We start from the raw sequence: 54,230 nt of genomic DNA on the forward strand, positions 1-54,230 counted from the left end.
GGCCCGCCCCCGGCCACCCGCCGGGGGGGGCCCCGCCCCCGGGCCCGCCGCGGGGGGGCAGGGGGGCCGGGGCGGCGGGGCGCTCAGCCCGCCCCGCCGCCCCGGCACACGGAGGTCAGCCGTTGTACGGAGCCGCGACGTCCAGGACCCAGACGATGCCGAAGCGGTCCTTGAGCATCCCGTAGAGCGGCGCCCACGGGGAGGCCTCCAGCGGCTGCACGACGGTCGAGCCGACGGCCAGCTTCTCCCAGAGGGCGGTGATCTCCTCGGTGCCGTCCCCGCGCACGGAGACGAAGACGGCGTTCTCGCCCCGGTCCCACGGCATCGGGGAGGGCACGTCGTAGGCCATGACGTGGAAGCCGTTGTCCGCGATCACCTGGCCCCACGTCACCCAGTCCGCCTCGTCCGGGTTCTGCACGTTGCCCGTGTCCTTGTAGGTGACGACGGCGATGTCCCCGCCGAAGACGGAGTGGTAGAAGTCGAGCGCCGCGCGGGCCTCGCCGCGGAAGTTCAGGTGGGTCGTGGTCGTGATGGACATGGTGGCTCCCGGTCTTCGTCTGCTCGGGTGAGCTTTGTACGGCTGGTGTCGGTGGCAGTCGGCCGTGTGCCGCCGCGGCGGTGCACGGCCGGGTGTCGGGGGCGGTGGACGGCCGCGCCCCTCGGCGGCGGACACGGAAACGTCCGCCGCCGAGGGGTCGTGACCTGCGATGACCGCGTTTGCGCCCGCCCCTTCGCTGCCTGCGGCCCTACATTCGCAGGCTCACAGGACAGGGTGTGTCCTCTATGTCGAGCAGGATGGGTCCATGGTGAAAACGTCCGCCCGCCTGCTCGCGCTCCTGTCCGTGCTCCAGACCCGCCGGGACTGGTCGGGTGACGAGCTGGCCGAGCGGCTCGACGTCAGTGCGCGCACGGTCCGCCGCGACGTGGACCGCCTCCGCGAACTCGGCTACCCGATCACGGCCTTCAAGGGGCGCGACGGCGGCTACCGGCTCGACGCGGGCTCGCAGATGCCCCCGCTGCTGTTCGACGACGAACAGGCGGTGGCGCTGGCGGTGGCGCTCCAGGCGGCCACCGCGACCGGCGCCGGGATCGGGGAGGCCGCGGAACGCGCGCTCAACACCATCCGCCAGGTCATGCCCGCACGCCTGCGCCAGCGGATCCGCCCGATCCGGGTCGAAGCGGTCGTGCCGCCCGACGCCGTTCCCGCCCGGGCCGACGGCAGCCTGCTCATGGCGCTCAGCGCCGCCGTCCACGCCCGCGAGGAACTGCGCCTCGACTACACCCCCGCCTTCCGGTCCGCCTCGGACCCGGGCGACACCGCGGTGGTCCGGCGCCGGGTGCAGCCCCACCACCTGGTCACCTGGCGGGGGCGCTGGTACCTCCTGGCGTGGGAGGAGGAGCGCGGCGACTGGCAGACCCTCCGCGTGGACCGCATCTCGCCGCGCACCCCCAACGGTCCGCGCTTCACCCCGCGCGAGGTGCCCGGCGGCGACGTGGCCGCCTTCGTCACCGGCAGGTTCCGGGGCACGGGCGGACCGGCCGACTGGCCCTGCCGGGGGGAGGTCGTCCTCGACCTGCCCGCCGCGTCCGTCGTCCCCTTCGCCTACGACGGGCTGGTCGAGGAGCTGGGGCCGGAGCGCTGCCGACTGGTGCTCGGTTCGTGGTCATGGGTCGGCCTGGCCTCCGCCGTCGGGCGGTTCGACGCCGACTTCGAGGTCGTCGGACCGCCCGAGCTCGAGGACGCGTTCGAGCGCCTGGCCCGCCGCTTCGGAGGCGCCGGCCGCAAGGCCCGCCTCCCCGAGGGCTGACCGGGCGCGCCGTTCCCGGCCGCCGCACTCCGCGGCCGGGAGCGCCGGGGCCTCCCCGGCCGCCACGGCCCCCCCGTCGGACGCGGGGCCGACAGGGGCCCGTGGCGGCCTCCCGTCAGCCCGCGGGGTTCTCGCCGGTCACCACAGGTGGTGGACGTGGGGCCGGACGAGCTCGTCGTAGACCTCGCCGATCCGGGCGTGGACCTCGGGGGAGAGGGGAGCCAGGTCCGCGGCGGCGGCGTTGCCGCGCGCCTGGTCGGCGTTGCGGGCCCCGGGGATCACGACGCTCACGCCGTCCTGGTCCAGGATCCAGCGCAGCGCGAACTGGGCCATCGTCATCCCCTCGGGGACGAGCGGGCGGATACGCTCCACGGCCTCCAGCCCGGTGGCGTAGGGGACCCCGGAGAACGTCTCCCCCTTGTCGAAGGCCTGCCCCTCGCGGTTGAAGGCGCGGTGGTCGTCGTCGGCGAAGGAGGTGTCGGCGGTGAACCTGCCCGAGAGCAGGCCGCTGGCCAGCGGGACGCGGGCGATGACACCGACCCCGGCCTCGCGCGCGGCGGGCAGGAACCGCTCCAGGGGCTTGTGGCGAAAGGCGTTGAGGATGATCTGGACGGTGGCCACGTGGGGGCGGGCGATGGCGGCCAGGGCCTCGTCCACGGTCTCGACCGAGACGCCGTAGGCGCGCATCCGCCCCTCCTCGACCATGGCGTCCAGGTCGTCGAAGACGGCGTCGGTGGAGATGACGGCGGAGGGCGGGCAGTGCAGCTGGACGAGGTCGACGGTGTCCACGCCCAGGTTGCGGCGGGAGTCGTCGTTCCAGGCCCGGAAGTTGGCGGGGTTGTAGTTCGCGGCGAGCTGCTCCTGGCGCCGGCCCATCTTGGTGGCCACGGTGATGTGGGGGAGTTCCTTGAGCAGGCGTCCCACGAGCCGTTCGCTGCGGCCGTCGCCGTAGACGTCGGCGGTGTCGAAGAAGGTGACGCCCTCCTCGGCCGCGGTGTGCAGGGCGGCGGTGGCGTCGGCCTCGCTGACCTCGCCCCAGGAGGCTCCGATCTGCCAGGCGCCGAAACCGACGACGCCGACGTCCTTGCGGGTGCGACCCAGTACACGTGTTTCCATGCGGCCGATCCTAGACCTCTGGAAGCGCTCCCAGGCGAGGAGGGCCTGGTCTCCGACGGTCCGGCGGCCGCGCGACCGGCCCGCCCCGTGAGCACGGGAGCCGTGACCGCGCGGTCAGGCGCGGGCCGGGGGACGCGGACCGAACCGCTCCCGGTACCGGGCCGGGCCGACCCCGGTGTGCGCCCGAACGCTCGCCCGCAGGTTGGCGGTACTGCCCAGGCCGCTGGCCCGCGCCACCGCCTCGAAGCCCATGCCTCCGGCCTCGATCAGGCGGCAGGCCAGCAGCACGCGCTCGGAGCGCAGCCAGGCCAGCGGGGTCGTGCCCAGTTCGGCCCGGAACCGGCGGTGCAGGGTCGCCGGGCTGACCGACGCCCGAGAGGCCAGGTCGGCGACGGCGATCGGTTCGCCCAGGTGCTCTCGGGCCCAGGCCAGGACCGGGGCCAGGGAGGTGTCGGCGGTCTCGGGGAGCGGCCTGCGGACGAACTGGCGCTGCCCTCCCTCCCGGTGGGCGGCGAACACCAGCCGTCGGCTGACCGTGTTGGCGGTCTCCGCGCCGTGGTCGCGGCGGATCAGGTGCAGTCCCAGGTCCAGGGCGGCGGCGCTGCCCGCCGCGGTGAGCACGTCGCCCTCGTCCACGAACAGCACGTCGCGTTCGAGGCGGACCCCCGGGTGCATCCGGGCGAACAGTTCCTCGAACCTCCAGTGCGTGGCGGCCCTCCGCCCGTCCAGGACCCCGGCGGCGGCCAGGGTGAACGCACCGCTGCAGAAGCTGACCAGCCGGGCTCCCCGCCGGGCCGCCCGGCGCACGGACGCGACCACCTCCGGCCTGGGCGGCACCCACGGGTCGGGGCGGTTGGGCACGATGACCGTGTCGGCCTCCTCCACCGCCTCCAGCCCGGCCAGGTCGGTGATGGTGAACAGCCCCAGGTGGACGCGCACGTCGGGGACCGCCGAGCACACGGTGAGGTCGTACCAGGGGTGGTCGAGCTCGGGACGGCGCAGTCCGAAGAGCTCGGTGGCCACGCTCATCTCGAAGGGGTTCGAGCCCTCGTCGACGACCAGTGCGACTCGGTGCGAGGATTCTTGCGGCATGTGCGATTCCTAGCACTTCTCCGGTCGGGGCGCCATGGCCAGGATGGCCCTATGAGCGAACGACCGATCAACCTGCGGGACGCGCTGGCCTCCTTCGACGAGCTGTGGAGTCCGCGCATCGTCACCCGGGTCAACGACTACGACGTGCGCGTGGCCAAGGTCCGCGGCGAGTACGTGTGGCACGCCCACGACGGCACCGACGAGTTCTTCCTCCTCCTGGACGGGGACCTGCGCATCCGGCTGCGCGAGCGCGAGGGCGCACCGGAGCGGGTCGTCGCCCTGGAGAGGGGATCGGTGTTCGTGGTCCCGCGCGGCGCCGAGCACCGGCCCGAGTCGGACGGGGGCGCGTCGATCCTCCTCTTCGAGCCCACCGGCACCCTGACGGTCGGCGACCGCCACGAGGAGGTGCCCGACCACGTGGACGCCACCACCGGGCACGTCCTGGACGGCTGAGGCCCCGCGGCCCGCCGCACCCCGCCCCCCGGTTCAGCCGCCGAGGACGCCCTCGGCCACCGCGGCCACCTCGGCGGGGCTGCCGCCCATGATGAGGGCGGCGTGCTCGGTGATCGCCTCGACGGGCCAGTCCCACCACCGGGCCGCGAGCAGGCGGGCGACGTCGTCCTCGTCGAAGCGGCTGCGGATGTGCCGCGCCGGGTTGCCGCCGACCAGCGCGTAGGGGGCGACGTCCTTGGTCACGACACTGTGCGCGGCCACGACGGCGCCGTCGCCGATCGCCACCCCCGGCATGAGCGTGGCGCCCCGGCCGATCCACACGTCGTTGCCGATCCTGGTGTCGGGCGGGGCGGGGATCGACAGGTAGGTGTCCATGGTGCGCTCGGACCACTCGCCGCCGAACATCGTGAACGGGTAGGTGGAGGGGCCCACGGTGGGGTGGTTCCCGGCGGGCATGAGGATGGTGGCGCCCGGCGCGATGGCGCTGAACCGGCCGATCACCAGGCGCTGGGGGCCGTAGTTGTAGAGCACGCACGCCTGCTCGAAGGGGACTCCGCTGCCCTCGTCGTCGTAGTAGGTGTACTCGCCGACCTCGATGAGGTCGGAGGTGACCTGTGCCTTCAGGAAGACGACGTTGGTCAGGTCCGGCCGGGTCGTGGGGTGCAACCGGTCCGGGTCGGGTGCGGGCATGGGTCTCCCCGTTCTCCTCTCCCGGGGCCGGGCGGCGCCGGGCTCGTCGGGGACGAGGCTAGCGAACCGGGGCCCGCCCCGGCCCGCGGCGCCCCTCGGCCGCGGCCGGGACGAGGATCCCTCCGCGGGCGGAGAGGCGCGGGCCGGGAAATCCGGGTGCGGGCGCGGGGCCGGTCCACCACACTGGCCGCATGGTCGACAACGTCTTCTCCGATGCCGCGATGGCCGAACTCTACGACGTCTTCCACCCCTGGGGCCTGGCCCCCGACGACGCCTTCTACATCGACCTGGTCATGTCCGCGCGGTCGGTCCTGGACGTGGGCTGCGGCACCGGGCTGCTCCAGCGGGAGGCCAGGAGGCGGGGCCACACGGGGCGGCTGGTGGGGCTCGATCCCGCCGACGCGATGCTGGAGGTCGGCCGACGCGACCGCGGGGACGTCGAGTGGGTCCTCGGAGACCTGGCGACGACGTCCTTCGAGAACGAATTCGACCTCGTCGTGATGACCGGGCACGCGTTCCAGGTGCTCACCACGGACGAGGAGCTCCGGTCGGCCCTGGCAGCCGTGCGACGGGCCCTGGCGGAGGACGGCCGGTTCGTGTTCGAGACGCGCAACCCCGCGGCGCGGGGATGGGAGGCCTGGCGGCCCTCGCGCACGCGCACGGTGACCGGTCCGGACGGGGCCGAGGCGCCCTCCGTGCACCGGTTGGAGGGTGTGGAGGGCGACCTGGTCACCTTCACCACCGCCTACTCCAGTACCGCGTGGGGCGGAGAGGTCCGGCACAGCCGCAGCACGCTGCGCTTCCCGGACGCCGGCGCCCTCGACGCGCTCCTGGCCGGGGCCGGCCTGGAGGTACGGGCCCGGTACGGCGACTGGGCCCGCGGTCCGCTCACGGACGCCTCCGAGGAGATCATCACGTGCGCGGTTCCGGGCGGGCCCGTGCGCTGAGCTTGCCCCGCACCCCGTCGAGCAGGGCGTTCAGACCGAACTGGAAGGTCTCCCACGCCTCCTGCTCCAGGTAGGGCTCGCTCTCGTCCTCGTTGGAGAACGCGCCCGCCTCGGACATGCGGGCGAGGACGGGGAAGCGCTCGGCGAAGTCGGGCACGAGCTCGTCCAGCTGCGCGGACCGGGCGAACCACCACTCGTCCTCGGGCACTCCCGTCACGGCCTCGGCGCGGCGGGCCTCCGCGGCCGTCCGCACGGAGCCGCGCACGAGGGAGAAGAGGTTGCCGTAGGTGCTGCGGATGCCGGCGGCGTCCAGACCCGCACGGTGCAGCACGAGGGCCATGGACTCGAACAGCCGGTACTCGTTGGGGCCCAGCACCGGCCTGGCCTGGGACACCTCCAGCGCCCAGGGGTGGCGGAGGTAGAACTCCCACAGCCGGGTCGCCCAGTTCGTCGTAGCCTTGCGCCAGTCCGGTTCGCCATCGGCTTCGGCTGCTTCGGCGAGCTCCCCGAACGCGTGGTCGTACATCAGCTCGATGAGCTCGTTCTTGCTGGCCACGTAGGTGTACAGCGACATGGCGGTGCGCCCGAGCCGCTGTCCCACCGCGCGCATCGACAGCGCGTCCATGCCCTCTTCGTCGGCGACGCCGATGGCGGTCTCCACGACCAGGTCCACGCTGAGTTCGGGCTTGGGGCCGGGGACGGCACGCGCGGACGTGTCCGCGGGGGCGCGCCACAGCAGGCCCATGGAGCGACGAGCGTCACCCTGCCCGGCGTAGATGACCACTTGCATCTCCTTATGTCATAAACTAACGTTCGCAGGCCGCCAGTTTACCGCATAAGGATTTCTGAGGAGCAGCGTGTCTTCCGAACCCACCTCCATGGCCGACAGCCACGACACCATCCAGGTCAGGGGCGCAAGGGAGAACAACCTCGCCAACGTCTCGGTGGACATCCCCAAGCGGAGGCTGAGCGTGTTCACCGGCCTGTCCGGGTCGGGAAAGTCCTCCCTCGTGTTCGGCACGATCGCCGCCGAGTCGCAAAGACTCATCAACGAGACCTACACGACGTTCGTCCAGTCGTTCATGCCCAGCCAGGGCAGACCCGACGTGGACACCCTGCGCAACCTGAGCGCCGCCATCATCGTCGACCAGGAGCGGATGGGCGCCAACTCCCGCTCCACCGTCGGCACCGCCACCGACGCCGCGGCCATGCTGCGGATCGTCTTCAGCCGGGTCGGCACCCCGCGCCTGGAGCCGTCGAGCGTGTTCAGCTTCAACAACTCCGAGGGCATGTGCCCCGAGTGCGAGGGGCTGGGCCGCACCAACCAGGTCGACCTGGAGGAGCTCTACGACCGGGACCTGTCGCTGAACGAGGGCGCCATCACCGTCCCCGGATTCGCGGTGGACTCCTGGTACTGGCAGGTCATGGCCAACTCCGGGTTCCTCGACCCGGACCGCAAGCTGCGCGACTACACCCCCGAGGAGTGGGAGACCTTCCTCCACGGCCCCGCCACCCGCGTCAAGGTGGGCGGCAACTCCTTCTCCTACGAGGGGCTGGTGGTCAAGCTCAAGCGCACCTACCTGGCCAAGGAACGCGACTCCATGCAGCCCGGGATCCGCGCCTTCGTGGACCGCGCCGTCACCTACTCCACGTGCCCCGAGTGCGAGGGCACGCGGCTCAACGCCGAGGCCCGCTCGGTCAAGGTCGCCGGACGCACCATCACCGAGTGCTCGTCCATGCAGATCAACGAGCTCGCCGATTTCGTCGGCTCCCTGGACGAGCCCTCGGTGAAGCCGCTGCTGGACAGCCTCGGCCACACCCTCGACTCCCTGGTCGAGGTCGGCCTGGGCTACCTCAGCCTGGACCGGGAGTCGGGCACGCTGTCCGGCGGCGAGGCCCAGCGCGTCAAGATGGTCCGCCACCTGGGCTCCAGCCTCAGCGACGTCACCTACGTCTTCGACGAGCCCACCGTGGGCCTGCACCCGCACGACATCGAGCGGATGAACAACCTGCTGGTGAGCCTGCGCGACAAGGGCAACACCGTGCTGGTGGTCGAGCACAAGCCCGAGACGATCGCGATCGCCGACCACGTGGTGGACCTGGGGCCGGGCGCCGGACCGTCCGGCGGGCGGATCACCTACTCCGGGGACGTGGCCGGGCTGCGCGCCTCGGGCACGCTCACCGGCGACCACCTGGACCACCGCGCCACCCTGCGGGCCGAGGTCCGCCGCCCCACCGGGGCCGTCTCCATCACCGGGGCCGACAGCCACAACCTCAAGGACGTCAGCGTGGACGTCCCCCTGGGGGTGCTCACCGTGGTCACCGGGGTCGCGGGATCGGGCAAGAGCTCGCTCATCCACGGCGCCCTCCCCGGAAGGGAGGGCGTGGTGGTGGTCGACCAGTCACCGATCCGCGGGTCGCGCCGCTCCAACCCGGCCACCTACACAGGCCTGCTCGACCCGATCCGCACCGCCTTCGCCCGCGCCAACAAGGTCAAGTCCTCCCTGTTCAGCGCGAACTCCGAGGGGGCCTGCCCCGAGTGCAAGGGCGCGGGGGTCATCTACACCGACCTGGCGATGATGGCCGGAGTCGCCTCCACCTGCGAGCAGTGCGAGGGCAAGCGGTTCCGGCCCGAGGTGCTCACCCACGAACTGCGCGGCAGGAACATCAGCGAGGTGCTCTCCATGTCGGTGGTGGAGGCCCGGGAGTTCTTCACCACCGGCAACGCCCGCACCATCCTGGACCGGCTCTACGACGTCGGCCTGGGCTACCTGGGCCTGGGCCAGCCGCTGACCACCCTGTCGGGCGGTGAGCGCCAGCGCCTGAAGCTGGCGATCAGCATGGCCAAGGAGGGTGCGGTGTACGTGATGGACGAGCCCACCACCGGCCTGCACCTGGCCGACGTGGACCGGCTCCTCGCCCTGCTGGACCGTCTGGTCGACGACGGCAACACGGTGGTGGTGATCGAGCACCACCAGGCGGTCATGGCGCACGCCGACCACCTCATCGACCTGGGGCCGGGCGCCGGGCACGACGGCGGCCGCGTGGTCTTCGAGGGCAGTCCCGCCGAGCTGGTGGCCGAGGGCGACACCCTCACCGCCCGCCACCTGCGCGCCTACCTGGAGCGCTAGGCCGTGGCCCGCCCCGCCGTCCGGGCGGGGCGGCCCACGCGCTCGGACCGGGGAGGGCGTCCCCGCCCCCGACGGCCGTGAAGGACGGCGTGCCGGGGGCGGGCAGCCCCGGGGCGGGGGAACGGCTCGGGTCCCGCAGGGCTCAGGGGCGGTCCCCGTGCCCCTCCAGCACGACCTTGAGCTGCCCCAGCCGGTGCCTCCAGAACGCCTTCGTCTCGGCGGCGGTCTCCGCGTCCGCCAGCTTGGTGTGCTCGAAGGCGACCGTGCTCCTGCCACCGTCCTTGGCGGTGAAGTTGGCGCTGATCCGTGTGGACCGGTCGAAGTCGGCGGTCAGGCGCCGGGGCTCGGTGGAGGTGCGCACCGACAGGTCGTGGTCGGGCAGCCACCTCCCGCGCTCGCCCTCCTCGACGAAGGCGGCGAAGAGGCGCTCGACCGGCGCGTGGACGGTCTTGCTGACGCTGACCGCGAACCCGTCCTTCTTCTGGCCCGCGACCCGCATCCCGCGCTCCTGCTCGTAGGCGACCGTGACGGTCTGCGCCCACCACGCGGGGACGCCCTGCTCCCGGCCCAGCCATGCCGCCAGCTCGGTGTGGGTGCGGGCGGTGCCGTTCCAGCCGTCCAGCAGGGCGAACCATCCGGCGTAGTCGCGGCCGGTGTGCTCCCGCACGGAGTCGTCGGTGACGCGGCCGCGCATCGTCCCCGTGGTGCGCCGGTCGGCCGCTGACGGGGCGGATGCGCCGGTGGGACCGGCGGAGCCGACCGGGGCCCCGTTCGTGGGAGGGGCGTCGGCGGACACGGTGTGCTCCCCGCCGGGCGGGGGCTGAACGGCGGGTGAGCGGTCGGCGGCGGTTCTCCCGGGCCCGACGGCGGGCTCGGAGGACGCGCGGTCGGACCGGGGTGCGGTTCCGGTGCGGCCGATCAGGTGCGCGCGGGCGGCGGTGTAGCTCTCGCCGGTCTTGTCCATGCGGGCGCGCACGCGCTGCTTGAAGGCCTTGTGGCTGGTCATGACGGCTCCTCGGCGACAGCGTCGGAACTCGCGCTCCCTCCGCCCCGCCGGTGGGGCACATCGGACCGGCGTCCCGAGGACCCTGAGTCCCCTTTGCCCCCTCACAGCCGGTGGCGCGAGCACCGGGACCGGGGGTTGGGCGCGGGACCGCGCCTACGGACAACGGTACCCCTGTCCCCGTGGATTCTCCAGGGCCTGTGGACGAGGGCCGGGGAACCCGGGCCGCGGCCGGTCCGGGAGGCGAGGAGTTCCGGCCGGCGCCGATCGCGGCGCCCGGGAGGGAGCCGGCCCGCCCCCGCCCGTGTCGGCCGAGGAGCGCCCGGGTGGGGGCGGGCCCGTCCGGGCCGCTCCCGCCCCCGCTCCCCGGCGATCGGCCGCCAGGGGCCGACCGGCCGGGCCGGTGGGCGCCTCCGGTCGGGGATCTCGGCTCGGCCGCCGGGGGGCGGGACCGTGCCGTCCCGGGGTTTCCACCCCCGGCCCGACGGGGGCGGACCAGGGGCGGTTCAGGGACATCCCCCATGGATTCCTGGCCTCCTGTGTTAGATTCTGGCCATGCGGTCAGAAAATAATCCAGCCGGTCAGAAAAGGTCCTTCATCGAGGAGGCCCGCAGGGCGCAGATCGTCGCCGCGGCGATCGACACCATCGCCGCGGTGGGCTATCCCAACGCCTCACTGGCGCGGATCGCCGAGGAGGCGGGCGTGAGCAAGGGCGTGATCTCGTATCACTTCGCGGGAAAGGACGAGTTGATGGACCAGCTGGTGACGGGCGTCTACACGGAGATCGCCGAGTCCGTCGTCCCGCGGATCCTCGCCCAGGACAACGCCGCCGACATGCTCCGCGCACACGTGCGGGGTGTGGCCGCCTACGCGCTGGAGCACCGGAGCCGCATGGCGGCCCTGGCGCAGATCTTCATCCACGCGCGCAGGCCGGACGGTTCCCCCCGGTACGGGGCCGGCGAGTCCGAACCCCTCTACGAGTCCCTGGAGGGGCTCTACCGGGAAGGGCAGAGGAGCGGCGAGTTCCGCGACTTCGACGTGCGGGCGATGGCCGTGACCCAGCAGTCCGCCACCGACGGGATGTTCGAGTACTGGCGCGTCCACCCCGACCACGACCTCATGGCGCACGCCGCCGAACTCGGCGAACAGCTCGTCCGCGCCACCCGCGCCGACTGACCGGCGCACACCCCCATCACGAGGACCCCATGACACAGCAACCCGCGCCCGCCCTGAGCCCGGAGGCGGCGCCACCGCCCCCGAGACGCCTGCACTACGTCGACAACCTGCGCGTGGCGATGACCGTCCTGGTCGTGCTGCACCATGTCGCGCTCACCTACGGCAACATCCCGGTCTGGTTCTACACCGAGCCCGCGCAGGACCCCACGGGCGGGCTGCTCGACCTCCTGGTCGTCGTCGACCAGACCTACTTCATGGGCCTGTTCTTCCTGCTCGCGGGCTACTTCGTGCCCGGAGCGAGGGACCGGAGGGGGCAGCGGGGGTTCGTCCGCGAGCGCCTGGTGCGCCTGGGCGTCCCCCTGCTGCTGTTCGCCCTGCTCGTACGGCCGCTGCTCACGACCGGCACCTACCGGATGTTCGCGGAAGGGGCCGCCGCCGAGGGCGCGGAGATGCCCTACTGGCTCTTCTACGTGATCACCTTCGACCCCGGCCCCATGTGGTTCGTCGAGGTCCTGCTCGTCCTCAGCCTCACCTACGTCATGGTGCGCGGCTTCCGCGAGCGCCGCGCCGAGCGCCGGGGCACGGCGGTCCTCCCCGCCTCCCGCCCCGAGGACACGGCCCCGCTGCGCTGGCTCGGTCCGGTCGTCGCCTTCACCGTGGCCCTGGCCCTGGTGTCGTTCGTCTGGCGCTGGGTGAACCCCGCCCCCTACTGGCCGTTCGTGGGGCTGCCCAGCCCCGACTACCTGCCCCAGTACGCCGCCCTCTTCACCGTGGGCGTGCTGGCCTACCGCCACAACTGGTTCACCCGTCTGCCCGGCCGGGCCGGCTGGTACGGGGGCGCGACGGCCGTCCTCGGCCTGGCCGCGTTCCTGGGAGGGGGGCTCGTCCTCGGGCCGGAGAACGAACCCGGGACCGCTCCGGCGCTGTTCCACATGGTGGCGGAGACGTTCTTCGCGGTCGGCGTGACCCTCGCGCTGATGGTGTCCTTCCGCCGCTTCCTCGACCGGCGGACCCGCCCCTCCGCGTTCCTGGCCGACAACGCCTTCGCCGTGTACTTCCTGCACCCGCTGGTGCTGGTCGGGCTCGGAACGGCGCTGAGCGGTTGGGAGGCACCCGCCGCGGTGAAGTTCCTGGGCCTGGCCGCCCTCGCGGTCCCCGCCTGCTGGGCGCTCGCCGCCGCGGTCCGCGCGATCCCCGGGGCCCGTCGGATCCTCTGACGCGCCCTTCCGCGGGGCCGCCCCGGCGAAGAGCCGGAGGCGGCCCCGCCCCTGCTTCCCGCGGGGCCCGCCGGTCACCGCGCTGGCCGACGCCGCCCCCGCCCTCCGGAACCCGTGCGTCCCACGGCGCCGGGGAAGCGGGCACCGGTACAACGGTGGGTCGATGGGCCCGACCCACGGCGCCGGGGGCGGAACCCCGGCAGACCTCACCCCAGGGCGTCCAGGGCGGCCCGCATCGCCGGTGACACGTAACCGGTGCCGACGCGCACCCCGCCGAGCCACGCGGTCAGCCGCTCCGCCTCCTCGTCGAGGGCGCGCCGCGTCGGGGCCGGGACCGGCTCCAGCAGGTGCACCCGGACGGCCCCGGCGCCGTCCTGCACCCATGTACCGACAGTGCGGCCGTCGGCCCAGGCCGTGGTGCCGGCGTTGCCGCGCCGCTCGAAGAGCTGCTCGCGGTGCGGCCCCAGGTAGAAGTCCCGGTCGCGCCAGCCCATCACGGTCGGGTCGAGCACCGGCAGGAGCGCGACCCACCCGCCCGGGTCCTCCACCGGTCCCACGTCCTCGGGCAGGAGCCAGCCCGTGGCGCCGTTGTCCAGGGACACCGCGACGGCGTCCAGGTCGGCCAGCGCGCCGCGCACGATCGCCTTGGTGGCGCCCAGCCACCAGACGATGTCGTCCTCGGTCCCCGGGCCGAAGCGGAGGAGCCAGCGGCGGACCAGTTCGCGGTACCCCTCACCCGGACTCCACAGGTCGGGGACGCCGTCCAACCAGTGCGAGGCCAGGGTCCAGCGGGGCCGTGAGACGGGGAAGCGGCCGGCGTCGGCGCCGCGGACGATGTCGCCGGCTGCCCCGAGGAGGGTGAGCACCCGGGGCGCCGACCACAGCTCGCCCGGCGACCCCTCGACCTTCACGTCGAGCATCGGCACCGCCCGGCGCACGTCGATGGCGGCGAGGCCCTCCGGCGCGTCGGCGAGCACGGCGAGGATCTCGGCCCGGGCCCGGTCGAGCCAGGCGCCTCCGTCGTCGGTGAGGCCCGCCCTGACGAGGTCCTTGGCCATGCGGGCGCGCTCCGCCGCGGCGACACGGGCGGAGGCGCTCGGCCACACGCCCGGCAGCATCTCGCGCGGGAACACGAAGAGGGTGCGCCGCATCGCCAGCTGCTTCACGAGCAGGCGCTCCCAGTGGAGCGCCCCGTCGACGTCGGCGACCGTCAGTGAGGAGACGCGGGCCCAACAGGAGAGGTGGACCGTGGCCGGCTCGGTCGCGTGCAGCGCGACGACGGCACGGGTGGCCGCTTCGGGGGAGTCGGCGCGGGCGCCGGGCGCCAGTGCGTGCCGCACGGCCAGTCGGGCCCGGCGTTCGCCGTCGGTGACATGGTGCATCGGGTCATCGTGCCACATCGGACGGACCATTCGATACAGTGTCGTTCCGGAACTGATGTGTATCGCTTTCGGGGTCGAAGAGACGAGGAGGCGGCTGCCATGGCGCGAGACGGCGAGACCCGGAAACCCGCGGAGGGTCCCGTGCGCCCCGGCCGCAAGCGGGACCCCTCCCGGGACGACGCCATCCTCGATGCGGCGCTGGAGGTCCTGGCCGACGTCGGCTACTCCCGGCTGTCCATGGACCTGGTCGCCGCGCGGGCCGGGGCCGGGAAGGCCACGCTCTACCGCCGCTGGCCCTCGAAGGCCGAACTGGTCGTCGACGCCGTGGCGCGCATGAAGCGCGACCAGGTCGACCTGGAGCACCTGCCCGACACCGGGGACCTCCGGGGCGACCTCCTCGGCCTGTTCAGGCCGCAGACGGTCGAGGAGGCCGAGCGCCGGCTCGAGATCATGGCGGGGCTCGCGTCGATGCTCGTCCAGGACCGGGCCCTGGCCGACGCGGGCACCGCCGCCATCGTCCAGCCGTGGGCCGAGGCCCACCACGCCCTCATGCGGCGTGCCGTCGACCGGGGCGAGATCCCGCCCACGGCCGACATCGAGGCGCTGTCGCAGCTCATCCCCTCGATGGCCGCCTTCCGCGCACTCGTCCGGGGCAAGCCGTTCGACCGGGACTTCCTCGTGTCGATGGTCGACGGCGTCCTGCTCCCGGCCCTGCGCCACCCGCCGGCGGCCCCCGCGGAGCCCGACCGCGGGCCCGCCTCCTGAGGCGGGCGCCACCGGTCTCCGCCCGACGGTCCCACCGTTGGCCGGGACGCCCGGAGGGCGGGCCGCCGGGGAGGGGCGCCGGACGCGGGGGCCCGCTTCGGGGGAGACACGCCCGGGGCTAGGGTCGGGGGCGAATCATGATCGAAGGGACCCCGTGTGACCACTCAGAAGGACCGCATGCTCGCCGGTGAGCTCTACCTCGCCGACGACCCCGAGCTGCAGGCCGACCTCTTCCTCGCCGAGAAGCGGACGGAGGCGTTCAACTCGTCGACGATCGACGACCTGGAGGCGCGGCACGCGGCGCTGGCCGAACTGGTGGGCGAGCTGGGGGAGGGCAGCGTGATCCGGCCCCCGCTGCGGGTCGACTACGGCTATCAGATCAGCGTCGGTCCCCGTACGTTCGTCAACTGCGGCGCGGTCATGCTGGACGTGGCCCCGATCCGGATCGGGGCGGACGTGCAGATCGGCCCGAACGTCCAGCTGCTCACCCCCACCCACCCGGTCGACCCCGAACTGCGGCGCGCCAAGTGGGAGGCGGGCGAGCCGATCACCATCGGCGACAACGTGTGGCTGGGCGGAGGGGTCATCGTCTGCCCCGGCGTGACGATCGGTGAGAACACCGTGGTGGGCGCGGGCTCCGTGGTCGTCAAGGACCTGCCCGCGAACGTGGTGGCGGTCGGCAACCCGGCCCGCGTCGTCCGCGAGATCGGCGCCTCCTAGACGGTATGTAGGGAGGGTTCGCTGAAAGGCCGGGACCTCGCTCACACGTTGCCGTGGGTTGCCGACCAGGTAGAACCTGGAAAGTAGTGCCTACATGTGTGGGAGGTCCCGGTGTCTTTCGAGCCTACGACCGTCGGACTGGACGTGCACGCCCGCTCCACCACCGCGTGCGCGATCCACGAACCCACCGGCGAAATCAGCACCACCCGTCTGAGCAGCGACCACGCCCAGATCTTGAACTGGCTTCATACCCTGCCCGGCCTGGTCCGGGCCGTCTACGAGGCCGGACCCACCGGTTTCTCCCTGGCCCGCGCCTTGAACGACGCCGGCATCGACTGCGTGGTCGCCGCACCCTCTAAGCTCCAACGCCCCAGCGGCGACCGTGTCAAGACCGATGCCCGCGACGCCCCGCACCACCCACGCCGACGCCACCCTCACACCCGCCGGACGCCTCGCGCCGGCCCGCTGCGTCGTCGACCGGCGCCGGCCCCTGCGACGGGCCGCTCCTACCCCCGGGCCCGGTCCTGGAGGCGCTCCATGTTGGCCTCGCCCTACGCGCCCAGGGCGTTCAGCGAGGGCAGCAGCGTGCGGCCGAAGTCGGTCAGGGAGTACCCCACCTTGGGCGGGACCTGGTGGTGGACCTCCCGGTGGACCAGGCCGTGCCCCTCCTCCCGGCCCTCCTCGGCTTCTTCGAGGGCGCGGCGCTCCTGAGGGAGCGCGGCCTCGACGCGGGCTCGATGGTGCGCTACTCCGTCAAGTGGCTGGAGATGATCGCCTCCGTCCTACCGCGCCTCGCGGACGAGATCGATCGCGGCGACTACACCGACCCCCTCTCCACCGTGGGCCTTTCCACGAGGGGATCGCCCACGACCGGGAGACCGCGGCCGACGGTCCGGTGGACACCGCCTGGCGCGAGCCCATGAACGGCCTCCTGGAGCGGGCCGTCGCGGAGGGCCTCCGCGACCAGAGCGTCGCGGCCCTGTACGAACTGCTCAGGAAGCCCGCGCCCGCGGCGTGAAAAGGGTCCGTCCCCCGGTGTGGCGCCACCGGGGGACGGGGTCCACGGGACCGCTATCCGGCCGCGGCGGTCGCGGCGGCGGTCGCCCCGGGGTCTTCGGCGGCGAACTGGGTGCGGTACAGCTCCGCGTAGCGGCCGTCCCGTGCCAGCAGCTCGGCGTGGGTGCCGCGCTCGGCGATCCGCCCCTCCTCGACGACGAGGATGGCGTCGGCCGCCCGGACCGTGGAGAGCCGGTGGGCGATGACCAGGGCCGTCCGCCCCCTCAGCGCCTCGGTGAGGGCCGCCTGGACCGCGGCCTCGGAGGTGGAGTCCAAGGCGGAGGTCGCCTCGTCCAGGATGACCACCTCGGGTCCGGCCAGCAGCAGGCGCGCGATGGTCAGGCGCTGGCGCTCGCCGCCGGAGAACCGGTAGCCGCGCTCGCCCACGACGGTGTCCAGCCCGTCGGGCAGTGCGGCCACGAGGGCGTCCAGCCTGGCCCGGCGCAGCGCGTCCCACAACTGCTCGTCGGTGGCCCCGGGTGAGGCCAGGGTCAGGTTGGAGCGGATGGACTCGTGGAAGAGGTGCCCGTCCTGGGTGACCATCCCCAGGGTGGCGCGGATGGAGTCGAAGGTCAGGTCGCGCACGTCCGTTCCGCCCAGGCGCACGGCGCCGGAGTCCACGTCGTACAGGCGGGGGACGAGCTGGGCGATGGTGGACTTGCCCGCGCCGGAGGAGCCGACCAGGGCGACCATCTGCCCGGGTTCGACGCGGAAGGACACCCCGTGCAGGACGTCCCCGTTGTCCTGGACGTCGAGGGCGGCGACCTCCTCCAGGGAGGCCAGGGAGACCTTGTCGGCGCTGGGGTAGGCGAAGGTGACGTCGTCGAACTCCAGTGACACCGCTCCGTCGGGGACGGTCCGGGCGCCGGGCCTCTCGTCCACGATCGGTTTCAGGTCGAGGATCTCGAAGACCCGGCTGAAGCTGACCAGGGCGCTCATGACCTCCACCCGGGCGCCGGCGAGGGAGGTGAGCGGCGCGTAGAGGCGGGTGAGCAGCATGCCCATGGACACGACGGTGCCCGCGTCGAGCTGCCCGCGCAGGGCGTAGAAGCCGCCGAGGCCGTAGACCAGCGCCAGGGCGAGCGCGGACACCAGGGTGAGGGCGGTGAAGAAGACCTCCTGGACCATCGCTGTGCGCACGCCGATGTCGCGCACCCGGCTCGCCCTGCGGGCGAACTCGGCCGACTCCTCGTCCGGGCGGCCGAAGAGCTTGATGAGGGTGGCTCCGGGAGCGGAGAACCGCTCGGTCATCTGGGTGCCCATCGCCGCGTTGTGGACGGCGCGCTCGCGCTCGATCCGCGCCAGGCGGGCGCCCATGCGGCGGGCCGGCACGACGAACACCGGCAGCAGCAGGAGCGAGAGCAGGGTGATCTGCCAGGACAGGGTGAGCATCACGGCCAGGGCGAGGACGAGGGTGACCAGGTTGCTCACCACCCCGGAGAGCACGTCGCTGAACGCGCGCTGGGCCCCGATGACGTCGTTGTTGAGGCGGCTGACCAGGGCGCCTGTGCGGGTGCGCGTGAAGAAGGCGACCGGCATGCGCTGGACGTGGTCGTAGACGGTGGTGCGCAGGTCGAGGATGAGCCCCTCGCCGACCCGGGCCGACAGCTGTCGCACGACCAGTCCCAGGGCCGCCTCGGTGACGGCGACGGCGGCGATGAGCCCGGCCAGGACGAGCACGGGGCGCAGTGGGCCGCCGTCGACGATCGCGTTGACGACCCGTCCGGCGAGGAGGGGGGAGGCCACGGCCAGGGCCGCCGTGGCCACGCTCAGGAGGAGGAACCAGGAGAGGTGGCGGGAGTGGGGGCGGGCGAAGGAGGAGATCCGGCGCAGGACCGGCAGGGAGAAGGGGCGCTGGTCCTCCTTCGCGTGCATCGCGTGGTACACGGAGTTCCACGCGGCCATTTCCATGCTCATGTTCGACCACCGGGTGTGTTGGGGCTGTTGGCAAGAACCGTAGAACCTCAACTAATGTTCTGGTCAAGTCGGAGGGCGACCCGGGGGTCCGCGCCCGTCCGGGCGCCCGGAGGCGCACCGCCCCCGGACGCGCCTCACCCCTCGGCTGCGCGTGTCCGCCGCCCCGCGCGGCCCGCCGCCAGGGCGCTGGCGGCGTTCGCCGCCACGATGGCCGCCACGGCCGCCCAGTCGACCCACTCCAGCGCCTGCCCCAGCACCGCCAGCCCCACGAGGGCCGCCATCACCGGGTGCACGCTCATGAACAGGCCGAAGTAGCGGGCGGGAACCCGCCTCAGGGCGAACAGGTCGCCCAGGAACGGCACGATCGAGGACAGCACGCCCGCCGCCGCCGCGCACGCCAGGGCGGCGGGGGTCGGCGGGTGGGCGATGAGCACCAGCGCGCCGACGGGCGCGAAGACCAGCGCGGAGACGCCGGCCGCGGCGGCCGAGCCCCCGATGCCCGGCACCCGCCGCCCCACGGTCCGGTTGAGCAGGATGTAGGCGGCCCAGCAGGCGGCGGCCACCAGTGCCAGCGCGATGCCCGCGTGGTCGGTGCTGGCCTGGGGGCGCATCAGCACCGCGACCGCTCCACCCGCCACCAGCGCGCACACCAGGTCCACCCACCGGCGCGAGGCGGCCAGGGCCACGGCCAGCGGGCCGAGGAACTCCAGGGTCACCGCGAGCCCCAGCCTGATCCTGTCGACGGCCGAGTACAGGGTGAGGTTCATGGTCCCGAAGACCAGGGCCATGGACAGCACCGGCCACCACTGGGACCACGTGAACGCGCCCGGTCGGGGCCGACCGACCGCCAGCAGGACCGCGCCGGCGACCCATTGCCGTACGGCCACCACCCCGACCGGGCCGATCACAGGGAAGGCCAGGGCGCCCAGGGACGCGCCGAGCTGGTTGGACAGGCCGCCGCCGAGCATCACGGCCGTCCCCGCCAACCGCGCCCGCCCGTCCGGTTCGGCCGAGGGGGAGGCGGGGGCGGCGGCGGTTCCCGCCCCCGACGTGTTCACCGATGTCTCCATGGGGGCGAGCATGCTGCCCACGCCCGCATACGCAAAATGCATGTGGGCGACCGTCTATACGCTGTGCGCATGGATATGCGTCCGAACGAACTGGAGCTGCGGCACCTGCGCTGCCTGGTCGCGATCATCGACACCGGGAGCTTCACCGACGCCGCCCTCGACCTGGGCGTCTCGCAGGCCGCGGTCTCCCGCAACCTCGGAGCCCTGGAGAGCGCGCTGGGGGTGCGGTTGCTGCACCGCACCAGCCGCAACGTCACCCCGACCACGGCGGGGGTCCAGGTCCTGGCCAGGGCCAGGGTCGTGCTGGCCGAGGTCGACAACCTCGTACGCGAGGCCGTCGACGGGCACACGCGGCTGCGCCTGGGACACGCGTGGTCGGCGGTGGGGCGCCACACCGGGGAGTTCCAACGGCGCTGGGCCGACCTGTACCCCGGCACCGAACTGCACCTGGTCCGCACCAACTCGCCCACCGGGGGCCTGGCCGAGGGCCTGTGCGACCTCTCGGTCGTGCGGGCGGCCTTCGACGGGCGCAGGTTCGAGAGCGCCGTCGTGGGCAGGGAGCGCCGGTACTGCGCGATGGCCGCCGACGACCCCTGGGCCCGTCGGCGGTCGCTGCGGCTGTCCGAGATCGCCGGACGGCACCTGATCTTCGACCGGCGCACCGGGACCACCACCGCCGACCTGTGGCCCGAGGAGACCAGGCCGGTGATGGAGCACGTCAACGACATCGAGGACTGGTTCGCCGAGATCGCCACCGGGCGCAGCGTCGGCATCACCCCGGAGAGCACGGTGGCCCAGCACCGGCGCCCCGGGATCGTCTACCGTCCGGTGCGCGACGCGTCCACGATCCCGGTCCGCGTGGTGTGGCGGCGGCACGACCCCCATCCGGCCACCCACGCGGCCGTCGCCCTGCTGACGGAGCTGTACCGGGGGCGGTGAGGATCCCGGCCCGCGGGGAGCCGGCCGGGTCAGACGCCCGAGGGGACGCGCTGCCCGGCGGGCGGGGCGGCGTGCGGCGGGGCGTGTCGGCGGGCGCCCTCGTCCGGGACGCCGCCGGGGCGGGCGGTGTACACCCGCACCCCCGCGTCCTCGGGGGCCAGCAGCAGGGCGCGGCCCACCGTGGACCGGGCGTGGGCGCAGCCGCGCACGACCATCGGCAGGCTCAGCGCGAACAGCGCCCCGGCGGCCATGTGGATCACGGTGGTGGCCACGACGGGGTTGTCCGGGACGACGTAGGTCCCCAGGTCGGTGTAGCCGGGGACGGTGTACAGGGACCACCCCCACAGGGGGTGGAGCAGGCCGGCCGCGGCCCCGGCCCACCAGGTGACGGTGACGCAGAAGCCGACCACGGCGACCGGCAGTCCCACCGCGGCGTGCAGCGCGTCCAGCCAGCTCTGCCTGCAGGCGAGGGCGCCGAGAGCCCGGCGCAGGGGGCCCGCGCCGGGAGCGGGGGAGCGGTAGGGGCGGCGCACCACCGGTCGGCCGTGGAGGTCGGCCAGGCGGATCCGCTCGACGTGGGCGAGTCCCCTGGCGGCGTGCAGGGTGCCCGCGGCCAGGAACAGCCCGGCCCCGACCACGGCGGTGCCCGCTCCCGCGGCCAGACCTACCACGACGAGCACGAAGGAGACGAGGGCGAGGGGGAACCCCCACAGGTTGTAGCGGGAGTCGGCGACGACCTGGGCGAAGACGGACTTGGGCCTGTTCATGGCACCGAAACTACGCCCGGAGGGGGCCGTCCGTCAGGGTCGCACGCATGCGCATCGGTGGTGGTGCGGCCCCCACCGCGCGTTGGCGCCGGGACACGCCTTCCCGGCTCACAGGCCGTTGAGGAAGGTGATGACCCCGACCCCCTCCAGGGCCGCGACGGCCCCCGTCTGGGCGAGGCCGTTGACCAGGAGGAGGAAGCCGACCAGGCCGATGATCCACCCCATCGCCTCCCGGGAGCCGGACTCGACCCTGGTGCGCCAGCGCTCCAGCCGGGGACGCAGCCGCTCGCCCAGGGCCCGGTGGCCCAGGTAGAGCAGGACCGGGGGGAGCACCATCACCGCGTTGTAGGCGGCGAGCAGGGGGAGCCAGGTCGCGGCGGGCAGCCCGGCGGTGGTCATGATGCCGATCGCGCCGAAGTAGGGGAAGGCCGTGCCGCCCTCCAACAGGCCGGTGGCCAGGCCCAGGCCGACCATCGCGACCGTGCGGAAGGAGGCGGGTCTGCGCGGCTCGCGCGGCTTGGTCGGCATGAGGAAGCTGTAGACCAGCAGGCCGCCGCCCAGGACGACCATCGCCCAGCCGACGAGGGCGCTGTCGGCCAGACCGCCGAGCGTCTCCAGCAGGACGCCGAGGCCGAGCACGAGCGCGCAGCCGAGCACGAAGTAGAAGAGGGCGACGGTGCCCAGGAAGGTGAACAGGGGACGGGCCACCGAGCGCGCGCCGCTCAGCAGCACGTACAGGGAGATGCCGAGGGTGGCCGGGCTGAGCGTGTCCAGCAGGGCCAGTCCGGCGACGGGCAGCAGTACTTCCCAGGGGGGCATGGAGGACTCCTCGCAGTTTTTATCGCACGACTGTGTGAAATAAAATAACACAGATGTGTTAGAAAGGAGACGTGCCAAAGATCGTCGATCACGAACAGCGCCGCCGGGAACTGGCCGAGGCCCTGTGGCGGGTCATCGCCGCGTCCGGCCCCGCCGCCGTGTCCATCCGCTCCGTGGCGGCCGAGGCGGGCTGGTCCCCGGGGGCACTGCGCCACTACTTCCAGACGCGCGAGGAGCTCCTGGTCTTCGCCATGAACCTGTCCGAGGACCGCGTCAAGGAGCGGATCGGGGACCTGTCCGCGCGGCAGCCCGCCGACATGCCGCCGACCGACCGCGTGGCCGAGTACGCCGAACAGCTCCTGCCCCTGGACGAGACGCGCCGGGCCGAGTACCGGGCCTGGGAGTCCGCCGGGATCCTGGGCGAGCACGACAAGGACCGCGCCCAGCGCTGGAACCTTCAACGCAGGCTCTACCGGCAGCTGGTCGCCTCGCTCGTCGGAACCCCGGTCGGGGACCCCTTCCAGCCCCATGCCGACCCCTGGGTGGAGGAGTGGGCCGGCTACCTCCACACCCAGGTGGACGGGCTCTCCCTCGAACTGATGGTCACCCCGGGGATGCTCGGCGCGGACGGCGCCCGGCGTCGCCTGCGGAGCTTCCTGGTGCGGACCGGAGAGGCGTGGCGGCACCGGGCGGACCCCTGACCTGGGGGTGCGTGAGGTGCCGGTTTTCGCGCTGGGGGTCCGTATTTGCCCGACTTCGCGGTAGTCGATACTGGGTGGTGCCAGTGACCGTAAGCGACGGGGGAGACGCGCGTGACCACCAGCCAGACCAGCGAGACGGCAGCCGGCGGGCCGCTCAGTCCGACCTACCGGCACGCCGTCCTCGCGGACGTCCCGGCCCTCGTCGAACTGGTCAACGCCTGTTACCGGGGAGACTCCTCCGCAGGGGGCTGGACCACGGAGGCCCACCTGCTCGACGGCCAGCGCGTGGACGCCGAGGGCATGGCCGAGCTGCTGGGGCGCACCAACACGATCGTCCTCGTCGCCGAGGCCGACGGCCTCCTCGTGGCCTGCTGCGAACTCCAGCGGGGCGTCAACGGCGCCTACTTCGGGATGTTCTCCGTCCGGCCCGCCGTCCAGGGCGGCGGGCTGGGCCGGCAGGTGCTGGCCGAGGCCGAGCGCACCGCCGTCACGGAGTGGGGCTGCCGCCTGATGCGGATGAAGGTCCTCAAGCAGCGCCCCGAGCTGATCGCGTGGTACGAGCGGCGCGGCTACACCGGCACCGGCAAGACCGAGCCCTTCCCCTACGGGGACGAGACCTTCGGCCTCCCCAGGCGCGCCGACCTGGCGTTCGTCGAGCTCACCCGGGAGCTGCCCGCCCCGTGATCCGGGGCGCCCGGCTCCTCAGTCCTGTTCGAGGTTGGCCGACATCCTCTCCAGGACGTCGACGGCCACGCGGTACTCCTCGTCGCCGATCCCCCGCGTGAGCCGTGCCCTGGCCTCCTTGACCCGGGCGAGGAGCTTGTCGTGCTCGGCCTCGCCCCGGGGCGTGAGCGCGAGGGCGACCAGGCCCTCGACCCACCCCAGTTCGCGCAGGCGGTCGACGGCGGGGGCGACCGTGGACTCGTCCTCCTCCAGGAAAGGAGCCAGTCTGCGGTCGAGGTCGGCGGTCGTGCCGGGCTCGGTGTGCAGGGAGTTGAGCACCTGCCAGTGGCGGCGTCCCAGCGACTCCGAGGCGAGGACCCGGTCGAAGTCGTTCTCGATGAGCCGGTCCAGGTGCTTGAGCCAGTAGCCGATGGGCAGGTCGGACATGCTTCCTCCAGCGGGCCGCGTACATGCGTACACTGCCGCGCGTGCGCGGCAGGTCGACGATATGCCGCCCGACCGCGGCTTGTCAGGGGCTCGCGGCGGTGTCGCGCCGACAGGCTCCCCGGGGCCGCCCGTGGCCGAGGCGGAGGAAGGCCCCCGGCGGCCCGCTGTCCCGGGACGCCTTGTCGCCACCGACCGCTAGCGTTCGGCCATGCCCACCGAGACCCTCCCGCCCGGACTGCGGATCATCCGCGGCGACGCCACGAGTCCCCGGGCCGCGGGGCCCAAGATCATCGCCCACGTGTGCAACGACCGGGGCGGCTGGGGCAAGGGGTTCGTGCTCGCCCTCTCCCGGCGGTGGCCCGGACCCGAACGCGACTACCGTGCCTGGCACCGCGAACGTGTCCGCAACGACTTCGCCCTGGGCGCAGTACGCCTGACCTCGGTCGGGTCCGAGACCTGGGTGGCCAACATGGTGGCCCAGCACGGCACGGGGCGGGGCAGCGGCGGGCCGCCCATCCGCTACGACGCGGTCGCCGCCTGCCTGCGCGCACTCGCCGCGCACGCCCTCGACCTCCGCGCGACCGTGCACATGCCCCGTATCGGCTGCGGGCTCGCCGGCGGGAAGTGGTCACGCGTCCAGCCCCTGGTCGAGAGCGAACTCCTCGACCGGGGGATCGGGGTCACCGTCTACGACGTCGACTGAGCCGTGCGCGGGGGGCTGCGGAGGCCGTCGTCCCCGGGTCAGCGGCACGCGTACCGCGGACCCGGGGCGCGCTGCCGCCTGTCAGGCGCGGCCGGCCCTGCGGGCGAACAGGGCGACGCCCGCGGTGGCGACGAGGACGCCCGCGGTCGCCCAGGTGAAGGCGGTCCTGTACCCCTCGACGGCCGCGTCGGTGTCGCCGGACGCGCCCGCGGCGACCGCCGCGCCGACCAGGACGGCCATGCCGGTGGCGCCGCCGAGCTGGTCCACCGAGCGCTGGACGCCCGAGGCGACCCCCGCGTCGTCCTCGGTCACCCCGTGCAGGGCCGCGTTCTGCAGGGCGATCAGGCCGACGCCCATGCCGACGCCGACCAGGACCATGCCGGGCATGGCGTCGGTCCACAGGTCGCCGTCGACCGGCAGCCTCGACAGCCAGGCGGTTCCGGCGGCGGTCGCCAGCAGGCCGGCGATCGCCGCCCCGGAGAGTCCGAGCGCGCCGATGACGCGGCCGACCACGGTCGCCGAGGCCAGGATCGCCGCGCAGAACGGCACGTACGCCAGCCCCGCCTGGAGCGGGCTCATCCCCAGCACCTGCTGGAGGTAGAGCGTCACCAGGAGGAACGAGGTCGACAGCGCCGCGCTGAGCAGGACCGTCGCCGCGTTGGCCACCGTCCTGGTCCTGTTCGCGAAGAACGACAGCGGCACCAGCGGGTTGGCCGACTTCGCCTCGACCAGGACGAACAGCCCCAGCGCCGCGACCCCCGCGGTGAGCGGGCCGAACACCTGCGGGTCGCTCCAGGGGGCCTCCGCCGCCCGCAGCACCCCGTAGACCAGGGCGAGGGGGCCGGCGGTCAGCAGCACCGCTCCCGTGACGTCGGGGCGGCGCCGCACGGGTGCGGACGCGTCGGCGGGCGCCGTGTCCCCGGACCCGCCCGCCGCACGGCGTGCGCCGTCGGGAGTGACCAGGAGCGGGACGGCGACCAGGACCACCGCCACCACGGGGAGGTTGACGAGGAAGATCCACCGCCAGTCGAGCAGTTCGGTGATCACTCCGGACAGCAGCACCCCGCCGACCAGCCCGGAACTGGAGATCGCCCCCCAGATGCCGAGCGCCCTGGCGCGCTCCCGGGGAGCGGGGAACAGCATGGCGATGAGCGACATCGCCGCCGGGGAGGCCAGGGCCTCGCCCGCCCCCTGCCCGAAGCGCGCGGCCAGGAGCCACGGCAGGTCGGGGGCCGCACCGGCCACGAGCGAGGCCGCGCCGAACAGGGCGGCGCCCAGCAGCAGCATGCGGCGTCGGCCGAGCAGGTCGCAGATCCTCCCGCCGAGGAGCAGCAGGCCGCCGCCGACGAGCGTGTACCCGGCGACGACCCAGGTCAGGCCCTGGGGTCCGGCGCCGAGGTCCGCCCCGATGGAGGGCAGGGCGATGTTGACGACCGTGACGTCCACGGCGATGAGGAACTGCAGCATCGAGACCGCAGCCAGGGCCCACCAGCGGCGGGTACGGGTGAAGCGCTCCTGGCGGCCGGAGCGCGCGCCAGGAGTTCGGAACGAGGTCATGTGTGATGGCCGATCGGGTCGGGCCCGCCCGGAGGCGGGCCGAGAACGGAAAGAGAGAACAACCGTTCCGCCCGCGCGGCACGCCGAACGGGCCCCGCCGGTCCTCCCAGGACACGGCGCGGCGCGCGGCGGGCGCGGACGCCCGCCTACTCCGTGACTGCGACTGCCATCATGGACGGCATTCTAGGAGCCCCGTGCCGCCCGGCGCACCCGGTTTTCCCGGCCGCCCGCCCCGGGGGGGAGCGAACCGGGTGAGCCGGAAAGGGGCGACGGACGGTTGACCGCGCCTGCGGGCGGGAGGGAGCCGCGTGCGCACCCTGCGGCCCCGCTCGCTCTGGCCGAGTCTCGGTCGGTAATATAGTTCGCATATGAACGTTCATGAGCGAACTGATCAGTGGTCGAGTGAGACCGTTGCGGCGAGCCCGATGCTCGCGGTGATCGCCGCGGCGCGTGTGCTGGAGTCCCAGGTGAATGAGGCGCTGTCCTCGGTGACGTTGTCGTTGGCGCGGTTGGCGCTGCTGCACCGACTCGCGGACAGTACGAAGCCGGTGGGCCTGAAGGATCTGGCCGAGGCGCTGGGGTGCTCGAAGTCGAACGCGAGTGTGCTGGCGGATCGGATGCTTCAGGAGGGGTACCTCACGCGCGAGACGGATCCGGCGGACCGGCGCGGTGTCCTGCTTTCCTTGACTCCGGCGGGTGCGGCCGCGCATGCGGCGGGGTTCGAGGTGGTGGCCCGTCAACAGGACGAGGTGTTCGCGGACGTGGCGCCGCGGGACTGCGACACACTGCTGCAGGTCCTCGGGCAGGTCACGCGGTGAGCGCACCCTGGCGCCGCACACCCGCCCCGGGCCGGGTGCGGAGCGCGGCTGACGGGGCGCCGGACGGGGCTGGGGCGCTCGCCATCCGGATCCGGCGGCCCCGAGGCGTGTCCGTCGTGTTCTCCCGCGCCGTGGGCCCTGCCGCACTCGGGTGGAACCAGCCGGACCGCAGCCGCATCGAGCCCGTGACCGGGACGCCGCCGAGGAACGGAACAGGACAGAACCTGACATGAACCAGCCCCGAGACGGCAAACCGCAGACCCGGCGCATCCTGGACACACCGCTCCGCCTGCGCAGCGGCCTGGTCCTGCGCAACCGCGTCGTCAAAGCCGCGATGGAGGAACAGCTCGCAGGGCCGCGACGGCAGCCCGACCACCGCCTCGTCACCCTCTACCGGCGACTCGCCGACGGTGGCGCCGGGCTGCTCATCACCGGCCACGTCATGATCGAACGCCGGGCCGTCGCCCAACCGGGCGACATCGTTCTCGATGAGGCCAGCGACCTCGACGCGTTTCGCCGCTGGTCGTCGGCCGCGGGCACGCTCCCGGTGTTCATGCAGTTGAACCATCCCGGGCGGGTCGTGCGCCGCGACACCGGCTCCATCGCCTACGCCCCCTCCCCGGTCCCCGTCCAGGCCGGCGGGTTGTCCGGACTCTTCGCACCCCCGGTGGAGATGACCGCATCGGACATCACCCGCACGATCGGCCAGTTCGCCGCCTCGGCCCGCCTCGCCCGGGAGTCGGGTTTCGCGGGTGTCGAGATCCACGCCGCCCACGGATACCTGCTGTCGCAGTTCCTCTCCCCACTCGTCAACAACCGTACCGACGAATGGGGCGGGGCTCTGCGGCAACGGGCCCGACTGCTTCTCCGGGTCGTGGACGCGGTGCGCGACAGCGTGCCGGACTCGTTCCCCGTCGCGGTGAAACTCAACTCCGCCGACTTCCAGCGCGGCGGCTTCGACATCGACGACGCCGCTGAGGTCATCGACTGGCTGTCTCCCGCCGTCGACCTGGTCGAACTCTCGGGAGGCAGCATCGAGTCGCTCGCAACAGCGGGGCATCCCGCCGACAACCGCGCCCTCGCCCGCGAGTCCTACTTCCTCGACCTCGCCACCCGCCTCGTCGGACGGACCGCTACCCCGCTCATGCTCACCGGCGGCATTCGCCGCGGCCACGTAGCGGAGAACGTCCTACGGCAGGGTTTCGCGCTCGCCGGGGTCGGCACCGCCTACGCGCAGAACCCCCGCGCGGTACGGCAGTGGCTCGACGGACACGATGCCCCCGTCGCCCCGCCCACGACGTGGATCCGCTCGAAGGCCCTGCGCGCCGCCGCCGTACAGGCCGCCGTCACGGACCGCCTCCACACCGGCGCCTGTGACCGGCGCCGCCCCCGAATGCCGACCGGCGCGGCCCTCCTCGCCGACCAGATCCGCCGGGCCCGGCAGCTCCGGCACTACCGGAAGGAGCAGGACGAGGCGGTCTGAGGCTCCGGCCGACGAGGCGTTCCCGCGGTACCGGCGGAAAAGGACGGGACGGGTTCCGAGCCGGGAACCGGTGGGTCCGGCCGGAGCCCGTTCCGGGCGGAGCAGGTGTGCGCGGATGAGTGGTCGGAGAGCCTGCGGGGCTTCTCGGAGATCGGTCGGGAGGAACCGGCCAGGTTCTCCTCCCCGGTCCCGGCCGGTCCGGGAACCGCGGGGGCGGCGCGGTCAGGCACGGCACAGGATCGCGCCGTGCGGGACCACGAACACCCCGTCGGGGTCCCGGCTCCAGGCCGTCCACCCGCGCGAGATGCGCTCCAGCTCCTCCCGGGTGGCGTCGCCCTCGGCGACGGCCTGTCGCCCCAGGTCGGACTCCAGGATGCGCCGGGCCCACATGCCGCCCCACCAGGCGCGGCCGTCGGGGTCGGAGTGGCTCCACACCTCGGCCACGTAGGTGACGTCGGTGAACCCGGCCTCGCGGGCCCAGGCCGCCAACCTGCGGCCCGCGTCGGGCTCGCCGCCGTTCCCGCGCGCGACCCGCTGGTAGAGGTCCATCCAGGAGTCCAGCTCGGGCAGGCGCGGATACCAGTACATGCCGGAGTAGTCTGCGTCGCGGGCGGCGACGGTCCCGCCGGGACGGGCCACCCGGCGCATCTCGGCCAGCGCCCGGACCGGGTCCGCGACGTGCTGGAGGACCTGGTGGGCGTGGACGACGTCGAAGGAGTCGTCGGGCAGGTCCAGGCGGTGCACGTCCGCGACCCGGAACCCGATGTTCTCGACCCCCGCCGCGGCCGCGGTCGCGCGAGCGAGGTCGACCGCCTCGGGGGAGGAGTCCACCGCGGTGACCGGCCCCGGGGCGACCCGCCGGGCGAGGTCGACGGTGATGCTGCCCGGGCCGCAGCCCACGTCCAGCAGGGAGCGGCCCGGGGCCAGCCGGTCGAGCGCGTAGGCGGCGGAGTTCTCCGCGTCGCGCCGGCGGTAGGAGTCGGTGACGGCCGGGTGGTGGCCGTGGGTGTAACGCGTCATGGATCGCCCTCTCACCGGGTCGCGAGGCCTGTCGACACGTTCGACCCTACACCCGGCGTCTCTTACAGTGAGATATCTTTCTCGCCATATGAGACAGGGTGGCCGTCGGACGGGGCCAGGCGCTCCCGGAGCGCGTTCATGTCGGGGACGAACCACAGGCCGCGGCCGCGGTTGGCCTCCCTGACCAGGTCACGCAGGGCGGTGCTCGCCGCCACGTGCGCGGAGACGTCCCCCACGACGGCCAGCCTCATCCCGTAGGTGACGAACTTCTGCGTCACGGCTCCCGCCATGCCGGTGCGCAGCGAGAAGAAGTCCCCGTCGATCCGTTCGACCGGCAGGACGACCCACGAGGCGCCCCCGTAGGAGGCCTCGCCGATGAGGTCGATCGCCTCGGTCTCACCGCGCAGGGGCGGGCCGTCGGCCGCGCACACCATGACCCGGACGCCGCCCAGTTCCCGCAGGACATCGGCCATCGGACCGCTCACCCTCTTTCCTCGTTCACCATGACGTCGATGAGCTCCAGGACCGCCGCGGTCGCGGAGAGGTCGCCCAGGACGACGACCTTCAGGCTCGCGCGCTCCCTGTCGTGGACGGTCTGGACGTGGACCTTCGCCGCGCCGCCCGGCGCCCCGAAGAGGGAGGACGTGACCAGGGTGGTCAGGCGCGAGGCGTCGTCGGGGCCGATCCCGTCCACCCGCACGACCGTGGAGGCCTCCGCGGTGCGCCCTCCGCCGTCGGCGGGCGCCTCCGGCCGGGGGAGCGGGCCGCCGGTGAACTCCTCCAGGTCCTGGCGCCGGACCCGGTACTGCTTGCCGATCCGGGTCGCCCTGAGCCGCCCGTCGCGGATGTAGGCCCGCACCGTCTTGACGTGCAGGTCCAGGAGCTCGGCCACCTGGTCCACCGAGTAGTACTGCTGATCCAACGCACTCTCCCCATCGGGGCGCTCGAAACTTCTCTATACATCCCTGACATTACCTTACGAAAGAGGAGTTTAAAGCTATATGGGACTTCCTGAGTGTGGAGAGAGAAAAACCGCGACCGCCCGATGAGTCGCGCCGTCCGGCCCGGTCGGTACGTGTAGGAAGGACGCGGGGAACCGCGCCCCTGTCGAGAGGACGACCGATGAGCACGCTGAACAAGATCACGCCCTGCCTGTGGTTCGACACCCGCGCGGAGGAGGCCGCGAACTTCTACGTCGGGCTGTTCGAGAACTCCCGCATCCTCAGGGTCCGCCGCTTCGGTCCCGGGGGACCCCGCCCTGCGGACATGGTGCTCACCGTGGACTTCGAGATCGACGGCCAGCAGATCACCGCCCTCAACGGCGGCCCCGAGTTCACGTTCTCCGAGGCCGTCTCGCTCCAGGTGATCTGCGACAGCCAGGAGGAGTCCGACCACTTCTGGGCCGCGCTCGGCGAGGGCGGCCAGGAGAGCCGGTGCGGATGGCTCAAGGACAGGTTCGGCTTCTCGTGGCAGGTCTTCCCGGCAGAGCTGGACGACCTCCTCGACGACCCCGACCCGGCACGCGCCGAGCGCGCCATGCGGTCGATGCTCTCGATGACCCGCATCGACCTGCCCGAGGTCCGCCGGGCCATGGACCGGGCCTGAACGGCGGCGGGACGGGCCTACGCCCCCCGGCGCCGGAGCGCGCGAGCCGGCCCCGGCTGTGCGACCGGCGCGGCCGGGAGCTCGCCGACCGCCCCTGCCGGCCCCGCGTCGGAAGCGGCGGGGAACCGGGCCCGGCCGCCGGGAGCGAAGGGCCTCGACCGTCCCCCGGAAGGGGGCGGGCCCGGAGGGGCCGTGGGAAGGGCGGCCACGGCCCGCCCCCGGCCGGAGTCCCTGACCGGTGTCCGCACCGGGGCGCCCTCCCGGTCGGGGAGGGCGCCCGGGACGTACGGTCCCGGTCGGCGGGAACGGGTCAGCGGTGGAGCGCTCCGTCCTCGGAGTCGTGGTCCAGCCCCAGCACCGCCAGCAGCTGGGCCAGGTCCTCGGGGTCCGCCGCGTGGGTGTAGACCGCGCGCCGGGCGTGGTCGGCCTCGCCCTCGCCGGTCGCGAAGCGCCGGGCGTTCATCCCCTCGGCCGTCACGAACCGGCCCTCGGGGCTGTCCGGGGTCACCCACTGGCGCTGCTCGGCGACGGTCCAGGTCTGCCAGAGGTGTTCTCCGGTGATGACCCTGCCGGTGGCGTCGGCCGAGTTCAGGAGCTTGAGGAGCGCGGGGTTCATGAATTCTCCAGTGGTGTGAGAGCGGGTTCGATGATGTGGCCGCGGACTGCCTCGAAAGGGCTCGCCGTCACCGGTGGGCCGGTGGGCTGGTGCGGTTGCTCGCTGCGTGGGATGCTCCGGGTTCGATGGTTCCGCCCGCGGGCCCCGGCAAGGGGCGGCCGCGTGGTGGTGTGCTCGGGTTCCTTCTCCCCCCAGTATCGCACTTCGGCCCCGCCATCACCGCCCCTGGACGGGGCGGATGTCGCGCGGTTCCGCCCCGATCACGGAAACGGCCCCGTCCGGCGCCGCGGGGCGGTCGCGTGGGTTCCGGCGGTCCCCGCGAATCCCCGGGGTCCGGGGAGTCGCGGGGACCGTGGGTCCCGAGGGGGGAGGGCGAGGTTCTTCGAGGCGCCGGACCGGGAGGCGGCCGTGTCCCGGGGGCTGCCCGGGCGGTCGGCGACGAGCCCTGACACGGCGGCTGACCGGCCGCGGGAAGACGGGCACGAGCCGCCTGGGGCGGGGCGGACGCCCCCTACACCCGGATGAGGGTCAGATAGGCGAAGCCGAGCGTCTCCCGGGTGCCGCGGACCCGGAACTCGCGGTGCCGGTCGGCCCGGGCGCGGACCTCCTCGGCGTCGGGGGAGTCCGGGTTCTCCAGCAGCCAGTCCTCCCACCCCTGGGCGTGCCGTGACTCGAAGTCGTCCCATTCCTCCAGGGTCGCCTGGGACAGCGCCCGGAGCCGGAACCCGTGGGAGAGGGCGAGGTCGACCAGGTCGGGCACCGATCCGTACTGGGCGAGCGGGATGTCCTGCATGACGCCCAGCTCCTCCGGGGTGGGCTCGCGCAGCCAGAAGCCCTCGCCGAACAGGAACCGTCCACCGGGAGCGAGCAGGTCGCTCGCCGCCGCCAGGGCGTTGCCGGTGTGCGTCACCGGATCACCGCCCCACACGTGGGACGCCCCGTTGTTGACCACGACGTCCGCCTCGGTCCCCGCCCATTCCCCGACGTCGCCGACCACCAGTTCGACGCGGTCGTCCAGCCCCCGTGCCGCGGCGAGTTCGCGCCCGTGCCGGACGTGGTCCCCGTTCCGGTCGATGCCGAAGCCGGTCGCGGTCGGCTCGGACTCCAGGGTGCGCAGGAGGAACTCGGCCCAGCCGCAGCCGACGTCGACGATCCGGCGTCCCTCCAGGGGCCCGAGCGTTCGGATCAGCCGCGCCGCGTGCGCGTCGGAGAGCGGGCCGTTGAAGTCGGAGTCGCGGTACAGGGGAGGTATCTCGGGAGTGACCATCAGGGCAGGATGGCGCAGGGGGCCGATCGAGTCCAGGGATTTTCGTTCGGCGCTCACGGCCGCCCGTGCGCATCCTTCGCGCCCGCGCACGTCAGGGCCTCAGCGCGCAGTCACCGCAGTAGCCCCCGCCGGGCAGCCGGTAGTACAGGCAGCACGTCGTGCGCCGGAACACCCCCGCACCGCCGGCGTCCGTCCCCGCGTACCCGCCGGTGCCCTTCAGGGCCGTCCGCCCCAGCAGGTCGCCGACCAGGGCCTCGGCCTCCGCGCGCCGCTCGGGCCGGGCCGCGCCCAGCGAGCGGGCGGCCCCCGCCAGGGCCGAGGCCGTGTTGCCCCGCAGCAGCCCCGGGGCCACCCGGCCCGTTCCGGACAGGCTCCGGGCGACCCCCGCCAGCACGCCGAGGAGCACCGCCGCCTCGATCCGGTCGGCGGTCCGCCGGGGACCGCCGACCACCGCCTCGGCCGTCTCCTGGGAGGTGCGCAGCACCAGGGGCCCCTCCCTGTGCGGATCCCACCGGAACCGCGCCGCGTCCAGCAGCACACCGTGGCACAGGGCCGCCGCCAGTACCGGGGAGAGGATCCGCGTGGCCAGCCCCTGCTGGAAGAGCGACGCCGCCACCCTCCACTCCACCTCCTCGCCGGTGTGCCCGGCCGGTGGGCCCGACCGCGCGCGCACCCGCTCCACCTCGGCCGCGAGGACCTGTCGACCGGCTCCTCCCGGGGAAACCCAGCCGGGCCCCGGGGGCTCCTCCTCCAGCGCGAACAGCGCGTTGATCCGGCCGACGTCCTCCAGGACCGGCCGCACCGGGACGCGGACGCCTCCCATGCGCACCCCTTCCTCCGGTGGGTAGTGCCAGCACCACCCGTGCTCCACGTGCTGACGGCCTCGTGCCGCCGTACCGCGGTTCCCTAGATTGGTGGCGTGACCGGTCGGAGCAGTCGTGGCGGCGGACGGGGCGGCGGGAGGGGCCTGCTGCCCGTCCTCGCCGGGCTGCCCCGCGTCGCAGAAGCCTACGGGCCTACCTGGCGGATCCGCATGGTGGAGCTCCTCCACCTGGTCACGTCGCTGGCCCTGGCCCTGTTCTACCTGGTGCCCGCGTGCCTGCTCGTGGTCTCCGCCACCTGGGTCGGGTTCGCGGTCACCCTGCCCTGGCTGCCGGACTCTCCCGATCGGGGCCTCGGCGGGCTCGCCGTGGACGCGCTCATGATGCTGGTGGCCTCCCCGGTCGCCGCCTCCCTGCTGGCGCGCCTGGCCTGCCGGGTCCAGCGCGAGCGCCTGGGCGCGGTGTTCGGGATCGTGGAGACCAGCCCGCCCGACCCCCTTCCGGGCGACGGTCCTGTGGTCCGCTCCTGGCGGTTCGTGTTCGGGCGCGACGCCTGGTCGATGATCGTCTACAGCACCGTCGCCGGGCTCCACGGCCTCGTCGCCGGAGGCCTCGTGATGTTCCTCGTGGTGTGCGGCGGCGCGGCGGCCGTCGGGGCCCTGTTCGGGATCATGTTCGTCCTGGCCCAGGGCGCCCCCGAGGACATCGCCGGGCCGCTCGCCCTGGTCGCCGTCGGTCCGCTGCTGGCGCTCGTCGGGCTGCGGCTGACCCCCTCCCTGGTCGCCACCGAGGTCCTCCTGCACCGGATGCTCCTCTTCGAGGCCCCGGAGCTGCGCATCCGACGGCGCCTCGTCCACGTCCAGGACAGCCGCCTGCGCATGGTCGACGCCGCGGAGGCCGAACGGCGCCGGATCGAACGCGACCTGCACGACGGGGCCCAGCAGCGCCTGCTCGCCCTCACCATGACCCTCACACGGGCCCGCTCCCGTGTCACCGCGGACCCGCAGAAGGCCCTGGAGCTCATCACCGAGGCCCAGCGGGAGTCCCGCGAGGTGATGGACGAACTGCGTCAGGTCGCGCGGGGCCTGCACCCCCGGGTCCTCACCGACCACGGCCTGGGCGCGGCCCTCCCGGTCGCCGCGGGGCGCGCCCCCGTCCCCGTGCGTGTGGACGTGGACCTGTCGGAGCGCCCCTCGCAGCGCGCGGAGGGGGTCGCCTACTACGTGGCGTGCGAGGCGCTGAACAACGTCGCCAAGCACGCCGGGGCCGCACGGGTCACCGTGGCCGCCGAGCGGGTGACCGGCGGGGCCCGCGGGTCCGCCGACCGGCTCCGTCTCACCGTCACCGACGACGGGGTCGGCGGGGCCGACCCCGAGGCCGGCACGGGCCTGTACGGCCTGTGGGACCGCGTCGACGCGGTCGACGGCATTCTGACGGTCCACAGTCCGGTCGGCGGGGGAACCGTCCTGACCGCCGACATCCCATGGGAGGCATGACCGTGTACAGCGGTGCGAACGCGGCGAAGAACCCGGCGCCCGGGAAGGGGCCCAGGGTGATCATCGCCGAGGACTCGGTCCTGCTGCGCAGCGGCATGGCCCGGCTGCTGGAGGACGCGGGCGTGGAGATCGTCGACCAGGTCGGCGACGCCGACGCCCTCCTGAGGTCGGTGGAGGAGCATCCCGACGTGGACCTGTGCCTGGTCGACATCCGCATGCCGCCCACCTTCTCCGAGGAGGGCATCCAGGCGGGCGTCGCGATCCGGCGTTCCCATCCGGAGGTGGCGGTGCTGCTGCTGTCCCAGCACGTGGTGAGCCGCTATGCCGCCGACCTGCTGGGCGGCGGGTCCAGCAAGGTCGGCTACCTGCTCAAGGACCGGGTCGCCGACATCGACGAGTTCCTGGCGGTGCTGCGCAGGGTCGCCGGCGGCGGCGCCGCCATCGACCCCGAGGTGGTGTCACAACTGCTCAGCCGACACAGGGACAGCGCCATGGACCGCTTGACCCCCCGCGAGACCGAGGTGCTGGAGGTGATGGCCCAGGGGCTGAACAACGCGGGGATCGCGTTGCGCCTGAGCGTCACCGAACGCGCGGTGGAGAAGCACATCCGCTCCATCTTCACCAAGCTCGACCTCGGCCAGGACGACCACGACCACCGCAGGGTCCAGGCCGTCCTGCACTACCTGCGCGGCGCCGACCGCAACTGACCGCACCGACATCCGGAGGGCGGGAGTCCTCCAGGAAGGGAAGACAGTGACATTCAAGGCACGGGGGCTGTACGCCTCGTCGAGCAAGGAGCCCCGCCGCAGGTTCCGCGTGGGCCCCTGGCTCGTCATCGGCGGCGTGCTGGTGGCGATCATGGTGGCGGCGACCTCGTTCTCCGTGCTGGGCAACGTGGGCGTGGACAGGGGCGACCGCAGCGACTCCTTCGCCGGGATCCGGACCCTGGAGGTCGACAACCGCACGGGCGGCGACGTCGTCCTCGCCGGCGGCGGCGACGAGGTCGTGGTGGAGCGCACCCTGCGCGGCACGCCCCTCACCGAGCCGAGGGAAGGGGCCGAGGCCGACGGGGACGGCCTCGAGGTGGAGGCCGTCTGCCAGGGCATCCCCTTCTTCGGGGGGTGCGCGGTCAACTACGAGATCACCGTCCCGGAGGGGACCGAGGTGACCGTGGAGACCGTCAGCGGCCGGATCAGCGCGGAGAACGTCAACGGCGCGCTGGAGCTGTCCACCACCAGCGGTCCGGTCGAGGTGTCCGACAACGTCGGCGACGTGGCCGTGGACACCACGAGCGGGCAGGTGTCACTGGCCGGGGTGGAGGGCTCGGTGGGGATCGACACCACCAGCGGCGAGGTCAGCGCCGCGGGCTCGGGCGAGAGGCTGGAGGCGTCCTCCACGTCCGGACGGGTGGACGTGTCCGGGTTCGAGGCCGAGTCGGTCAGGGCCGAGTCCACCAGCGGCGACGTGGCCGTGGGCGGGGGCTTCACCACGGCGGAGGCCTCGACGGTCTCCGGTCGGATCGAGGTCGCCACCGGGGACGCCTTCGACACGCTGACCCTGGACACCACCAGCGGCAGCATCGACGTGCGGGTCCCCAGGGGCGCCTACGACGTCACCGGTGACTCCACCTCCGGGCAGCGGGACGTGGGCGTGGACGTCGAGGACGGGGCGGCGTCGCGCATCGACGCCAACACCGTCAGCGGCTCCCTCAGCGTCGAGCCGGGCTGACCGAGGCGGGGCTTCCTCAGCTCCGCTCGAAGCGCAGCGCCGCCCAGTCGGAGTCGATCGGCTCCTGGGCGGCGCGGCGCCAACCGGCGTCCACGAGCACGTCCCAGCCCTTGTCCGCGGTCAGGTCGGTGATGATGGTGCCGCCGCGCTGGGGGAAGCACACCCAGAGCCTGGTCTCCGGGCCCACGGAGGCGAGGGCGCGGGGGGCCTCGCGGTCCACGGTCCCCTTGTCCAGGGCGAACATGTGGACGTCGTCGTAGTCGGCGCCCTCGATGGGGCCCAGGTCGATGTGGATGTCGAGCGGTGGCTCCAGGAGCCGCAGGTAGCGCTCGGGGGCGTTGAGGACGAGCAGCCGGTCCCCGGGCCGGACCCCCAGCCTCCGTGCGAGCGTCTCCGACATGTCCTCCTCCGTTCGTGGTCCGGCGGGCGAGCTCGTCCGCCTCACTGGCCCCCACCGTACGGTTCCCGGCCGCCGAATCCGAGGACCTTCCCCGCCTCGCCCCCGAGATGACCCTGTTTTTAGGATGAGCCCATGACAGATGACAACGGTGGGCTGCGCTGGGGCGTGGTCGGAACCGGCGGTATCGCACACTCCTTCCTCGAAGGGCTCCGGGCCGTCCCCTCGGCCACGGTCACGGCGGTCGGTTCCCGCACGCGGGACCGGGCGGACGAGTTCGCGGACGCGTGGGGCGTCCCGGAGCGCCACGGCAGCTACGAAGAGCTGGCCCAGAGCCCGAACGTGGACGCCGTCTACGTGGCCACCCCCCACCCCTGGCACCACCCCAACACTCTGACCTGCCTGAACGCGGGCAAGCACGTCCTGGTCGAGAAGCCCATGGCGATGAACGCCCTCCAGGTGTCGGAGATGGTCGCGGCGGCGCGCGCCAACGACCGCTTCCTGATGGAGGCGATGTGGACGCGCTACCTGCCGGTCTCCCGCCTGGTCCGCGAGCTGGTGGACGACGGCGCGATCGGGGAGGTCTGCTGGCTGTCCGCGGAGTTCGGCGCCAACGTCCCCTACGACCCCGACCACCGGATCTTCAACGCCGACCTGGGCGGGGGCGCCCTGCTCGACCTGGGGATCTACCCGCTCGCCTTCGCCTCCCGCCACCTGGGCGAGCTGACGGTCGTGGGCGCCACCCGCCAGCTGTCGCCCGACCGCATGGTGGACACGCACACCACCGTCCTGGTGCGCGGGGAGAACGGGGCCACCGGGACCCTGTCCTGCTCCTCGCGCACCACGCTCCCCAACCGGGCGGTGGTGGCCGGGTCGAAGGGGTGGCTGGAGATCCCGAACTTCTTCGCGGCGACCACCGCGGTGCTGCACCGCGACGGCCGCGAGCGGGAGGAGTTCCACCGGCCCTTCCGGGCCAACGGCTACGAGTACGAGGCCGAGGAGGTCGCCCGGTGCGTGGCGGCGGGGGAGCGGGAGAGCCCTGACATGCCGTGGTCGGAGAGCCTGCACCTGGCACGGATCTCGGACCAGATCCGGGACGTGGGAGGGCTCGTGTACAGCCCGGCCAACGTCAAGGCCGTCCCCCTGGGATGAGCCCGGCCGCGCCCGCCCCGGTGGGCGCGGCGGGGACCGGCTCCCCGGGGACGGCTCCGCGCACGGGTCGGCCGCCGGTCGGGGGCCGCCGGCGGGCCCGCGCGCTGAGCGCGCGGGCCGCGGCGAACCGGGCCAGGCCGGGGACGCTCATGCGCGCGACGACCAGGACGGCGTCCTTGGGGCCGACCGCGTGGGCGAAGTAGTCGTCGATCGCCGGGTGGCCGCTGCGGGGCGGGACCCCGTAGACGTCGCCCTCGAACATGCGGTAGGCGTCGCGGACGCGCAGGCTCCCGGGGTCCAGCCGGGGGCCGTCCCCCAGCCACTCGGCCGCCTCGCCCGCGATGCGCCGGACCAGGGCGGGGAGGGGCCGGTGCTCGCTGGGGAAGACGCGTGCGGCGCCCAGGCCCTTGCGCCACCCGGCGTAGACCGCGGGGTGGCGGGTGCGCAGGACGACATAGGTGCGGCGCAGCGGGTGGGCGAGGATCTCCCGTGCCAGGAAGTGGGTCATCAGGGCGGAGGTCAGGCCGAACCGGCGGTGGGCGGGGACCACGCCCGCGGCGTCCAGGTACAGGGCGCGGCGCGAGGCGAAGCTGCAGCGGTGGTAGCCGCCCCAGCCGACGGGGACGCCGTCGGGGCCGAGAATGAGCGCCAGCGTGGAGACCTGGTCGAAGAACCCGGCATCGACGCGGGCGCGCCAGTAGCCGGAGTGGTCGGCGCCGAAGGCGCGGGCGGCGAGTTCCCGCAGGGTCCCGTGGAGCCGCCTGCGGCAGTCCGGGGAGAGCGAGGCGGGGGAGTCCCACCGGGCGACCCGGTAGTCGGGGCCGAGGTCGCGGATGGTGGGCGGTGCGCTGAGGCCCCGCAGCTCAGGGCAGTGGAGTCGGGTTGGAGCGGGCACGGACACCCCTGCTTTCATTACTCTTCGGAGGTAAATGACTCCCCAACGTAGTGGTTTTGGCGGGTTCGCGGGGCGAACTTCGACCAGAAGGTCCGCTCCCCGCCACGGTGGCCGTACAGGGGAATCCCCGCGCACGCGGGCGTCCCCCGCTTCCGGCGGACCGCGGCGGCGTGCCGTTCGTGCACGGGCCGGGCACCGCCGGCCCCCTCCACGGACCCGCCGGCGTCCACCGCGATCGTGGCGGGCCGACGACCGGTGTCCCCTGGACATCGCGGCCTGACCCGGGGCAGGGGGATCGGAGGCGCTCAGCCGGAGGCGGCCCGGTTGAGCCGGACCGCCAGGCGGGCCATCTCGGCGCGCAGCTCGTCGGGTTCCTCCACCTCCATCTCGACGTCGAGCATGGCCAGGTAGCAGGCCATCACCCGGAACGAGCCCCCCGCGCACACCAGCACGCACCAGTTCTCGTCCGCGGGTTCGATCCGGCCGTGGTTGCCGATCCCGCGGCGCTCCGCCTCCTCGGCGGGGACGGCCAGCCTGATGCGGGCCTGGTGCGGCCACATGTGCACGCTCATCCGCTCCGCCAGGTAGGCGGCCACCCCCTGCGCGGGAGGGTCGCGCGGCGGGAACCGGGGGCCGGTCGGGGTGAGGGGACGCATCCGGTCCGCCCTGAAGGTCCGCCAGTCCTCGCGGGCGGTGTCCCAGGCCACCAGGTACCAGCGCCGTCCCCGGGAGACCAGCCGGTGGGGTTCGACGATCCTTCGCGAGAGGGTTCCGTCGTGGCTCTCGTAGTCGAAGCGCAGCCGCTCGCTGTCCCGGCAGGCCGACGCGACCAGGGTCAGCACGTCGGAGTCGACCGTGGGTCCGGCGCCGGGCATGGGGACGGTGAAGGCGCCCAGGGCGTCCACCCTCCGGCGCAGGCGCGAGGGCAGGACCTGGAGGAGCTTGGCCAGGGCGCGCACGGAGGTCTCCTCGATCCCCGACACCCCGCCCTGCGCCGCCGTGCGCAGGCCCACGGCGACCGCCACGGCCTCGTCGTCGTCCAACAGCAGCGGGGGCAGGGCGGCGCCCGCCCCCAGCTGGTAGCCGCCGCCGGTGCCCATGGTCGCCCGGATCGGGTAGCCCAGCTCCCGCAGCCGGTCCACGTCCCGGCGCACGGTACGCGGACTCACCTCCAGCCGGTCGGCGAGGTCCGCCCCCGGCCAGTCCTTGCGGGTCTGGAGCAGGGACAACAGGCGCAGCAGGCGTGCGGAGGTCGCTTTCATGCCCGCAGTCTGCCAGGGGTCCAGGACAGTCACGGTCCTGGACGCCGGGGCCGCCCGGGGGTTTCCCGCGCCCGGGACCCGCTCCGTCCGGGACCGGCGGGCGGTTCCCGGACGGAGCGGGGGAAGGCGTCTTCCGGCCCCGCGCCCCGGCGGTGGCTCAGTCCGCGGTGACCGCGACCGCCTCCACCTCGACGAGCTGGTCGTCGTAGCCGAGCGCGGCCACGCCGAGCAGGGTGCTGGGCGCGTCGTGCCCGCCCATGTGCTCGCGCACCACGTCCCAGGCCTTCACCAGGTCCTCCTGTCTGGCGGACGCCACGTACACCGTGGTCCGGACGACGTCGGTGAGGGCGGCCCCGGCGTCGTCGAGGGCGGTGCGCAGGTTGCGCATGACCTGGTGGGCCTGGCCCGCGTAGTCGCCCACGGCGACGGTGCCGCCGTCCTCGTCCAGGGGGCACGCCCCGGCGGTCCACACGACCCGTGCCGGGGCGCTCGCCGTGGCCGCGTAGGCGTAGTCCACGTGTTCGGTCAGGGTCTGGCTGCGGATCAGCCTCACAGCGCTCATCGTGCTCCCGTGTGCTCGTTCGTCGGTGCGTACGGGACAACGCCTCGGGGCCCGGCCGGGGTTTCCGCCTCTGCCGACGGCAGAACGGCCCCGCAACCGGTCCCGGGGGAGCGACCGGTTCCGGGGTCAGGCCCCGCGCCGGACGGGCATGAAGGTGGGCGGACCGTCCCCGGCCAGGAACCTCCGCACGTGGGAGGTGCACTCCTCCGGCCGCTCCCACAGCAGAGCGTGGGAGGCGTGCGGCACCACCGCCAGCTCCGCCGAGGGCAGGCCCCGGTACGCCGCCACGGCGTGCTCGACGGGCACGATGTCGTCGTCGCCCACCATCACGAGCGTCGGCGCCCTCACCCCGGCCAGGTCGGCGCTCTCCATCGCGGGCTCGACGGCCATGGACTCGGCCACCTTGCGCAGGACCACGCGGATGTGGTCGGGACCGTCCGGGGAGAGTGCGGCGTAGGGCCCGGCGACCATCTCGGGCAGTTCGCCCTCGGGGCCGGGCTTGGAGAGCAGCGCGGAGTGGTGGAACACCCCGCTGATCAGCACCAGGCGTGACACCAGGTCCGGACGCAGCACGGCCAGCGTCAGCGCGACCATCGCGCCGTGGCTGTAGGCGGCGACGCGGACCGGTCCGCCCGCCACCTCCTCCACGAACGCGGCGGTGTCCAGGGCCAGCGTCTCCAGGGCGTAGGGCCCCTCCACGTCGGCCGTGCGCCCGTGCCCGCGGCGCTCCGGGACGAGGACGCGGTAGGTGTCGGACAGCGCGGCGAGTCCTCCCTCGAAGTCGTCCGCCGTGCCGAACCCGCCGTGCATCAGGAGCAGGGGTTCTCCCGCACCGCTCTCCTCGTAGTAGGTGTGGACGCCGTTGGCGTCGGCGTAGGCCATGGTGGTCTCCCTCCGGGCGGGCCCCGTGCGGGGGACGGGATCCGGCACTGGTTCGCTCTGCCGCGCCCGCGACGCTACGCACCGCCACGGACATTCGGGGCGGGCGGGGCCCGGACGCCTTTCGGTCCGCGCCCCCGCCGCCCGCCCGGCCTCCCGGATCAGCGCGCCCGGTCCGGGATCAGGACGCTCAGGCAGGTCACGCACGCCTCCAGCTTCTCGAACTCCGAGATGTCCACCGGCAGCACCCGCCACCCCTCGGCCGCCAGCTCGTGGACGGTCTCGTGCGCGGCGGCGCTGACCAGCACGTCCCGCCCTCCCAGGGGCAGCACGTGCGCGCCCCGCTCCTCCGGTGGGCGGCGGACCGGCGGCAGGGCGTCGGCGTCCACCAGCTCGGACAGTCCGATCAGCGAGCCGTCCGGCAGGGCGGTCACCGCGGACTTCAGGTGCAGCGCGCGGCCCAGCTCCACGCGGACGACCTCGCGGCCCAGGGGCTTGACCAGCTGTTCGAGCTGGGCGGCGCCGTCGGCGTCGGTGCGCCCGCCCACCCCCACGTAGACGGTCGCCCCCACCTGGAGCACATCGCCGCCGTCCAGCGTCCCGGGAGCCTCGATCCGGGCCACCCGCAGCCCCAGCAGGCGCACCGACGCCTCCACCCCGTCGACCTCGCCCCGCCGGGTGTCGGCGCCGGGCCGCGCCAGGATCGCGAGGTCCTCGCACACCACCACCGGGTCCTCCACGAACACCGAGTCGGGCAGGGCCGGAGCCGTCTCGACCTCGTGCACCCGCCACCCCGCCGAGGCGACGGCCTCCTGGTAGATCGTGTACTGGCGTGCGGCCAGGACCGGGTCCACGGGCGTCCGCTCCATGTGGGTCACGATGCCCTGCGCCAGTTCGGGGCCGGGGCGGCGCATCAGGGCGACCCCGTAGTAGGTGTATCCGTCCACGTACACGTCCTCCAGGGGATCGGGGGTCGGCTTTCGGGAGAGCACAACCTATCGCGCACCCTTACCCCTTCCCCGGTCACGGCACGCGGGCCGTCCGGCTTGTCCCGCGGAGCCGGGAGGGGCAGGGTGGGGGCATGGACGTGATCGTGGTCGGTGGCGGGATCGTGGGGACGAGCGCGGCGTTCCACCTGGCCAAGAAGGGCGTGTCCACCGCGCTGGTGGACGCCTCGCACCTGGGGCAGGCCACGGCGGCCGGGACGGGCGTCGTCTTCCCCTGGCCGTTCCCGTGGGACGCCGCGCCGCTGTGGGACTTCAAGGCCCGCGCCGCGGAGCACTACCCCCTGCTCATGGCCGAGCTCTCGGAGGACGGGCACGCCCCCGGCTACGAGGTGGTCGGCGGGATGTCGGTGGACCTGGAGGGGGACGACTCCGGGTTCGACCTGATGCGCACCCTGTCCGAGCGCCCGGAGTTCGCGACGATGGGCCGGGTGGAGCGACTGGCCCCGGGGGAGCCGCGCGCCCGGTTCCCCCTGGTGCCCGAGCCCTACGGCGGCCTGTACATCGAGGGCATGGCGAGGCTGAACGGCCGGGCCGCCCGTGCGGCGCTGTTCAACGCGGCCGAGGAGCGGGGCCTGCGCTACTTCAAGGGCGACTCACGCCTGCTCTGGAACGGCCACCGGGTCACCGGGGTGAGGGTGGGCTCCGACGACCTGGAGGCGCCCGTGGTGATCGTCGCGGCGGGGGCCTGGTCGGCGGGGCTGCTCGCGGTCGCCGGGGTCGACCTTCCGGTGCACCCGGTACGCGGCCAGATGACCCACTTCGCGCTCCCCGGCCGGGACACACGGGCCTGGCCGGTGGTGCGCTTCGGCGAACGCGACTACTTCGTGTCCGCGTTCGGCCCGGACCGGGTGGTCACGGGGGGCACGCTGGAACCCGGGGCCGGGTTCGACCGGAGGGTGACGGCCTCGGGGCTGCTGCACAACCTCTCCACCGCGCTGGAGGTGCTGCCCGAGCTGGGGGAGGCGACGGTCGTGGAGACGCGGGTGGGGTTCCGGCCGGGCACGCCCGACGGCCTGCAGCTGCTGGGCCCGGTGGAGCGGCTCCCCGGCGTGCTCGTGGCCACGGGCCTGGGCGGACAGGGGCTGAGCTTCGGCCCCTTCCAGGGCGTGGTCGCGGCCCGGTTGGCCATGGGGGAGGACCCGGGTGTCGACCTGTCCGCCTTCCGCCCCGACCGGTCGACGAGCCCGGCCTGAGCCGGCCGGGCGCCGACCCCCCGCCCGCCGGGGCGACCCGCGAGGGCCGGCCGGGGGCACGGCGACGGGCCGTTGAGTAGCGGTACTCAGGCGTGGAAGCGGGGGGCGGGACACCCTGGGGACATGAACACCTTCACCCCCCGGTCCTCCCCCCACTTCTACCTCCAGTCCGCGATCTCCTTCGGGATCTCCTCGGTCGGCGTCGGCGCGGGCATCGTCTACCTCCCCGTCGACCTCTGGATCCGCGCGTTCCTCGGGCTCGGCCTGCTCTACGTCGTCACGTCCACGTTCACGCTCGCCAAGTGCGTGCGCGACCGCCAGGAGGACGCAATGGCCGCCGAGCTGGCCCAGAGCTACCAGCAGGCACCCCTCTGGAACGGCACCGAGCAGCCCGTCCAGCGCTGACCGGTGGCCCCCGGGACGCGGGCACGGCCGGCCCCGGGCCCCGTGGGCACGAGCCCTCGGCGGACGCCCACGGCGCCGGGGCTCCCGGCCACAGGGGCGCACGCACGTCAGACATTGGGCGGAAGAGCCGTCCCCGCACCCCTCAGCCGCGGTTTCAGCAGTTCGCTGTGGTCGCCCGGCAGGGCGGGCCCGCCCGCGCCCTGTACCGCGAAGCCGGCGTCCTCGATCATCTCCCGGTCGGCCCGGCCCGCCTGCCCCTCGCTGGTGAGGTAGTCGCCCAGGAACACCGAGTTGGCGATGTGCAGGGCGAGCGGCTGGAGGGAGCGCAGGTGGATCTCACGTCCCCCCGCCAGGCGCACCTCCACGTCGGGGAAGACGAACCGGGCCGCGGCCAGGATGCGCAGGCACCTCTGCGGTGTCAGCTCCCAGGTCCCCTCCAACGGGGTGCCGTCGAAGGGCATGAGGAAGTTGACCGGAACCGAGTCCGGACCCAGCTCCCGCAGGGCCAGGAGGGCGTCGACCAGGTCGTCGTTGCCCTCCCCCATGCCCGCGATCAGGCCGGAGCAGGGGGAGAGGCCGGCCTGCTTGGCCTTCTCGACCGTGTCCACCCGGTCGGCGAACCCGTGGGTGGTGCAGATGTCGGAGTAGCGCTCCTCCGACGTGTTGAGGTTGTGGTTGTAGGCGTCCGCCCCCGCCTCGCGCAGGCGCTCGGCCTGCCCCTCGGAGAGGAGGCCGAGGCAGGCGCACACCTCCACGCCCGGGTGCTCGGCCTTGATGTCCTCGATGACGGGGGCGAGCCGGGCCACGTCGCGGTCGGTGGGCCCGCGACCGCCGGCCACCAGGCAGACGCGGGTGGCCCCGGCCCCGACCCCGGCCGCCACGGCCGCACGGGTCTCGTCGGGCTTGAGCCAGGTGTACTTGACGACGCCTGCCCGCGAACCCAGGCGCTGGGAGCAGTAGGAGCAGTCCTCGGGGCACAGGCCGCTCTTCATGTTCACGAGGTAGTTGAGCTTGACGCGGCGCCCGAAGTAGCGCAGCCGGACCCGGAAAGCGGCGGCGACCAGGTCCAGCAGGTCGTCGTCGGGGCCGGACAGGACCGTGAGGAGTTCTTCCCGGGTGGGCTTCTGTCGGCGGACGGCCTTCTCGGCCAGGGCGGGATAAGTGGTCACGTCATGATCCTGGAGGGGCGGGCCGGGAACGCGCAGCCGCCGGACGAGCCAAAAACACGGCGCAGGTCTTGTGCGGAAGCGCCGTTTCCCGTCCGGCGCGGAGCCGCCCGCGCCGACCCGGCACCCGTCGGGCGTGCGGTCCCGACCGTGGGGGGTGGGGGCGCCGGTTCCGGGAGAAGGCCCCCGCTTCCGGCAGCCGGAGGGGCCCGGCGCCGGGGCGAACCGGGGCGCGGAAGCGCCAATCCCCGGACAACTTTTGACCCGTGGGCGTTTTGTCCGTGACCTCCGCCGCCTTGTGTGCTCACCCTGGAGGGCTATCGACCAACATGGCGCTGGGGGCAGTGGACGTGAGCGGAGCCAGTCAGTCCAGTACGGGGAAGACGCCGGAGGGTGAGGGCAACATCGTCCACGTGACGATGATCGCCGCCGCGGCGGCGATGGGCGGTTTCCTCTTCGGTTACGACAGCTCGGTCATCAACGGGGCCGTGGACGCCATCCAGCAGCGGTTCGACGTCGGCGCGGCCACACTCGGCTTCACGGTCGCGTCCGCGCTCCTGGGGTGTGTGCTGGGCGCCGCGGTCGCCGGCGGACTGGCCGACCGGCTCGGCCGCATCAGGGTCATGCAGATCGCGGGTGTGCTGTTCGCGGTGAGCGCTGTAGGATCGGCCCTCCCCTTCACGGTGTGGGACCTGACCGCGTGGCGCATCGTGGGAGGCGCGGCCATCGGGCTGGCGTCGGTGATCGCCCCGACCTACATCGCCGAGGTGTCCCCGGCCGCCTACCGCGGCCGCCTGGCCTCCCTCCAACAGCTGGCCATCGTCCTGGGCATCGCCGCCTCCCAGCTGGTCAACTTCGGGATCGCGCAGATGGCCGACGGCAGCGCGCACAACATGCTCGGACCGCTCCAGGCATGGCAGTGGATGCTGGGCGTCGAGATGCTTCCGGCCCTGGTCTACCTGGGCCTGAGCCTGCTCATCCCCGAGTCCCCCCGCTACCTGGTCCGTGTGGGGCGCGTGGACAAGGCCCGCGGCATCCTCGCCGACGTCGAGGGCGGCGGGACGGAACGGGTCAACCGCAGGATCGGGGAGATCCGCGAGGCCCTGGGCTCGGAGGTCCGGCCCCGGCTGCGCGACCTGACCGGTCGCCACGGCCTCCTGCCCATCGTGTGGATCGGCATGGCGGTGTCGGCGTTCCAGCAGCTCGTCGGCATCAACGTGATCTTCTACTACTCCAGCTCCCTGTGGCAGTCGGTCGGTGTGGCCGAGACCGACTCGCTGCTGCTGAGCCTGTTCACCTCCGTCGTGAACATCGTCGGCACCTTCGTGGCGATCCTGCTGGTGGACCGGATCGGCCGCAAGCCCCTGCTGCTGGTGGGCTCCGCCGGCATGACCGTGGCGCTCGCCCTGGCCGCCTACGCCTTCTCCAACGCGGTCGTGGACGGCGAGGAGGTGTCCCTGCCGTTCGTGTGGGGCGCGGTGGCCCTGGCCGCGGCCAGCCTGTTCGTGCTGTTCTTCGCCCTGTCGTGGGGTGTGGTCGTGTGGGTGCTGCTGGGGGAGATGTTCCCGCTGCGCATCAGGGCTGCGGCGATGGGCGTGGCCACCGCCACGCAGTGGCTGGCCAACTGGCTGGTCACGGTGAGCTTCCCGAGCCTGCGCGACTGGAACCTGAGCGGGGCCTACCTGATCTACGCGGCCTTCGCGGCGATCTCGTTCTTCCTGGTGTGGAAGTTCGTCAAGGAGACCCGGGGCAAGACCCTGGAGGAGATGACCGGCTGACCTGTCCCCGTCCCCGTCCCCGGTAGGCGACCGGTCGGCTGGGGCCCAAGCGCCGGGCATCTTTTTCCCCGTGGGCGTTTCGTCCGTCCCCCTGTCCCCGCACCGCGTTCACCCTGTCGGTGACGGCCGACGGCGGCGGAGTGCCGCCGAGGAGGGAGCGGGGATGACGAGGACGGGCGGGCCCGGCGCCGGGGGGACGGGCCGGGCGGAGGGAGCAGGTCTCGCACGGGTGACCCTGATCGCCGCCGCGGCGGCGATGGGCGGTTTCCTGTTCGGTTACGACAGCGCGGTCATCAACGGGGCCGTGGACGCCATCCAGCAGCGGTTCGAGGTGAACTCCGCCGTCCTGGGCTTCACCGTGGCCTCCACCCTGCTCGGCTCGGTGGTGGGCGCGGCGATCACCGGCTGGCTGGCCGACCGCAGGGGCCGGATCAGCACGATGCGGATCGCGGGCGTGCTGTTCGCCGTGAGCGCCCTGGGGATGGCGCTTCCCTTCTCCATCTGGGACCTCACCGCCTGGCGGGTGCTCAGCGGCGTGGCGATCGGCATCGCCTCGGTGATCGCCCCGACCTACATCGCCGAGGTGTCCCCGGCCGCCTACCGCGGCCGCCTGGCCTCCCTCCAACAGCTGGCCATCGTCCTGGGCATCGCCTCCTCCCAGCTGGTGAACTACCTTTTGGCGGGCCTGGCGGGCGGCAGCGCGCACAACATGCTCGGACCGGTCCAGGCCTGGCAGTGGATGCTGGCGGCCGAACTCGTGCCCGCCCTGGTGTACCTCCTGGTCAGCCTGGTCATCCCCGAGTCCCCGCGTTTCCTGGTGCGGGTCGGCCGCGCGGACGAGGCCGGAAAGGTCCTGGGCCGCGTGGAGGGCGGCGGAGACCGGCAGGTGGCCCGGCGGATCGCGGATATCCGGGAGGCGCTGGGCTCGGAGAGGCCCGCCCGGCTCCGGGACCTGCGCGGGCGGTTCGGCCTGCTGCCGATCGTGTGGGTCGGCATGGCGCTCTCGGCGTTCCAGCAGCTCGTCGGCATCAACGTGATCTTCTACTACTCCAGCTCCCTGTGGCAGTCCGTGGGGGTCCCCGAGGGGGACTCCCTCCTGTTGAGCCTGTTCACCTCGGTGATCAACATCGTCGGCACGGTCGTGGCGATCCTGCTAGTGGACCGGATCGGCCGCAGGCCCCTGCTGCTGGTGGGCTCCGCGGGCATGACGGTGACCCTGGCGGCGACCGCGTTCGCGTTCAGCCATGCCACGGTGGTGGGCGACACGGCGCAGTTGGGCTTCGGCTGGGGAGTGGTGGCGCTCACCGGGGCGAGCTCGTTCGTCCTCTTCTACGGCCTGTCGTGGGGTGTGGTCGTGTGGGTGCTGCTGGGGGAGATGTTCCCGCTGCGCATCAGGGCTGCGGCGATGGGCGTGGCCACCGCCACGCAGTGGCTTGCCAACTGGCTGGTCACGGTGAGCTTCCCGAGCCTGCGCGACTGGAACCTGAGCGGCTCGTACCTGATCTACACCGCCTTCGCGGCGATCTCGTTCTTCTTCGTCTGGAAGTGTGTGAAGGAGACCCGGGGCAAGACCCTGGAGGAGATGACCGGCTGAGCCCGGCCGCAGGAGGGCCGGGCGGTCAGCGCTCCAGATCGATCTTGCGCTGGAGGAACTCCTCGCGGCCGATCTCGCCGCGCGCGTATCTCAGGCGCAGCTCCTCCTCCGCCGCGTCCGGGACCCCGTGTCCGGGCGCGGCGGAGTGCTGCCTCCACGCCGAACGCGGGTGGTCGAACCGCGCGGAGCCCGACACGGTGGTCACCGCCCCGACGAGGAGGGCGCCCAGCGCCACCATGATGAGGATCACGGCCATGGCCATCACGTAGGACATCGTCCACTCCCTGTCCGGTGGAGGAGCCGCCTTCCACCTCTGACTACCTGTCTACCCGGACCGGCATCCCGCCACCAGGCCCCTCACGTACCTGTGGACGGAACCGCCGTGCCCTCCCCGCGCCGGGCGCACACCAGGCCGCCCGGGTCCCTCCCCGCCCGTTCACGCCGCCCCCACCTCCTCCGGCAACCGTCGGAAGCGCGTCCCGTACCCCGGCCCCCGTCCCTGGGGCCCGGCGGAACGGTCCCCTGCCGGCCACGAGAGGGTCGGGCCGCAACCTGAGGTGTCAAAATAGGACAGAAATGGCGGGATGTGCGTTCTCCTCGTGGAATGGACCTGGAGCGGAGATCCCGGGAACCCCCGGGCAGACCGGTTGATATCGGGACCGCCTAGGACCTCTACCTGCGGATTCCCTCTTGAGACTGCTGCTGATCGACAACCACGACTCCTACACGTACAACCTCGTCCAACTGGTGGCGCGCGTCCTCGGCGACACCCCCCTGGTCCTCACCAACGACGACCCCCGCTGGGCCGCGTTCGACACGTCCTCCGTGGACGCCGTCGTCGTCTCGCCCGGGCCGGGCCGTCCCCAGAACCCCCGCGACCTGGGCCGCGTCCCCGACCTCCTGGCGGACGGGCGCCTTCCGGTCCTGGGCGTGTGCCTGGGCCACCAGGCCATCGCCCACCTGGCCGGAGCCGACGTGGTCTCCGCCCCCCAGCCCCGCCACGGCCACCTGACGCGGGTCCGGCACACGGGCCGCGGCCTCTTCGCGGGTGTGCCGCAGGACTTCACCGCCGTGCGCTACCACTCCCTGGCCGTCCCGGCGCCCCTTCCCGAGCCCCTGGCCGCGACCGCCTGGGCGGAGGACGACGTGGTCATGGCGCTGGAGCACCGGCGACTGCCCCGCTGGGGGGTGCAGTTCCACCCCGAGTCGGTGGCCAGCGACTTCGGAGCGGACCTGGTCGCGAACTTCCTGGACATGGCCCGCGCGCACCTGTCCGCGTCCCGCCCCGCGCAGGCGCTGTCGGGGGCACGCGCGTCCGCCGCCGAGGCCGCCCCCGCCCCTCCCGCGGCGGTGCGCCCCCGGGCGCCCGAGGCGCCCGCCGCCCGCCCCTCGGGCGCGCCGCGAACCCTCGAACTACCGCGCGCCGTCGACGCCGAGGCCGCCTTCTGCCACCTGTACGGCGACGCCGAGTACGCGTTCTGGCTGGACAGCTCCCGGCCCCAGGGGCCCGCCCGCTTCTCCTTCCTCGGCGCCGCCACCGGCGAGGTCCTCACCTACAGGGTCGGCGGCCCCGTCCGCGTGCGCGACGCCGACGGCGCCGAGCACCACGAACCCGGGAGCGTCTTCGACGCCCTCGAGCGCAGGATCGGGCGCCCCGGCCCCGTCCCCACGGGACTGCCCTTCGACTTCACGGGCGGCTACGTGGGCTACCTGGGCTACGAGTGCAAGGCCGACACGGGGGGCGCCGCCGCGCACACGTCGTCCACCCCCGACGCCGTGTGGCTGCGCTGCGACCGCTTCGTCGCCGTGGACCACGTCCTCGGGCGCACCTACGCCGTCTGCGCCGACGGCCTCCCCGACGGCGACGACTGGCTGGCCCGCACCCTGGCCTCCCTGGACGGGCTCGCGCCGCCGGCGCCGCCCGCGCCCCCCGCTCCGGCGGCCGACCTGGCCCCCCTGCTGGAGCGCCCGCGGGAGGGCTACGTCAGCGACGTGAAGGAGTGCCTGGGGCAGCTCACGGCGGGGGAGAGCTACGAGATCTGCCTGACCAACCGCGTCCGCAGGCCCGCCGACGGCGACGTCCTGGACTTCTACCGCCGGATGCGCGCCGCCAACCCCGCGCCCTACGCCGCCCTGCTGCGCCTGGGCGGCGTGAGCGTGCTCAGCGCCTCGCCCGAGCGGTTCCTGCGGGTGGACGCGGACCGCACCGCGGAGAGCCGGCCGATCAAGGGCACCGCACCGCGCCACCCCGACCCGGCCACCGACGCGCGCGCGGCCGAGGAGCTGCGCACGGGGGCCAAGACCCGCGCCGAGAACCTGATGATCGTGGACCTGCTCCGCAACGACCTGGGAAAGGTGTGCGAGGTCGGCAGCGTGGAGGTGCCCGCGTTCATGTACACGGAGTCCTACGCGACCGTGCACCAGCTGGTGTCCACGGTGCGCGGGAGGCTCCGTCCGGACGTGTCCACCGTCGAGGCGGTGCGCGCCTGCTTCCCCGGGGGGTCGATGACCGGGGCGCCCAAGGTGCGCACCATGGAGATCATCGACCGCCTGGAGTCCTCGGCCCGCGGCGTCTACTCCGGCGCGCTGGGCTACCTGTCGCACACCGGTACCGCCGACCTGAACATCGTCATCCGCACGGCCGTGAGCGCCGACGGGGAGCTGACCATCGGGGCCGGGGGCGCGATCGTGCTGGACTCCGACCCCGAGGAGGAGTACGAGGAGATGCTGCTCAAGGCCGCCGTCCCCGCCCGCGGCCTCTGACCCGCGCTCAGCCGTCGCCGCCGAGGCGGGCGAGCCGCGCCTCCAGTCCGTCCAGGACCCGCTGGAGGCCGTAGTCGAAGCCGCTGTCGCGGATCTCCTCCAGGCTCCTGCCCTCCTGCGCGGCGTGTCCGGCACGCAGCCTCGGAAGGTTCCGGAGCGACTCCTCCATGGCGGGTGCGAGGCTCTCCCGCCACTCGCTCTCGCTGCGGCCGCTGCTCGCGAACACCGACAGGTAGGCGACCTCGCTGGTCACCATGCCCATGACGTAGGCGGTCACGGTGCTCATGGCCTGGTCGGCCTCCTCCACGCCGAAGCCCGCGGCCTCGAACACGCCGAGCAGCCCCTCCGACACCTGCGCCAGGTTCGGGCCGAGGCGGGAGAGCCCGACCCGGCCGAGCACGGAGACCATCCACGGGTGCCGCAGTGCGGCCGCCCTCAGGTCCCGGGCGTTGCCCTCGACCGCGGCCCTCCAACCCCCGGCCCCTTCGGAGGCCGGCACCGGCAGTTCGCCGTAGACCTCGTCCACGACGAGTTCGATCAGCTCGTCCTTGCCGGCCACGTGCCGGTAGAGCGACGTGGCCCCGGCGTCGAGCCGGGAGCCCAGGGCGCGCATGCTCAGGGCGTCGATGCCCTCCTCGTCCAGGAGTCCGATCGCCTCGGCCACGATGCGGTCCCGGCTCAGCGCGGGTTGCCCCCCGGACTTGTTCCGCCTGGCCCACACCGACGGGACCGCTCCGGCCCGACCTGCCACGAAGCCTCCTTCGATCGCCACCGACCTCGAGCGGAGACTAGCGGACAGTGTTCTCCCTTGCGCACACCCGACCCTGTGCGTACAGTGTTCGCAAGAAGAGAACGCTGTACGCACGAAGGCGGGGAACGACCATGGGCTTCGACACCTCCCACTGGCAGGGCCGGCTCGACGAGCTCGGCGCCGCCCACCGCGTCCCCGGTGCGGCCCTGGCCGTCCTCGCCGGCGGCACCGTCCACGAACTGGCCACCGGGGTACTCCACCGGGGGACCGGCGTGGAGACCACGACCGACTCGGTCTTCCAGCTCGGCTCCGTCGCCAAGGTCTACACCGCCACCCTGGCGATGGGCCTGGCCGAAGAGGGCCTGTTGGACCTGGACGCACCGGTGCGCGACGTCCTGCCCGACTTCTCCCTCGCGGACGAGGAGGCCGCCGGGGTCATCACCCCGCGCCACCTGCTCACCCACACGAGCGGACTCAGCTGCGACCTCGTCGTCGACACCGGTCGGGGCGACGACTGCCTGGCGCGCTTCGTCGCGGCGTGCGCGAAGGAGGACCTGGACTGCCCGCCCGGCACCGCGCTCTCCTACAGCACGAGCGGGTTCAGCGTGCTCGGCCGCGTCATCGAGGTCCTGACGGGCAGCACCTGGGACCGGGCGCTCAGGGACCGAGTGCTGGACCCCCTCGGCCTGGACCACACCATGACCCTCCCGGAGGAGGCCCTGCGCTTCCGCACGGCGATGGGCCACACGGAAGGGGCCGGGGAGGGCCCCGAACCGGCCCCGGCCTGGGACCTCATGACGCGTTCGTCCAGCCCCGGGGCCATGGTCCTGGCCACCGCCGGAGACATGGTGCGCCTGGCGCGGGCGCACCTGGAGGACGGCAGGGCGGCGGACGGCGTCCGTGTCCTGGCCCCCCGCACGGTGCGGGCCATGCGCGAACTGCAGGCGGAGTCCCCCGACAAGTGGTCCGTCGAGGCCGCCGGGTGGGGCCTGGGCTGGACCCTGTACGACTGGGACGGGGTCCGGGGCTTCGGGCACGACGGCGCCGCCACCGGCCAGTACTCCTACCTGCGCGCGGTGCCCGGCGCGGGGGTGGCCCTGGCCCTGGTCACCAACGGGGGAGGGGCGCGCAGCCTCTACGCCGACCTGTTCGGGGAACTGCTCGCCGCTCTGGCCGACGTGCGCATGCCCGACCGCTTCGCTCCTCCGGAGCAGCCTCCCGCCGTGGACACGGCCCGCCTCACCGGCGCCTACCGCCGTCCGGGCGTCGTCATCACCGTCACCGGGGGCGGGAACGGCCTCCGGATGGTCTACGAGTTCGTGGACGGCATGAGCCGCTTCTCGCCGCCGCTGGAGGCGGACCTGGTGCCGGTGGAGGAGACGGCCACGGCGACCGTGTTCGCGGCATCCGTCAGCGGTACCTCCTTCGGGGAG

55 protein-coding genes (1 of these 55 running past the window's edge) are annotated in these 54,230 nt (G+C 73.5%); 26 read left to right on the forward strand and 29 right to left on the reverse strand.

The features are described 5' to 3' along the window. Nucleotides 1–115 precede the first annotated feature (115 nt). Nucleotides 116–538 carry a VOC family protein gene (locus ABZ234_RS17800; protein ID WP_267950114.1) on the reverse strand — a complete coding sequence of 141 codons (423 nt, stop codon included), beginning with the start codon at nt 536–538 and terminating at the stop codon, nt 116–118. Between the two features lie 265 nt (nt 539–803). On the opposite strand from ABZ234_RS17800, the gene ABZ234_RS17805 reads away from it, so the two are divergent. Next, complete coding sequence (locus ABZ234_RS17805; protein ID WP_355012804.1) at nt 804–1,808, forward strand: WYL domain-containing protein; 1,005 nt, start codon at nt 804–806, stop codon at nt 1,806–1,808. 138 nt (nt 1,809–1,946) lie between these two features. Here the strand turns inward: ABZ234_RS17805 and ABZ234_RS17810 are convergent, their stop codons facing one another. Together ABZ234_RS17810 and ABZ234_RS17815 are read right to left on the reverse strand one after the other, a co-directional pair. Further along, complete coding sequence (locus ABZ234_RS17810; protein ID WP_267950112.1) at nt 1,947–2,924, reverse strand: aldo/keto reductase; 978 nt, start codon at nt 2,922–2,924, stop codon at nt 1,947–1,949. A 114-nt stretch (nt 2,925–3,038) separates the two neighbouring features. Further along, on the reverse strand, nt 3,039–4,016 hold the full coding sequence (locus tag ABZ234_RS17815) for a helix-turn-helix domain-containing protein (protein WP_355012805.1): 978 nt from the start codon (nt 4,014–4,016) through the stop codon (nt 3,039–3,041). 51 nt (nt 4,017–4,067) lie between these two features. Between ABZ234_RS17815 and ABZ234_RS17820 the strand changes: the two genes are divergently transcribed. After that, nucleotides 4,068–4,469, forward strand: coding sequence for a cupin domain-containing protein (locus ABZ234_RS17820; protein ID WP_355012806.1), 402 nt, complete (start codon nt 4,068–4,070; stop codon nt 4,467–4,469). A gap of 33 nt (nt 4,470–4,502) precedes the next feature. On the opposite strand, the gene ABZ234_RS17825 is transcribed toward ABZ234_RS17820, so the two are convergent. Then, entirely contained in the window at nt 4,503–5,159 is a 657-nt protein-coding gene (locus tag ABZ234_RS17825) for a CatB-related O-acetyltransferase (RefSeq protein ID WP_344175460.1), read from the reverse strand. A gap of 191 nt (nt 5,160–5,350) precedes the next feature. On the opposite strand from ABZ234_RS17825, the gene ABZ234_RS17830 reads away from it, so the two are divergent. Then, the gene (locus ABZ234_RS17830) at nt 5,351–6,106 is read left to right on the forward strand and encodes a class I SAM-dependent methyltransferase (protein WP_355012807.1); all 756 of its coding nucleotides are present in this window, start codon (nt 5,351–5,353) and stop codon (nt 6,104–6,106) included. Here the strand turns inward: ABZ234_RS17830 and ABZ234_RS17835 are convergent. Further along, complete coding sequence (locus ABZ234_RS17835) at nt 6,072–6,890, reverse strand: TetR/AcrR family transcriptional regulator C-terminal domain-containing protein (RefSeq protein ID WP_355012808.1); 819 nt, start codon at nt 6,888–6,890, stop codon at nt 6,072–6,074. The genes ABZ234_RS17830 and ABZ234_RS17835 overlap by 35 nt on opposite strands. A 73-nt stretch (nt 6,891–6,963) precedes the next feature. Here ABZ234_RS17835 and ABZ234_RS17840 point away from each other — a divergent pair, with 73 nt between their 5' ends. Next, a complete protein-coding gene (locus tag ABZ234_RS17840; RefSeq protein WP_355012809.1) occupies nt 6,964–9,237 on the forward strand; it encodes an excinuclease ABC subunit UvrA in 2,274 nt (757 codons plus the stop codon). Nucleotides 9,238–9,379: 142 nt separating this feature from the next. Here the strand turns inward: ABZ234_RS17840 and ABZ234_RS17845 are convergent, their stop codons facing one another. Next, nucleotides 9,380–10,243, reverse strand: coding sequence for a hypothetical protein (locus ABZ234_RS17845; RefSeq protein WP_355012810.1), 864 nt, complete (start codon nt 10,241–10,243; stop codon nt 9,380–9,382). Nucleotides 10,244–10,795: 552 nt separating this feature from the next. Between ABZ234_RS17845 and ABZ234_RS17850 the strand changes: the two genes are divergently transcribed. Both ABZ234_RS17850 and ABZ234_RS17855 read left to right on the forward strand, forming a co-directional pair. Then, on the forward strand, nt 10,796–11,416 hold the full coding sequence (locus ABZ234_RS17850) for a TetR/AcrR family transcriptional regulator (RefSeq protein WP_355012811.1): 621 nt from the start codon (nt 10,796–10,798) through the stop codon (nt 11,414–11,416). Nucleotides 11,417–11,445: 29 nt separating this feature from the next. Next, nucleotides 11,446–12,633, forward strand: coding sequence for an acyltransferase (locus ABZ234_RS17855; protein ID WP_355012812.1), 1,188 nt, complete (start codon nt 11,446–11,448; stop codon nt 12,631–12,633). Nucleotides 12,634–12,839: 206 nt separating this feature from the next. On the opposite strand, the gene ABZ234_RS17860 is transcribed toward ABZ234_RS17855, so the two are convergent. Continuing rightward, on the reverse strand, nt 12,840–14,015 hold the full coding sequence (locus tag ABZ234_RS17860) for a winged helix DNA-binding domain-containing protein (RefSeq protein WP_355012813.1): 1,176 nt from the start codon (nt 14,013–14,015) through the stop codon (nt 12,840–12,842). A 99-nt stretch (nt 14,016–14,114) separates the two neighbouring features. On the opposite strand from ABZ234_RS17860, the gene ABZ234_RS17865 reads away from it, so the two are divergent. Both ABZ234_RS17865 and ABZ234_RS17870 read left to right on the forward strand, forming a co-directional pair. Next, nucleotides 14,115–14,780, forward strand: coding sequence for a TetR/AcrR family transcriptional regulator (locus ABZ234_RS17865; protein ID WP_355012814.1), 666 nt, complete (start codon nt 14,115–14,117; stop codon nt 14,778–14,780). A 177-nt stretch (nt 14,781–14,957) separates the two neighbouring features. Beyond that, a complete protein-coding gene (locus ABZ234_RS17870) occupies nt 14,958–15,500 on the forward strand; it encodes a sugar O-acetyltransferase (protein ID WP_267950389.1) in 543 nt (180 codons plus the stop codon). Between the two features lie 551 nt (nt 15,501–16,051). Here the strand turns inward: ABZ234_RS17870 and ABZ234_RS17875 are convergent. After that, on the reverse strand, nt 16,052–16,117 hold the full coding sequence (locus tag ABZ234_RS17875) for a hypothetical protein (protein WP_355012878.1): 66 nt from the start codon (nt 16,115–16,117) through the stop codon (nt 16,052–16,054). A 15-nt stretch (nt 16,118–16,132) separates the two neighbouring features. On the opposite strand from ABZ234_RS17875, the gene ABZ234_RS17880 reads away from it, so the two are divergent. Continuing rightward, on the forward strand, nt 16,133–16,423 hold the full coding sequence (locus ABZ234_RS17880) for a hypothetical protein (RefSeq protein WP_355012815.1): 291 nt from the start codon (nt 16,133–16,135) through the stop codon (nt 16,421–16,423). 148 nt (nt 16,424–16,571) lie between these two features. Here ABZ234_RS17880 and ABZ234_RS17885 read toward each other — a convergent pair whose 3' ends face one another. Together ABZ234_RS17885 and ABZ234_RS17890 are read right to left on the reverse strand one after the other, a co-directional pair. After that, nucleotides 16,572–18,473: an ABC transporter ATP-binding protein gene (locus ABZ234_RS17885; RefSeq protein WP_355012816.1), complete on the reverse strand. Its 1,902-nt coding sequence runs from the start codon at nt 18,471–18,473 to the stop codon at nt 16,572–16,574. Nucleotides 18,474–18,607: 134 nt separating this feature from the next. Further along, the gene (locus tag ABZ234_RS17890) at nt 18,608–19,585 is read right to left on the reverse strand and encodes an EamA family transporter (protein WP_355012817.1); all 978 of its coding nucleotides are present in this window, start codon (nt 19,583–19,585) and stop codon (nt 18,608–18,610) included. A 33-nt stretch (nt 19,586–19,618) separates the two neighbouring features. Here ABZ234_RS17890 and ABZ234_RS17895 point away from each other — a divergent pair, with 33 nt between their 5' ends. Further along, a complete protein-coding gene (locus tag ABZ234_RS17895) occupies nt 19,619–20,482 on the forward strand; it encodes a LysR family transcriptional regulator (RefSeq protein WP_355012879.1) in 864 nt (287 codons plus the stop codon). A gap of 29 nt (nt 20,483–20,511) precedes the next feature. Here ABZ234_RS17895 and ABZ234_RS17900 read toward each other — a convergent pair whose 3' ends face one another. Together ABZ234_RS17900 and ABZ234_RS17905 are read right to left on the reverse strand one after the other, a co-directional pair. After that, nucleotides 20,512–21,249, reverse strand: a complete 738-nt coding sequence (locus ABZ234_RS17900; RefSeq protein WP_355012818.1) for a sensor domain-containing protein — start codon at nt 21,247–21,249, stop codon at nt 20,512–20,514. A gap of 108 nt (nt 21,250–21,357) precedes the next feature. Beyond that, the gene (locus tag ABZ234_RS17905) at nt 21,358–22,068 is read right to left on the reverse strand and encodes a GAP family protein (RefSeq protein WP_355012819.1); all 711 of its coding nucleotides are present in this window, start codon (nt 22,066–22,068) and stop codon (nt 21,358–21,360) included. A gap of 71 nt (nt 22,069–22,139) precedes the next feature. Here ABZ234_RS17905 and ABZ234_RS17910 point away from each other — a divergent pair, with 71 nt between their 5' ends. Continuing rightward, nucleotides 22,140–22,769: a TetR/AcrR family transcriptional regulator gene (locus ABZ234_RS17910; RefSeq protein WP_355012820.1), complete on the forward strand. Its 630-nt coding sequence runs from the start codon at nt 22,140–22,142 to the stop codon at nt 22,767–22,769. A 111-nt stretch (nt 22,770–22,880) separates the two neighbouring features. Next, complete coding sequence (locus ABZ234_RS17915; protein ID WP_355012821.1) at nt 22,881–23,453, forward strand: GNAT family N-acetyltransferase; 573 nt, start codon at nt 22,881–22,883, stop codon at nt 23,451–23,453. 18 nt (nt 23,454–23,471) lie between these two features. On the opposite strand, the gene ABZ234_RS17920 is transcribed toward ABZ234_RS17915, so the two are convergent. After that, nucleotides 23,472–23,879, reverse strand: coding sequence for a winged helix DNA-binding protein (locus ABZ234_RS17920; protein ID WP_355012822.1), 408 nt, complete (start codon nt 23,877–23,879; stop codon nt 23,472–23,474). Between the two features lie 208 nt (nt 23,880–24,087). Between ABZ234_RS17920 and ABZ234_RS17925 the strand changes: the two genes are divergently transcribed. Then, nucleotides 24,088–24,582: a macro domain-containing protein gene (locus ABZ234_RS17925; RefSeq protein WP_355012823.1), complete on the forward strand. Its 495-nt coding sequence runs from the start codon at nt 24,088–24,090 to the stop codon at nt 24,580–24,582. 81 nt (nt 24,583–24,663) lie between these two features. Here the strand turns inward: ABZ234_RS17925 and ABZ234_RS17930 are convergent, their stop codons facing one another. Continuing rightward, complete coding sequence (locus tag ABZ234_RS17930) at nt 24,664–26,139, reverse strand: MFS transporter (protein ID WP_355012824.1); 1,476 nt, start codon at nt 26,137–26,139, stop codon at nt 24,664–24,666. A 368-nt stretch (nt 26,140–26,507) separates the two neighbouring features. Here ABZ234_RS17930 and ABZ234_RS17935 point away from each other — a divergent pair, with 368 nt between their 5' ends. Next, entirely contained in the window at nt 26,508–26,957 is a 450-nt protein-coding gene (locus ABZ234_RS17935; protein ID WP_355012825.1) for a MarR family transcriptional regulator, read from the forward strand. A 229-nt stretch (nt 26,958–27,186) separates the two neighbouring features. Then, nucleotides 27,187–28,440, forward strand: coding sequence for a 2,4-dienoyl-CoA reductase (locus ABZ234_RS17940; RefSeq protein ID WP_355012826.1), 1,254 nt, complete (start codon nt 27,187–27,189; stop codon nt 28,438–28,440). Nucleotides 28,441–28,662: 222 nt separating this feature from the next. On the opposite strand, the gene ABZ234_RS17945 is transcribed toward ABZ234_RS17940, so the two are convergent. The 3 genes from ABZ234_RS17945 to ABZ234_RS17955 form a co-directional block, all read right to left on the reverse strand. Further along, nucleotides 28,663–29,460 (reverse strand): methyltransferase domain-containing protein, encoded by a 798-nt coding sequence (locus ABZ234_RS17945; RefSeq protein WP_352982497.1) that lies wholly within the window; start codon nt 29,458–29,460, stop codon nt 28,663–28,665. Nucleotides 29,461–29,522: 62 nt separating this feature from the next. Next, nucleotides 29,523–29,945, reverse strand: coding sequence for a DUF4180 domain-containing protein (locus ABZ234_RS17950; RefSeq protein ID WP_355012827.1), 423 nt, complete (start codon nt 29,943–29,945; stop codon nt 29,523–29,525). After that, on the reverse strand, nt 29,942–30,382 hold the full coding sequence (locus ABZ234_RS17955) for a helix-turn-helix domain-containing protein (protein WP_344175719.1): 441 nt from the start codon (nt 30,380–30,382) through the stop codon (nt 29,942–29,944). Before ABZ234_RS17955 ends, ABZ234_RS17950 begins: the two co-directional genes overlap by 4 nt. Nucleotides 30,383–30,582: 200 nt before the next feature. Here ABZ234_RS17955 and ABZ234_RS17960 point away from each other — a divergent pair, with 200 nt between their 5' ends. Continuing rightward, nucleotides 30,583–31,065 (forward strand): VOC family protein, encoded by a 483-nt coding sequence (locus ABZ234_RS17960; protein ID WP_352982501.1) that lies wholly within the window; start codon nt 30,583–30,585, stop codon nt 31,063–31,065. A gap of 310 nt (nt 31,066–31,375) precedes the next feature. Here the strand turns inward: ABZ234_RS17960 and ABZ234_RS17965 are convergent, their stop codons facing one another. The 3 genes from ABZ234_RS17965 to ABZ234_RS17975 all read right to left on the reverse strand — a co-directional run bounded on the left by ABZ234_RS17965 (nt 31,376) and on the right by ABZ234_RS17975 (nt 33,771). Next, entirely contained in the window at nt 31,376–31,681 is a 306-nt protein-coding gene (locus ABZ234_RS17965) for a hypothetical protein (protein WP_344175723.1), read from the reverse strand. Between the two features lie 511 nt (nt 31,682–32,192). Next, nucleotides 32,193–32,948: a class I SAM-dependent methyltransferase gene (locus ABZ234_RS17970; protein WP_355012880.1), complete on the reverse strand. Its 756-nt coding sequence runs from the start codon at nt 32,946–32,948 to the stop codon at nt 32,193–32,195. 91 nt (nt 32,949–33,039) lie between these two features. Continuing rightward, nucleotides 33,040–33,771: a (2Fe-2S)-binding protein gene (locus ABZ234_RS17975; protein WP_355012828.1), complete on the reverse strand. Its 732-nt coding sequence runs from the start codon at nt 33,769–33,771 to the stop codon at nt 33,040–33,042. 210 nt (nt 33,772–33,981) lie between these two features. Between ABZ234_RS17975 and ABZ234_RS17980 the strand changes: the two genes are divergently transcribed. The 3 genes from ABZ234_RS17980 to ABZ234_RS17990 are packed head-to-tail and all read left to right on the forward strand — an operon-like array spanning nt 33,982 to nt 36,993. Beyond that, nucleotides 33,982–35,265: a histidine kinase gene (locus tag ABZ234_RS17980; RefSeq protein WP_355012881.1), complete on the forward strand. Its 1,284-nt coding sequence runs from the start codon at nt 33,982–33,984 to the stop codon at nt 35,263–35,265. Further along, nucleotides 35,262–35,972, forward strand: a complete 711-nt coding sequence (locus tag ABZ234_RS17985) for a response regulator transcription factor (RefSeq protein ID WP_355012829.1) — start codon at nt 35,262–35,264, stop codon at nt 35,970–35,972. Before ABZ234_RS17980 ends, ABZ234_RS17985 begins: the two co-directional genes overlap by 4 nt. Before the next feature lie 46 nt (nt 35,973–36,018). After that, nucleotides 36,019–36,993 (forward strand): DUF4097 family beta strand repeat-containing protein, encoded by a 975-nt coding sequence (locus tag ABZ234_RS17990; RefSeq protein WP_355012830.1) that lies wholly within the window; start codon nt 36,019–36,021, stop codon nt 36,991–36,993. A 16-nt stretch (nt 36,994–37,009) separates the two neighbouring features. Here the strand turns inward: ABZ234_RS17990 and ABZ234_RS17995 are convergent, their stop codons facing one another. Further along, complete coding sequence (locus tag ABZ234_RS17995) at nt 37,010–37,393, reverse strand: hypothetical protein (protein ID WP_355012831.1); 384 nt, start codon at nt 37,391–37,393, stop codon at nt 37,010–37,012. Nucleotides 37,394–37,525: 132 nt separating this feature from the next. Between ABZ234_RS17995 and ABZ234_RS18000 the strand changes: the two genes are divergently transcribed. Beyond that, nucleotides 37,526–38,542: a Gfo/Idh/MocA family oxidoreductase gene (locus ABZ234_RS18000; protein ID WP_267950081.1), complete on the forward strand. Its 1,017-nt coding sequence runs from the start codon at nt 37,526–37,528 to the stop codon at nt 38,540–38,542. On the opposite strand, the gene ABZ234_RS18005 is transcribed toward ABZ234_RS18000, so the two are convergent. From ABZ234_RS18005 to ddaH, 5 genes are all read right to left on the reverse strand, one after another. After that, nucleotides 38,520–39,437: a GNAT family N-acetyltransferase gene (locus ABZ234_RS18005; protein ID WP_355012832.1), complete on the reverse strand. Its 918-nt coding sequence runs from the start codon at nt 39,435–39,437 to the stop codon at nt 38,520–38,522. The genes ABZ234_RS18000 and ABZ234_RS18005 overlap by 23 nt on opposite strands. A gap of 305 nt (nt 39,438–39,742) precedes the next feature. Then, the gene (locus ABZ234_RS18010) at nt 39,743–40,699 is read right to left on the reverse strand and encodes a YafY family protein (RefSeq protein ID WP_267950079.1); all 957 of its coding nucleotides are present in this window, start codon (nt 40,697–40,699) and stop codon (nt 39,743–39,745) included. Nucleotides 40,700–40,856: 157 nt separating this feature from the next. Beyond that, nucleotides 40,857–41,261: a RidA family protein gene (locus tag ABZ234_RS18015; RefSeq protein ID WP_267950078.1), complete on the reverse strand. Its 405-nt coding sequence runs from the start codon at nt 41,259–41,261 to the stop codon at nt 40,857–40,859. A 126-nt stretch (nt 41,262–41,387) separates the two neighbouring features. Next, nucleotides 41,388–42,143 carry an alpha/beta hydrolase gene (locus ABZ234_RS18020; RefSeq protein ID WP_355012833.1) on the reverse strand — a complete coding sequence of 252 codons (756 nt, stop codon included), beginning with the start codon at nt 42,141–42,143 and terminating at the stop codon, nt 41,388–41,390. Nucleotides 42,144–42,301: 158 nt separating this feature from the next. Next, entirely contained in the window at nt 42,302–43,087 is a 786-nt protein-coding gene (gene ddaH, locus ABZ234_RS18025; RefSeq protein ID WP_355012882.1) for a dimethylargininase, read from the reverse strand. 134 nt (nt 43,088–43,221) lie between these two features. Between ddaH and ABZ234_RS18030 the strand changes: the two genes are divergently transcribed. Both ABZ234_RS18030 and ABZ234_RS18035 read left to right on the forward strand, forming a co-directional pair. Then, the gene (locus ABZ234_RS18030) at nt 43,222–44,340 is read left to right on the forward strand and encodes an FAD-binding oxidoreductase (protein ID WP_355012834.1); all 1,119 of its coding nucleotides are present in this window, start codon (nt 43,222–43,224) and stop codon (nt 44,338–44,340) included. Between the two features lie 123 nt (nt 44,341–44,463). Then, on the forward strand, nt 44,464–44,745 hold the full coding sequence (locus ABZ234_RS18035; RefSeq protein ID WP_355012835.1) for a YiaA/YiaB family inner membrane protein: 282 nt from the start codon (nt 44,464–44,466) through the stop codon (nt 44,743–44,745). A gap of 107 nt (nt 44,746–44,852) precedes the next feature. Here ABZ234_RS18035 and bioB read toward each other — a convergent pair whose 3' ends face one another. Beyond that, nucleotides 44,853–45,914: a biotin synthase BioB gene (bioB, locus tag ABZ234_RS18040; protein ID WP_355012836.1), complete on the reverse strand. Its 1,062-nt coding sequence runs from the start codon at nt 45,912–45,914 to the stop codon at nt 44,853–44,855. 347 nt (nt 45,915–46,261) lie between these two features. On the opposite strand from bioB, the gene ABZ234_RS18045 reads away from it, so the two are divergent. Together ABZ234_RS18045 and ABZ234_RS18050 are read left to right on the forward strand one after the other, a co-directional pair. Next, nucleotides 46,262–47,689 (forward strand): sugar porter family MFS transporter, encoded by a 1,428-nt coding sequence (locus ABZ234_RS18045; RefSeq protein ID WP_267950073.1) that lies wholly within the window; start codon nt 46,262–46,264, stop codon nt 47,687–47,689. A 163-nt stretch (nt 47,690–47,852) separates the two neighbouring features. After that, nucleotides 47,853–49,283: a sugar porter family MFS transporter gene (locus ABZ234_RS18050; RefSeq protein WP_355012837.1), complete on the forward strand. Its 1,431-nt coding sequence runs from the start codon at nt 47,853–47,855 to the stop codon at nt 49,281–49,283. A gap of 25 nt (nt 49,284–49,308) precedes the next feature. On the opposite strand, the gene ABZ234_RS18055 is transcribed toward ABZ234_RS18050, so the two are convergent. Beyond that, the gene (locus tag ABZ234_RS18055; protein WP_355012838.1) at nt 49,309–49,557 is read right to left on the reverse strand and encodes an SHOCT domain-containing protein; all 249 of its coding nucleotides are present in this window, start codon (nt 49,555–49,557) and stop codon (nt 49,309–49,311) included. Nucleotides 49,558–49,973: 416 nt separating this feature from the next. Here ABZ234_RS18055 and pabB point away from each other — a divergent pair, with 416 nt between their 5' ends. Next, a complete protein-coding gene (gene pabB, locus ABZ234_RS18060) occupies nt 49,974–52,046 on the forward strand; it encodes an aminodeoxychorismate synthase component I (protein ID WP_355012839.1) in 2,073 nt (690 codons plus the stop codon). A gap of 7 nt (nt 52,047–52,053) precedes the next feature. On the opposite strand, the gene ABZ234_RS18065 is transcribed toward pabB, so the two are convergent. Continuing rightward, on the reverse strand, nt 52,054–52,797 hold the full coding sequence (locus ABZ234_RS18065; RefSeq protein ID WP_355012840.1) for a TetR/AcrR family transcriptional regulator: 744 nt from the start codon (nt 52,795–52,797) through the stop codon (nt 52,054–52,056). A 131-nt stretch (nt 52,798–52,928) separates the two neighbouring features. On the opposite strand from ABZ234_RS18065, the gene ABZ234_RS18070 reads away from it, so the two are divergent. Continuing rightward, nucleotides 52,929–54,230: the 5' portion of a serine hydrolase domain-containing protein gene (locus ABZ234_RS18070; protein WP_355012841.1), read on the forward strand. The gene runs 87 nt beyond the window's last position; the window shows 1,302 of its 1,389 coding nt (coding positions 1–1,302); its start codon is at nt 52,929–52,931; the stop codon falls past the right edge of the window.

The organism is Nocardiopsis sp. NPDC006198 (genome assembly GCF_040613895.1).
Classification (GTDB): domain Bacteria; phylum Actinomycetota; class Actinomycetes; order Streptosporangiales; family Streptosporangiaceae; genus Nocardiopsis; species Nocardiopsis tropica.

Excerpts from the sequence above, each read along its gene's own strand:
- ABZ234_RS17800 (WP_267950114.1), bottom strand. The coding sequence starts at position 538 with ATGTCCATCACGACCACGACCCACCTGAACTTCCGCGGCGAGGCCCGC.
- ABZ234_RS17805 (WP_355012804.1), top strand. The coding sequence starts at position 804 with ATGGTGAAAACGTCCGCCCGCCTGCTCGCGCTCCTGTCCGTGCTCCAG.
- ABZ234_RS17810 (WP_267950112.1), bottom strand. The coding sequence starts at position 2,924 with ATGGAAACACGTGTACTGGGTCGCACCCGCAAGGACGTCGGCGTCGTC.
- ABZ234_RS17815 (WP_355012805.1), bottom strand. The coding sequence starts at position 4,016 with ATGCCGCAAGAATCCTCGCACCGAGTCGCACTGGTCGTCGACGAGGGC.
- ABZ234_RS17820 (WP_355012806.1), top strand. The coding sequence starts at position 4,068 with ATGAGCGAACGACCGATCAACCTGCGGGACGCGCTGGCCTCCTTCGAC.
- ABZ234_RS17825 (WP_344175460.1), bottom strand. The coding sequence starts at position 5,159 with ATGCCCGCACCCGACCCGGACCGGTTGCACCCCACGACCCGGCCGGAC.
- ABZ234_RS17830 (WP_355012807.1), top strand. The coding sequence starts at position 5,351 with ATGGTCGACAACGTCTTCTCCGATGCCGCGATGGCCGAACTCTACGAC.
- ABZ234_RS17845 (WP_355012810.1), bottom strand. The coding sequence starts at position 10,243 with ATGACCAGCCACAAGGCCTTCAAGCAGCGCGTGCGCGCCCGCATGGAC.
- ABZ234_RS17850 (WP_355012811.1), top strand. The coding sequence starts at position 10,796 with ATGCGGTCAGAAAATAATCCAGCCGGTCAGAAAAGGTCCTTCATCGAG.
- ABZ234_RS17855 (WP_355012812.1), top strand. The coding sequence starts at position 11,446 with ATGACACAGCAACCCGCGCCCGCCCTGAGCCCGGAGGCGGCGCCACCG.
- ABZ234_RS17860 (WP_355012813.1), bottom strand. The coding sequence starts at position 14,015 with ATGCACCATGTCACCGACGGCGAACGCCGGGCCCGACTGGCCGTGCGG.
- ABZ234_RS17865 (WP_355012814.1), top strand. The coding sequence starts at position 14,115 with ATGGCGCGAGACGGCGAGACCCGGAAACCCGCGGAGGGTCCCGTGCGC.
- ABZ234_RS17870 (WP_267950389.1), top strand. The coding sequence starts at position 14,958 with ATGCTCGCCGGTGAGCTCTACCTCGCCGACGACCCCGAGCTGCAGGCC.
- ABZ234_RS17885 (WP_355012816.1), bottom strand. The coding sequence starts at position 18,473 with ATGAGCATGGAAATGGCCGCGTGGAACTCCGTGTACCACGCGATGCAC.
- ABZ234_RS17890 (WP_355012817.1), bottom strand. The coding sequence starts at position 19,585 with ATGCATTTTGCGTATGCGGGCGTGGGCAGCATGCTCGCCCCCATGGAG.
- ABZ234_RS17895 (WP_355012879.1), top strand. The coding sequence starts at position 19,619 with ATGCGTCCGAACGAACTGGAGCTGCGGCACCTGCGCTGCCTGGTCGCG.
- ABZ234_RS17900 (WP_355012818.1), bottom strand. The coding sequence starts at position 21,249 with ATGAACAGGCCCAAGTCCGTCTTCGCCCAGGTCGTCGCCGACTCCCGC.
- ABZ234_RS17905 (WP_355012819.1), bottom strand. The coding sequence starts at position 22,068 with ATGCCCCCCTGGGAAGTACTGCTGCCCGTCGCCGGACTGGCCCTGCTG.
- ABZ234_RS17920 (WP_355012822.1), bottom strand. The coding sequence starts at position 23,879 with ATGTCCGACCTGCCCATCGGCTACTGGCTCAAGCACCTGGACCGGCTC.
- ABZ234_RS17925 (WP_355012823.1), top strand. The coding sequence starts at position 24,088 with ATGCCCACCGAGACCCTCCCGCCCGGACTGCGGATCATCCGCGGCGAC.
- ABZ234_RS17930 (WP_355012824.1), bottom strand. The coding sequence starts at position 26,139 with ATGACCTCGTTCCGAACTCCTGGCGCGCGCTCCGGCCGCCAGGAGCGC.
- ABZ234_RS17935 (WP_355012825.1), top strand. The coding sequence starts at position 26,508 with ATGAACGTTCATGAGCGAACTGATCAGTGGTCGAGTGAGACCGTTGCG.
- ABZ234_RS17940 (WP_355012826.1), top strand. The coding sequence starts at position 27,187 with ATGAACCAGCCCCGAGACGGCAAACCGCAGACCCGGCGCATCCTGGAC.
- ABZ234_RS17945 (WP_352982497.1), bottom strand. The coding sequence starts at position 29,460 with ATGACGCGTTACACCCACGGCCACCACCCGGCCGTCACCGACTCCTAC.
- ABZ234_RS17960 (WP_352982501.1), top strand. The coding sequence starts at position 30,583 with ATGAGCACGCTGAACAAGATCACGCCCTGCCTGTGGTTCGACACCCGC.
- ABZ234_RS17965 (WP_344175723.1), bottom strand. The coding sequence starts at position 31,681 with ATGAACCCCGCGCTCCTCAAGCTCCTGAACTCGGCCGACGCCACCGGC.
- ABZ234_RS17970 (WP_355012880.1), bottom strand. The coding sequence starts at position 32,948 with ATGGTCACTCCCGAGATACCTCCCCTGTACCGCGACTCCGACTTCAAC.
- ABZ234_RS17975 (WP_355012828.1), bottom strand. The coding sequence starts at position 33,771 with ATGGGAGGCGTCCGCGTCCCGGTGCGGCCGGTCCTGGAGGACGTCGGC.
- ABZ234_RS17980 (WP_355012881.1), top strand. The coding sequence starts at position 33,982 with ATGGTGGAGCTCCTCCACCTGGTCACGTCGCTGGCCCTGGCCCTGTTC.
- ABZ234_RS17985 (WP_355012829.1), top strand. The coding sequence starts at position 35,262 with ATGACCGTGTACAGCGGTGCGAACGCGGCGAAGAACCCGGCGCCCGGG.
- ABZ234_RS17995 (WP_355012831.1), bottom strand. The coding sequence starts at position 37,393 with ATGTCGGAGACGCTCGCACGGAGGCTGGGGGTCCGGCCCGGGGACCGG.
- ABZ234_RS18000 (WP_267950081.1), top strand. The coding sequence starts at position 37,526 with ATGACAGATGACAACGGTGGGCTGCGCTGGGGCGTGGTCGGAACCGGC.
- ABZ234_RS18010 (WP_267950079.1), bottom strand. The coding sequence starts at position 40,699 with ATGAAAGCGACCTCCGCACGCCTGCTGCGCCTGTTGTCCCTGCTCCAG.
- ABZ234_RS18015 (WP_267950078.1), bottom strand. The coding sequence starts at position 41,261 with ATGAGCGCTGTGAGGCTGATCCGCAGCCAGACCCTGACCGAACACGTG.
- ABZ234_RS18020 (WP_355012833.1), bottom strand. The coding sequence starts at position 42,143 with ATGGCCTACGCCGACGCCAACGGCGTCCACACCTACTACGAGGAGAGC.
- ABZ234_RS18030 (WP_355012834.1), top strand. The coding sequence starts at position 43,222 with ATGGACGTGATCGTGGTCGGTGGCGGGATCGTGGGGACGAGCGCGGCG.
- ABZ234_RS18035 (WP_355012835.1), top strand. The coding sequence starts at position 44,464 with ATGAACACCTTCACCCCCCGGTCCTCCCCCCACTTCTACCTCCAGTCC.
- ABZ234_RS18050 (WP_355012837.1), top strand. The coding sequence starts at position 47,853 with ATGACGAGGACGGGCGGGCCCGGCGCCGGGGGGACGGGCCGGGCGGAG.
- ABZ234_RS18055 (WP_355012838.1), bottom strand. The coding sequence starts at position 49,557 with ATGTCCTACGTGATGGCCATGGCCGTGATCCTCATCATGGTGGCGCTG.